General features: G+C 39.6%; 42 protein-coding genes and 4 tRNA genes (1 of these 46 running past the window's edge). 30 read left to right on the top strand and 16 right to left on the bottom strand.

Going from position 1 to position 57,671, the window contains the following annotated elements; all coding sequences use genetic code 11:
* From AC13EX_RS17960 to AC13EX_RS17950, 3 genes are all read right to left on the bottom strand, one after another.
* On the bottom strand, nucleotides 1-2,012 hold the 5' portion of the coding sequence (locus tag AC13EX_RS17960) for a VCBS repeat-containing protein (protein ID WP_482893769.1). It extends 1,285 nt beyond the left edge of the window; only the first 2,012 of its 3,297 coding nucleotides appear in the window; its start codon is at nucleotides 2,010-2,012; its stop codon lies off the left edge, out of view.
* 80 nt (nucleotides 2,013-2,092) lie between these two features.
* Nucleotides 2,093-3,712 carry a SusD/RagB family nutrient-binding outer membrane lipoprotein gene (locus AC13EX_RS17955; protein ID WP_482893768.1) on the bottom strand — a complete coding sequence of 540 codons (1,620 nt, stop codon included), beginning with the start codon at nucleotides 3,710-3,712 and terminating at the stop codon, nucleotides 2,093-2,095.
* An 11-nt stretch (nucleotides 3,713-3,723) separates the two neighbouring features.
* Entirely contained in the window at nucleotides 3,724-6,792 is a 3,069-nt protein-coding gene (locus AC13EX_RS17950) for a SusC/RagA family TonB-linked outer membrane protein (protein ID WP_482893767.1), read from the bottom strand.
* A 572-nt stretch (nucleotides 6,793-7,364) separates the two neighbouring features.
* Here AC13EX_RS17950 and AC13EX_RS17945 point away from each other — a divergent pair.
* On the top strand, nucleotides 7,365-9,119 hold the full coding sequence (locus AC13EX_RS17945; RefSeq protein ID WP_482893766.1) for a PQQ-dependent sugar dehydrogenase: 1,755 nt from the start codon (nucleotides 7,365-7,367) through the stop codon (nucleotides 9,117-9,119).
* Between the two features lie 606 nt (nucleotides 9,120-9,725).
* Nucleotides 9,726-10,904, top strand: coding sequence for a hypothetical protein (locus tag AC13EX_RS17940; RefSeq protein ID WP_482893765.1), 1,179 nt, complete (start codon nucleotides 9,726-9,728; stop codon nucleotides 10,902-10,904).
* A gap of 88 nt (nucleotides 10,905-10,992) precedes the next feature.
* Here AC13EX_RS17940 and AC13EX_RS17935 read toward each other — a convergent pair whose 3' ends face one another.
* Nucleotides 10,993-12,276, bottom strand: a complete 1,284-nt coding sequence (locus AC13EX_RS17935) for an Nramp family divalent metal transporter (protein WP_339713530.1) — start codon at nucleotides 12,274-12,276, stop codon at nucleotides 10,993-10,995.
* A 202-nt stretch (nucleotides 12,277-12,478) separates the two neighbouring features.
* Here AC13EX_RS17935 and AC13EX_RS17930 point away from each other — a divergent pair, with 202 nt between their 5' ends.
* The 7 genes from AC13EX_RS17930 to phnW all read left to right on the top strand — a co-directional run bounded on the left by AC13EX_RS17930 (nucleotide 12,479) and on the right by phnW (nucleotide 20,717).
* Entirely contained in the window at nucleotides 12,479-13,750 is a 1,272-nt protein-coding gene (locus AC13EX_RS17930; protein ID WP_482893764.1) for an amidohydrolase/deacetylase family metallohydrolase, read from the top strand.
* A gap of 12 nt (nucleotides 13,751-13,762) precedes the next feature.
* Nucleotides 13,763-14,983 carry an amidohydrolase/deacetylase family metallohydrolase gene (locus AC13EX_RS17925; protein WP_482893763.1) on the top strand — a complete coding sequence of 407 codons (1,221 nt, stop codon included), beginning with the start codon at nucleotides 13,763-13,765 and terminating at the stop codon, nucleotides 14,981-14,983.
* Between the two features lie 5 nt (nucleotides 14,984-14,988).
* The gene (locus tag AC13EX_RS17920; protein ID WP_482893762.1) at nucleotides 14,989-16,608 is read left to right on the top strand and encodes an aminotransferase class V-fold PLP-dependent enzyme; all 1,620 of its coding nucleotides are present in this window, start codon (nucleotides 14,989-14,991) and stop codon (nucleotides 16,606-16,608) included.
* A 43-nt stretch (nucleotides 16,609-16,651) separates the two neighbouring features.
* Complete coding sequence (locus AC13EX_RS17915) at nucleotides 16,652-17,224, top strand: RidA family protein (protein WP_048644453.1); 573 nt, start codon at nucleotides 16,652-16,654, stop codon at nucleotides 17,222-17,224.
* 113 nt (nucleotides 17,225-17,337) lie between these two features.
* Nucleotides 17,338-18,528, top strand: a complete 1,191-nt coding sequence (egtB, locus tag AC13EX_RS17910) for an ergothioneine biosynthesis protein EgtB (protein ID WP_482893761.1) — start codon at nucleotides 17,338-17,340, stop codon at nucleotides 18,526-18,528.
* Nucleotides 18,525-19,457, top strand: coding sequence for an L-histidine N(alpha)-methyltransferase (egtD, locus tag AC13EX_RS17905; RefSeq protein ID WP_482893760.1), 933 nt, complete (start codon nucleotides 18,525-18,527; stop codon nucleotides 19,455-19,457). Before egtB ends, egtD begins: the two co-directional genes overlap by 4 nt.
* Before the next feature lie 162 nt (nucleotides 19,458-19,619).
* Nucleotides 19,620-20,717, top strand: a complete 1,098-nt coding sequence (gene phnW / locus AC13EX_RS17900) for a 2-aminoethylphosphonate--pyruvate transaminase (protein ID WP_482893759.1) — start codon at nucleotides 19,620-19,622, stop codon at nucleotides 20,715-20,717.
* A 95-nt stretch (nucleotides 20,718-20,812) separates the two neighbouring features.
* Here phnW and AC13EX_RS17895 read toward each other — a convergent pair whose 3' ends face one another.
* Nucleotides 20,813-22,264: a sialate O-acetylesterase gene (locus AC13EX_RS17895; RefSeq protein ID WP_482893758.1), complete on the bottom strand. Its 1,452-nt coding sequence runs from the start codon at nucleotides 22,262-22,264 to the stop codon at nucleotides 20,813-20,815.
* A gap of 490 nt (nucleotides 22,265-22,754) precedes the next feature.
* On the opposite strand from AC13EX_RS17895, the gene AC13EX_RS17890 reads away from it, so the two are divergent.
* Nucleotides 22,755-23,852 carry a transporter substrate-binding domain-containing protein gene (locus tag AC13EX_RS17890; protein WP_482893757.1) on the top strand — a complete coding sequence of 366 codons (1,098 nt, stop codon included), beginning with the start codon at nucleotides 22,755-22,757 and terminating at the stop codon, nucleotides 23,850-23,852.
* Between the two features lie 89 nt (nucleotides 23,853-23,941).
* Here the strand turns inward: AC13EX_RS17890 and AC13EX_RS17885 are convergent, their stop codons facing one another.
* Entirely contained in the window at nucleotides 23,942-24,478 is a 537-nt protein-coding gene (locus AC13EX_RS17885; RefSeq protein ID WP_482893756.1) for an RNA methyltransferase, read from the bottom strand.
* A gap of 186 nt (nucleotides 24,479-24,664) precedes the next feature.
* Between AC13EX_RS17885 and mutS the strand changes: the two genes are divergently transcribed.
* From mutS to AC13EX_RS17870, 3 genes are all read left to right on the top strand, one after another.
* Complete coding sequence (gene mutS, locus AC13EX_RS17880; RefSeq protein ID WP_482893755.1) at nucleotides 24,665-27,265, top strand: DNA mismatch repair protein MutS; 2,601 nt, start codon at nucleotides 24,665-24,667, stop codon at nucleotides 27,263-27,265.
* Nucleotides 27,266-27,398: 133 nt separating this feature from the next.
* Nucleotides 27,399-27,471 (top strand) — tRNA-Gly (locus AC13EX_RS17875).
* Between the two features lie 93 nt (nucleotides 27,472-27,564).
* Nucleotides 27,565-27,648 (top strand) — tRNA-Leu (locus AC13EX_RS17870).
* A 90-nt stretch (nucleotides 27,649-27,738) separates the two neighbouring features.
* Here the strand turns inward: AC13EX_RS17870 and AC13EX_RS17865 are convergent.
* The 5 genes from AC13EX_RS17865 to AC13EX_RS17845 all read right to left on the bottom strand — a co-directional run bounded on the left by AC13EX_RS17865 (nucleotide 27,739) and on the right by AC13EX_RS17845 (nucleotide 32,113).
* Nucleotides 27,739-29,895: a two-component regulator propeller domain-containing protein gene (locus AC13EX_RS17865; RefSeq protein ID WP_482893754.1), complete on the bottom strand. Its 2,157-nt coding sequence runs from the start codon at nucleotides 29,893-29,895 to the stop codon at nucleotides 27,739-27,741.
* Nucleotides 29,896-30,143: 248 nt separating this feature from the next.
* Entirely contained in the window at nucleotides 30,144-30,638 is a 495-nt protein-coding gene (locus AC13EX_RS17860) for a hypothetical protein (protein ID WP_482893753.1), read from the bottom strand.
* A 242-nt stretch (nucleotides 30,639-30,880) separates the two neighbouring features.
* Nucleotides 30,881-31,264, bottom strand: coding sequence for a hypothetical protein (locus AC13EX_RS17855; protein WP_482893752.1), 384 nt, complete (start codon nucleotides 31,262-31,264; stop codon nucleotides 30,881-30,883).
* 483 nt (nucleotides 31,265-31,747) lie between these two features.
* A complete protein-coding gene (locus AC13EX_RS17850) occupies nucleotides 31,748-31,999 on the bottom strand; it encodes a GIY-YIG nuclease family protein (RefSeq protein WP_482893751.1) in 252 nt (83 codons plus the stop codon).
* 40 nt (nucleotides 32,000-32,039) lie between these two features.
* Nucleotides 32,040-32,113, bottom strand: a tRNA-Pro gene (locus AC13EX_RS17845).
* 402 nt (nucleotides 32,114-32,515) lie between these two features.
* On the opposite strand from AC13EX_RS17845, the gene AC13EX_RS17840 reads away from it, so the two are divergent.
* Nucleotides 32,516-32,589, top strand: a tRNA-Asn gene (locus tag AC13EX_RS17840).
* On the top strand, nucleotides 32,566-32,892 hold the full coding sequence (locus tag AC13EX_RS17835; RefSeq protein ID WP_482893750.1) for a GIY-YIG nuclease family protein: 327 nt from the start codon (nucleotides 32,566-32,568) through the stop codon (nucleotides 32,890-32,892). The genes AC13EX_RS17840 and AC13EX_RS17835 overlap by 24 nt, the downstream gene beginning before the upstream one ends.
* A 262-nt stretch (nucleotides 32,893-33,154) precedes the next feature.
* Here the strand turns inward: AC13EX_RS17835 and AC13EX_RS17830 are convergent, their stop codons facing one another.
* Nucleotides 33,155-35,416: an alpha-L-fucosidase gene (locus AC13EX_RS17830; protein ID WP_482893749.1), complete on the bottom strand. Its 2,262-nt coding sequence runs from the start codon at nucleotides 35,414-35,416 to the stop codon at nucleotides 33,155-33,157.
* A 332-nt stretch (nucleotides 35,417-35,748) separates the two neighbouring features.
* Here AC13EX_RS17830 and AC13EX_RS17825 point away from each other — a divergent pair, with 332 nt between their 5' ends.
* A complete protein-coding gene (locus tag AC13EX_RS17825; RefSeq protein ID WP_482893748.1) occupies nucleotides 35,749-37,326 on the top strand; it encodes a fibronectin type III domain-containing protein in 1,578 nt (525 codons plus the stop codon).
* A gap of 83 nt (nucleotides 37,327-37,409) precedes the next feature.
* On the opposite strand, the gene AC13EX_RS17820 is transcribed toward AC13EX_RS17825, so the two are convergent.
* Nucleotides 37,410-38,333 carry a LysR family transcriptional regulator gene (locus AC13EX_RS17820; RefSeq protein WP_482893747.1) on the bottom strand — a complete coding sequence of 308 codons (924 nt, stop codon included), beginning with the start codon at nucleotides 38,331-38,333 and terminating at the stop codon, nucleotides 37,410-37,412.
* Nucleotides 38,334-38,448: 115 nt separating this feature from the next.
* Here AC13EX_RS17820 and AC13EX_RS17815 point away from each other — a divergent pair, with 115 nt between their 5' ends.
* From AC13EX_RS17815 to AC13EX_RS17800, 4 genes are read left to right on the top strand one after another with little or no spacing between them, the layout of a single operon-like run.
* Entirely contained in the window at nucleotides 38,449-38,754 is a 306-nt protein-coding gene (locus AC13EX_RS17815) for a hypothetical protein (protein WP_339710695.1), read from the top strand.
* Between the two features lie 31 nt (nucleotides 38,755-38,785).
* Entirely contained in the window at nucleotides 38,786-38,977 is a 192-nt protein-coding gene (locus AC13EX_RS17810) for a hypothetical protein (RefSeq protein ID WP_482893746.1), read from the top strand.
* Nucleotides 38,974-40,527, top strand: coding sequence for a proton-conducting transporter transmembrane domain-containing protein (locus AC13EX_RS17805; protein ID WP_482893745.1), 1,554 nt, complete (start codon nucleotides 38,974-38,976; stop codon nucleotides 40,525-40,527). Before AC13EX_RS17810 ends, AC13EX_RS17805 begins: the two co-directional genes overlap by 4 nt.
* Nucleotides 40,524-42,908 (top strand): DUF2309 domain-containing protein, encoded by a 2,385-nt coding sequence (locus AC13EX_RS17800; protein WP_482893744.1) that lies wholly within the window; start codon nucleotides 40,524-40,526, stop codon nucleotides 42,906-42,908. The genes AC13EX_RS17805 and AC13EX_RS17800 overlap by 4 nt, the downstream gene beginning before the upstream one ends.
* Nucleotides 42,909-43,406: 498 nt before the next feature.
* Here the strand turns inward: AC13EX_RS17800 and AC13EX_RS17795 are convergent, their stop codons facing one another.
* Nucleotides 43,407-43,853, bottom strand: a complete 447-nt coding sequence (locus AC13EX_RS17795) for a DUF4625 domain-containing protein (protein WP_482893743.1) — start codon at nucleotides 43,851-43,853, stop codon at nucleotides 43,407-43,409.
* Nucleotides 43,854-44,130: 277 nt separating this feature from the next.
* Between AC13EX_RS17795 and AC13EX_RS17790 the strand changes: the two genes are divergently transcribed.
* Nucleotides 44,131-44,904: a DUF4625 domain-containing protein gene (locus AC13EX_RS17790; protein ID WP_482893742.1), complete on the top strand. Its 774-nt coding sequence runs from the start codon at nucleotides 44,131-44,133 to the stop codon at nucleotides 44,902-44,904.
* A 718-nt stretch (nucleotides 44,905-45,622) separates the two neighbouring features.
* On the opposite strand, the gene AC13EX_RS17785 is transcribed toward AC13EX_RS17790, so the two are convergent.
* Together AC13EX_RS17785 and AC13EX_RS17780 are read right to left on the bottom strand one after the other, a co-directional pair.
* On the bottom strand, nucleotides 45,623-46,321 hold the full coding sequence (locus AC13EX_RS17785) for a DUF2490 domain-containing protein (protein ID WP_482893741.1): 699 nt from the start codon (nucleotides 46,319-46,321) through the stop codon (nucleotides 45,623-45,625).
* Nucleotides 46,322-46,451: 130 nt separating this feature from the next.
* Entirely contained in the window at nucleotides 46,452-46,817 is a 366-nt protein-coding gene (locus AC13EX_RS17780; protein ID WP_482893740.1) for a VOC family protein, read from the bottom strand.
* Between the two features lie 440 nt (nucleotides 46,818-47,257).
* Between AC13EX_RS17780 and sbnA the strand changes: the two genes are divergently transcribed.
* The 9 genes from sbnA to AC13EX_RS17735 form a co-directional block, all read left to right on the top strand.
* A complete protein-coding gene (gene sbnA / locus AC13EX_RS17775) occupies nucleotides 47,258-48,262 on the top strand; it encodes a 2,3-diaminopropionate biosynthesis protein SbnA (RefSeq protein WP_482893739.1) in 1,005 nt (334 codons plus the stop codon).
* Nucleotides 48,256-50,073 carry an FAD/NAD(P)-binding protein gene (locus tag AC13EX_RS17770; protein ID WP_482893738.1) on the top strand — a complete coding sequence of 606 codons (1,818 nt, stop codon included), beginning with the start codon at nucleotides 48,256-48,258 and terminating at the stop codon, nucleotides 50,071-50,073. Before sbnA ends, AC13EX_RS17770 begins: the two co-directional genes overlap by 7 nt.
* An 18-nt stretch (nucleotides 50,074-50,091) precedes the next feature.
* On the top strand, nucleotides 50,092-51,546 hold the full coding sequence (locus AC13EX_RS17765) for a type III PLP-dependent enzyme domain-containing protein (protein WP_482893737.1): 1,455 nt from the start codon (nucleotides 50,092-50,094) through the stop codon (nucleotides 51,544-51,546).
* A 312-nt stretch (nucleotides 51,547-51,858) separates the two neighbouring features.
* Nucleotides 51,859-52,755, top strand: coding sequence for a restriction endonuclease (locus tag AC13EX_RS17760; protein WP_482893736.1), 897 nt, complete (start codon nucleotides 51,859-51,861; stop codon nucleotides 52,753-52,755).
* 7 nt (nucleotides 52,756-52,762) lie between these two features.
* Nucleotides 52,763-53,092, top strand: coding sequence for a hypothetical protein (locus tag AC13EX_RS17755; protein WP_482893735.1), 330 nt, complete (start codon nucleotides 52,763-52,765; stop codon nucleotides 53,090-53,092).
* Between the two features lie 259 nt (nucleotides 53,093-53,351).
* Nucleotides 53,352-53,546, top strand: a complete 195-nt coding sequence (locus AC13EX_RS17750; protein ID WP_482893734.1) for a thermonuclease family protein — start codon at nucleotides 53,352-53,354, stop codon at nucleotides 53,544-53,546.
* A 24-nt stretch (nucleotides 53,547-53,570) separates the two neighbouring features.
* A complete protein-coding gene (locus AC13EX_RS17745; RefSeq protein WP_482893819.1) occupies nucleotides 53,571-53,852 on the top strand; it encodes a thermonuclease family protein in 282 nt (93 codons plus the stop codon).
* 821 nt (nucleotides 53,853-54,673) lie between these two features.
* Nucleotides 54,674-55,132, top strand: coding sequence for a hypothetical protein (locus tag AC13EX_RS17740; protein ID WP_482893733.1), 459 nt, complete (start codon nucleotides 54,674-54,676; stop codon nucleotides 55,130-55,132).
* Nucleotides 55,129-57,671, top strand: a 2,543-nt coding sequence (locus tag AC13EX_RS17735) for a DUF6443 domain-containing protein (protein ID WP_482893732.1), incomplete at its 3' end; no start/stop codon positions are given. The genes AC13EX_RS17740 and AC13EX_RS17735, both read left to right, overlap by 4 nt.

Raw genomic sequence — 57,671 nt, 5'->3', positions numbered from 1 at the left:
ACTCCTGATTGGTTTTTTCCTCCACCTATGAATAAATCATCCAATTGATCTCCATTCACATCTGCAACGGCCAATTTGGGTCCTATCCCCCCCATTGAATTGGGCATTAGTCTGTCTTGAGTAAAATCCAAAAAACTGGTCTCATGATGAACAAAATTAATTCCTAAGGCACCAGGAACTTCTTCCAGTAAAGTGCTGATTTTAACTGCCTCGGTCCTTTTTATTTTCCCTTCGGCTTGATTCAGTACTAAGATATGATTAATCGGTACTTGAGAAATGATTTGGTGCTCACCAGTAGGCCAAAAAACCTCAAGACTATCTATAGTAGTGTTTTCACCTAGACCAAATAACAATTCCTGATCTACCGAAGACTGGTATCCACGTGTAGGAATTAATTCCTGATGAAATTGATCTCCATCTGTGTAAACCAATACCTTAGTACCTATACCTTTACTATTTAAACCTTCTCCTTTGAGCCTCACTTTTAAAAAGGAATGATTGGATAACTTCTCACTATTGTTTTTATAAACAGATACCGGATCATTGGTATGGCAAACTATCAAATCTAAATCACCATCTCCATCCAAGTCCGCATAGGCAGCAGCGTTAGATACCGTTTCATCTTCAAGTCCCCACTCATAAGCTTTGTTTTCAAATTTCAAATTACCCTGATTATGATAAAGGTAATTTCTAACATAGATAGGTGGCATCTTATCAATAAGCTCCATTAAAGCTGCTTCTTTCCCTGTTTGATTGGTTTTAAGACGCTCACTTACCAGATAATTCATAAAGTCCATGTCCAGGTAATTCCGGGCATAACCATTGCTGATAAAAATATCTTTCCAACCATCATTGTCAAAATCTGCTGCTAAAACCGCCCAGCTCCAATCAGTATGAGCCACTCCACTAAATTGGGCAATTTCCACAAAGTTGCCTTCACCTTGATTCAAGTGAAACATATTGCGCATGCTTTGTGGGTAAAAACCCTTATTCAGTAATTCACTGTATTTACTGTAGTTTTCAGGTCCTAGAATTGCCTTTTGATTAAAATTAAACTCTGGCATCATATCCATAGTAAGCAAATCTGACATCAGGTCATTGTTCATGTCAGCTGCATCTGCTCCCATAGAAAACAGGGATACGTGCCCCATATGATTTCTAAGTTCTTCCTTGAAAGTCCCATCTTGTTGATTGTAATAAAGGTAGTCCTCTTCATTGTAATCATTGCTTACATAGATATCCAACCAACCATCATTATTATAATCGCTCACAGTCACAGCCAAGCCAAAACCCAAAACATTACCAATAATTCCACTTTCTTCAGTAACATCAATAAATTGACCACCGTCATTTCTATACAAACGATCGCCTAAAAAGTCTCCTATTCTATTTTTATACGAACCATCAATCCTGCTAAATCCTGCATATTCCTGAGTAGAGTGATTGAGAAGAAACATATCCAGATCCCCGTCATTGTCATAATCGAAAAATGAGGCCTGTGTGGAATAACCGGGATCATCCAATCCATATTCTTTCGCGGCTTCCTTAAATGTCAGGTCTCCTTGGTTGATATACAACAGGTTTTTTCTATTGTTATGATCCTTGGCTGCTGATCTACATATATAAATATCCAAAAGTCCATCGCCATTGACATCAGCCATGGTAGTACCAGTATTCCATAATCCAGCTGCCTCTACTCCTGCGGAGGCAGTAATGTCTTCAAATTTAAAATCTCCTTTATTTAAATAAAGTTTACTTGCCATCATATTTCCAGTAAAATAAATATCTGGCAAACCATCATTGTCAATATCACCAACAGCCACTCCTCCACCCTGATAAAAATAACCGTAATTCAGTACATTAAAAGCATCGGACTCTTTAACCAGATTATTAAAAACTATTCCTGAGGAGGAAGACACTTCTGTAAACAAGGCATTTGGATTCTCTTGCTTACAGGAAAAAAGAAAAGAAATTAAAAAACAGTATATCAGGCAATTAGAAATAAATTTCATGGCATTAGTATTTTGGTATAAAACTAAAAAAAGTGCCGCTAAAAACGGCACTTTTTTTATACTTCTATATTAAATTTTACTTAATCATCTGATTTTGCATCCCACCAAAGCTTAGTGCTATTCAAGTTTCCTCCTACTAATTCAGGAAATTTTTCAGCAGCCAAAACAGCTTCACTATTATTTGAATATTCACCCTGAACGAAGACTAGTCTAGGCATTACAACATCTGCAGGGACGAACTCATTGTCAGAGTTCAAACGAGGATAAGGCTTAGGGTAGTTGGTTCTTCTCAACTCAGCCCACGCTTCCCAACCATCAGGATAGATAGCAATCCATTTCTGGGTTCCAATCTGCTCCAATTGCTGTTCTTTAGTTCCACCAGTCATAAACGCTACTGGAATATTTGAACTCGCAGCAATATTCCACTCAGGTTTGAACGAGTAGCTTACGTCACTTGGCGTATTATTACTATTGATATAAGCAGCTATAGTACCAGCATCAGCAGCAATTCTAGGCTCAGTTAAAGAAAGGGTAATTCCTTTTTCATAGAACTCTTGAGCTGTACCGCCCATAGCCCATCCTTCAACAGCTCCTTCAGCTAATAAAAACTGAGCTTCTGCAGCACTCAATACTCTCCAAGGTTCCCCAGCAGCACTTCCACCTCTACCTTCATTTAGGAAAATTGCTCCCATATCAGAATGTAGATCGTTAAGATTTGGTGTACCTAATTCTTCTCTAGAAAGTCCATTTCTTAATCCTTTGTGAGGCATACCCTCTCCAGTGTTTTGATAATTGACAGTTTCGCTGAAGAACACACCAGTTCTTGGATCATCATATCCTACCATTACACTTTCCATCAAAGCACTCATTCTGTACTCACCCCAGTTGGTAATGATCCAATAAGGGTTTCTTGAGTTAACAGTAGTTTGAATTTGAGCACCATCTGCGTTAGTTTCCATTACGCCGTCAGCTACAGCCTTCTCAGCTTCAGATTTTGCCAAAGCAGGTTCTACAAACCTAACTCTCATCGCAAGTCTCAACCTAAGAGTATTGGCAAATGTCAACCACTTGTCAACAGAACCACCATATATTTGGTCATGACCAACAAAGGCACTTTTACCGGTATTTTGTTTCAATACTGCTACAGCCTCATCTAATGTTACAAAGAAATCTTTATAAATTTCTTCTTGAGTATCATAAGCAACACTGGTTTCACCATTACCGAAATTAGAATAGATAATTGGGCCCCAATAATCAGTAATTCTATGGTATCCAGCTACTTTCCATACTTTAATGATGGCATTTTCAACAGGAAGTTCATTTGCTTCAGTAAACTCTTCAACAAACTGAATAACAGGAGCAGCTTGTCCATAGTAATAATTCCAAGCACTGTTTGACCATCCACCTACTTGTGTATGACGATCAGAGTCAAAGTTTACCTGAGTAGTGGCAAAGTACTGAGAGTACAAGTCACCGAATAAACTTTGTGCAATCTGAAAACCTGATGTTCCTCCCCCGGGAGCAAGGTACATCGCACGAGCCTGTGCATTCGCAAATGCGTTACCCAAAAGACCAATATCTAAGTTGTCTGCAACAAGTGCATCTGGTCGGGTGTTTAACTCTTCAAAGTTTTCCGTACAAGCACCAAGCGATAGTGCTGCAACGGATAAACCCATTGCTATTTTAGAAATTTTTATCATCTTCAAATTTTTTAAAATCCTAAATTAAGATTAAAACCAAAAGATCTGGCAGTCGGCGGAGCGAAGGAATCAAATCCTTGAGCCGAAGCAGATGTTCCAACGGTTACATCCGGATCAATATTTCCAGCTTCGTTTAGGAAGAAGAATAAGTTTCTTGCTACGAAAGAAATACTAACTGAACTCAAAGGCAATCCCTCCAATTTACTAGCAGGAATAGCATACCCAATTACAGCTTCTCTCATTCTGATGTTTGTAGCAGATACAGAAAATACTTCACCAATAGGAGCATTTCTACCACCCATATTTACCCAAAACAGCTCAGCAGTTGTTTCGATAGTATTAGGCGCATAAGTTCCATCTTCAAGTTCCATTACAGCAGTTTCATGAGACATGAAGTTGTCACCGAAGATCAAACCACCATCTCTACCATAAAGTGTTTCTTCAGTCACACCGTCTGCAAAAGTAACCGCATTTGTGAAAGAAGCAATACTACCACCTTGTCTGAAATCAATTGTAAAGTTCGCAGTGAAGTTTTTATACTTGAATGAGTTTTGGATACCACCAGTCCATACAGGATTGTAATTGGCAACCCTTACAGTTTTACCTGGAGTTGTTCTTGGAACACCATTCTCGCCAATGATAACAGCACCATCTTCATTTCTTAAATAACCTCTAGAGTAAACTTCTCCAAACAATTCACCTTCTTCAACTCTGAATTCTCTTAAGAAATCACTTCCGACAACGATACTTGGTCTTTCGTCATTGATTTCATTAACCATTGAAATATTTCTTGCGAAGTTACTTGTAATATTCCAGTTGAAATCAGCTCTCCTCATTGGAGTAATGTTAAGCACTACTTCAATTCCTTCATTTTGAACGTCACCACCATTGGTAAAGAAGCTAGATGCTCCAGAACCTACTGGCAAGGCAACAGTAAACAACTGATTGAAAGAGTTGGTTTTGTAGTAAGTGAAATCTACTCCCAAACGGTTATCCAAGAATCGCAAGTCAGTACCTAATTCAATAGATCTTGTGCTTTCTGGAAGCAAGTTTGCATTAGGCAATTGCGTACTTAAAGATACATAACCACCCAATCCACCTGCTCCAAAAGCAGCAGTTCTTTGTAATTGGTAAGGATTCGTATCATTACCCACTTCTGCAAATGAACCTCTTGCTTTAGCAAAAGTAAACCAAGAAGGGAATTCAACTAAATCAGAGATAACGGCATTGATACCCACAGATGGGTAGAAGAAAGACCAGTTAGCTCTTGGCAATGTAGAAGACCAGTCATTTCTTGCGGTAATATCCAAGAAGATTGCATTTTTCCATGCTAACTGACCAAATCCGTAAAGTGAATTAACATCTTTAGGACTACCTACACCATAGGAAGAAACCACTTGCTGAGTATTGCTCAAAGCAAAGAAATTAGGAACAATCATGTTCTGACCAGTATTAGAATTCAAACTGGAATTTCTATTGATTCTTGAGTTACCACCAGCATTGATATTGAAATACCAATCTTGACTCAAAGTTTTCTCATAAGAAATCAAGAAATCAGTGTTGATTTCCATGCTTTCTGATTGACCTACTGAGAACCTACCGTTCTGTGCAATGATATAAGTATCATTGTAAAGTTTTTCTTCACTTACACCGAAAGTACGGTCTAAAGATGCTCTAGCCATTACGGTAAAACCTTCAGAAATCTCATAATTAGCTGAAGTAAAAGCAATGATTCTGTCAAAAGTATCCTTGCTAAGATTTCTGTTCAATGGCCAATAAGGATTGGCTCCACCATTGGATCCTGGATTGAAGTAATTTTGCTTAGCAGCACCAGAAGCATCAATATATTCAAAATTAGAGATATCTTCAGTTCTGATGTTTCTTGGCAATCTTACAATGTGTCTTGTAGGATTGGCATAATTTTCACCCTGAGCAAGTTGATTGTTGATATCTTGACGGATATAGTTGATTTTAGAATCTAAAGTCAATTTATCTGTCAATTTATTTGTGATCCTTAAGTTAATACTATGTCTTCCCAACTCATTGTTAGGTACAACACCAGCAGCATCAGTATAAGTATAAGAGAAATACGTTTGGTTTTTCTCATTTCCTCCACTAATAGCTAAAGTAGTAGCTAAGTTATGACCAGTTTGGTAGAAGTCCTTGATATTGTTAGGCTGAGGAGAAAATTCATAAGTGTCTATGTTGCTATTTGGATCTGGAGACCAGAAAGCAACTGAAGATCCATCCATTTTAGGACCCCAAGAAAATTCTGAAGTTGGAGAATAATTACCATTACTTCCTTGACCATATACATTTTGATAATTTGTCAATATCAATGGATTATCAAACATGTAAGAAGTATTCAAACTTACTTTGAAACCATCAGCTGATCCTCTTTTTGTAGTTACAACGATCGCACCGTTATTTGCACGGCTACCATAAAGAGCGGCCGCGTTTGGACCTTTCAATACGTTGATACTAGCAATATCATCAGGGTTAAGGGTCTCAATTCCTTTAGCAGGAACACCATCAACTATATAAAGAGGCTGACTATCTCCACTAATGGATCGGTTACCTCTCAATACAACTCTAGTAGATCCACCTACACCACTACCAGAACGGTTAATGGATAGACCAGCTACTTTACCTGAAAGAGAATTCATTACGTTCAATTCTCTCGCTTGAGTAATTTCTTCAGTACTTACATCCTGAACAGTATAAGTCAATGCTTTCTTTTCTCTCTCAAGACCAAAAGCAGTAACTACTACCTCTGATAGAGCAGATTCTTCTGCCTCTAGAGCTACATTTAACTCACTATTGTTCCCAACCGCTCTTTCAATCTTTCCATATCCTAAATAGGAAAAAACTAAAACGGCAGATGAACTGGAAACATCTACACTATAATTACCATCAATGTCAGTGATAGTACCTGTATTGGTTCCTTTTACCAATATACTGACTCCCGGCAATGGGGCATCAGCGTCTGCGTCCGTCACAGTACCTGTGATGGTTCGATTCTGTGCCATTGCTTGTATCGTAAACAAGGCCAGAAAAAACACGAGTAATCTTTTTTTCATAAGAAAATGAACAAATTTAATTAAATGACTATTGGAATTTTTCCAATGGTTTAATTTTACTTGAAAATCGCTGATAACCAGCAATACCCTTCGGAATAATCCGAGACAAAATTAAAAACCCAATTAACAAATACCTTTCATAAACTCACAGTTTTTCGATGGAAATTTTAGTCTTAAAAACTAAGAATCATTCAAATTACTATGAAATTCGAGGAAGGTTATCGTTAACATTGGGCGGTTATAACGCTAATATAAGGAAAAATATATTTTCCAAACAACTCAGTTACCTTTGAAATAATTTAATTTAAATATAACACCTGATAAAAAGTAAAAATTTTAACTACCCTCACTAAATAAAATAAATATTTTAGCTATGTAAATGCCCAACAATCAAAATTAAATCAATTTAGTCTCATTTTTCTCATTCTTTTATTTTGGCTGAAAGCTTTTATTTTTTGTTTGTATTATTTTATGAAAATTGCAATAATTTCTATCCAGTCCTATCTTTCTGGAAATTATATTGTTTAAATCTTAGAATTTTATTAATTATCGTGAAATTTTCACGTAAGACCATGAAAAACTCCAATCAACCACTCATAACAATTTTTATTTTTATTTCTTTTTTTTGCTTTCAACTCATTTCTTGTACGACACCTTTAGAATTACCCGAAACTGACCCTAATAATGACGGATTGATTTTGCCCGGTGGTTTTGGTGCCCTTGTTGTAGTGGATAGTATTGGCAAGGCCCGTCACTTAGCAGTAAATAACAATGGCGATATATATGTTAAACTAAGTTATGCTAAAGGCAAAGGTAGCAACGTCGCTCTTAGAGATACCACGGGAGATGGAAAGGCAGATATTGTAACTCATTTTGGAGATTATAAAGATGAAGGAAGTCTCGCCAATGGTATGCGGATCCACGACGGCTATCTATATTATAGTGCTGCTAGGGTAGTGTATAGAAATAAACTTGTTCCAGACAAATTGGTGCCCGACAGCCCAATGGAAATAATCCTTACAGATGACCATGAACATGGAATCCACTGGCACATTACTAAACCCATGTCTTTTGACGAAGAAGGATACATGTATGTGCCTTTCGGAAGTCCCTCCAATGCCTGTCAGGATATGGCTAACAAACCTGGAGGAATACCAGGGTCAACAGGCTTAGATCCTTGTCCTGAATTGATCGAGCATGGCGGGGTATGGCGATTTAAAATGGATAAACTAAACATGACCCAAAAAGATGGGGAATTGTACGCTACAGGAATTAGAAGTGTAGTAGCCATGGATTATAATAAGGTGGACAAAAACCTCTACTTGGTCATGCACGGAAGAGACAACCTCCACTTATTGTACCCAAAGACTTTTAGCCCTTGGGAAAGTGCGGTTCTTCCTTCGGAGGAATTTATTCGTATCGAAGAAGGTGGAGATTATGGCTGGCCTTATTGTTATTACGATCAGATCAAGGGCAAAAAAGTACTCGCACCTGAATATGGCGGTGATGGTGAAATTATTGGTCGCTGTGCAGACATGGACGATCCCGTTATGGGATTTCCCGGACACTGGGCCCCCAATGACCTATTATTTTACACAGGAGATCAATTTCCTGATCGGTATAAAAATGGGGCTTTTATCGCTTTTCATGGTTCTACCAATAGATCACCTTATCAACAATCAGGGTATTTCGTAGCTTTTGTACCATTTAAAAATGGACAAGCAAGTGGGGAGTGGGAGGTTTTTGCCAATGGTTTCGCAGGTAAAGAACTTATTGTAAATACCAGTGATGCGGAATTCAGGCCCATGGGACTAGCTCAAGGACCGGACGGTTCATTGTATGTATCTGACTCCAGGAAAGGTAAAATCTGGAGGATTCTATATAAAGGAGACAAAGCTTCATTTGGAGAGGCTGAATTAGCTAAAATGGAAGAGCAAAAGCTGGTTGCCAATATTCGTAACCCACACCCTGAAGAAGACAATCAAGACAAAGGTCAATTCCCGGAAGGTAAAAAAGTATACAATACTTATTGCTCCCCTTGTCACCAAAGAGATGGAAATGGCGCTACTGGAAGAATCCCGGGCCTAAGACAAACGGATTGGGTAACGGGAAACAAAGACAAACTTATCAATATCGTCCTTCAGGGACTTGATGGGGAAATCGAAGTCAATGGAGAATTGTACGATAATGTAATGCCAGCCCATCAGTTTTTAAGCGATGAGCAGATTTCAGAAGTATTGACCTTTATCAGACAAAACTTTGATAACAAGGCCTCGGCCGTCTCAAAAGATGAAGTAGCTAACATAAGGGCTAAAATTTCAAAATAATCGGCCCAAACAAAACCATCATTCCGAGGCTTAACATTTTCGAAATGCAGCAATCCAGATGACAATATCCAATGCCGCACCCCAGTGGGGTGCAATCTTTGCAGCCCTGGGTAAGCCGACGCAGGAGGTGCGACCCACGGTGTAAGTGAGTTGGCATTTGTAGGGCATTAGCTTCCAGTAAGTTCAACATTGAAACCGCTTTTCGCTAATGCCAGTGGCCCCTTACCGGATAATATTAAAATCTGTCATCAGTAGGCTTTGCGGGGCTTTTGAGCATAAGAGTTCGAAGGAATCTCCAACGTGATAAGATTGCCGCACCCTTTCCTTACGCAGCACCTCCACAATAAAGGGTTTGCAATGACATATACATAAAAGAATCGTCATTCCGAGGCTTAGTGTGAGATTTGAGCGGCCCCTTCGACACCCTTCGACAGGCTCAGGGACCTCAACAGGTGAACCATGCATCTGCTCAATAAATGCAAGATTTAAATTCATCCAATTTACTTTTATCCCACATTATTTATAAATACATTACATTCTTAGTTGAAAACACCTGCTAAAATCGCAATCTATTTTTTATCAACAATCTGTAATGGAAAAGCCAAAATGAAAAGTTTATATACCATTTTAAATAGCGGAATATTCTTTATCGCTCTAGGACTAGGTCTAAGCTGCAATTCCCCAAAAGAGAATACAGCTCAAAGAAAATTTTCCATCACAGTTAGGGACTCGATCAATATTGAAAACTTAGAGCCCTTACATCTTAAGGGCTATGATCCACTATCAGACCATTACCTTTTGTCAAATGCAGGAATTGGCATACGCCAGATTTTTCAGGTAAATGGTAAAGGGGCCATTACTTCCCATTTTACTATTCCTGAAGAAGGGCCAAATGCACTTTCAAATCCTGGAAGCGTGGGATTACTGAATGGAGCCATCATTATATATGACATGGAAAAAGGCTTTGTAAAACTCAACCCAGACTCAAGCATCATTCCTGAGGCAAAAATTCCCTATCCACATAACTATTTGTTTTTCCCACCTCACCTACCTTTAATAAAGCAAAGTGGAGAAGAGATGTATTATATCAAACCACTTATAGATGAAGACTTCATAGATGGCATGGGAGAACAGTTCTATAAAAACTATTACAGTAAGTCGCTACTTGAAAAGCACAATTCAAAAACTGGTGAGACAAAACCATATTTAAAAATACCAGAGCAAAGCATTTTTAAGGACGACATGAATCATGGCATATATGTTCCCGTAATCAAAAATAAAGGGAATGACTGGTTGGTATCAACATGGTTTGATCCCTTTGTTTATTTATACAAGGAAAATGATGATGGGATTACTTTCGAAAAAGCCATTGATTTACAAATCACAGGAATGAACAAATACCAGAGCGTAGAGATGAAAAATAGCGATCAATTTTTTGATATTAATGCTGGTAAACGCCCAGGAAATATCAATGACATCCTATTTATGGATGATTATACGGTTATTGTCTACAGAAAGGGGCTGACAGATCAGGAACAAAAGGATATAAAGGCAAATTTCCCCAATCAAACCAAAATGGAGATGGAAAAGAAAGACACCTTTTATGCCGTTATCTTGGATAAAGATTACAATGTGCTGGACAGCAAGGTCAATTTTCCTAATGGCGTGTACTACCCCAATATCGTCAACAAAAGCAATGAAATAATCGCATTGAAAAACCCCGATCTATTTGATGTCGAAGAAAACTATGTCACCCTATATAGAATGGAATTGGGTTTTGAATGATTCAGTAAATCAAGTATCCATAGACCTTGACTCCCATTAGGCCTTGGCTTGAATATTACCACCTATTTACCCAAGATCCATCAGCTTTTTACAACAACTCAAGCAGTGCCACTGCTCCGGTGTAAGAAATAACACAAGCGAAAACAAATGCTGCTAACAAGCCAATATTCAAAAAGAAGCCTGCTTTCTGATCCCCCATTAAGGATTTTTGATTGACCAAATACGTTATACAAGCAATGACCAATGGCAATACGAACACGGCAGCCACCTGTGTTAAAATCTGAGCAAATATTGGATTGGCACCTAAAATTGGCACTGTCAATCCTACCAAGCATGCTACTCCTGTCAAAACCTTGAAACGAACGGATCCTGTATCCAACTCCCCTTCTTTATAATCTGCAACAAGAAGTGGGGCTACCATTAGAATTGGGAAAATGGAGGATAATCCAGCACTTAAAGCCCCAGTCATAAATAAAGCTACCGCAAACTTACCAGCAACAGGTTCCAGTAGATACACCATGTCCATCACCTTGTCTATGGTCTTTCCCTCTGCATGTAATGCTCCTGTAGCTGCTGCCATAATTGACAGGTTGATAATCAACATTAAAATAGCCCCAGTCAATGCATCTCTAGACTGATCCTTGGTATTGGCCGGTCCCCATCCTTTTCCTTTCATCAATAAAGGTCGTACCACGAAAGTAGGTGCTGCCATGGTGGTACCAACAAATGCGGCCACCAATAATTTCCCTCCAGCTACCTGAGGAACACTAGGAATTAATCCTTTGACCATTTGCCCTGGATCAGGCAATACCACAAACATGGAAATAATAAAAGAGACTCCCATGATCGTTACAAACACTACCAGGACCTTCTCAAAAAACGAATATTGGCCTACCCATAAAAAGCCATACATGATCAGGATTAGAATGATGGCAATCCCCAATATAATCCAGTAGGAACTCCCTCCTTCCAAACCCGGAAAAAACAAAAGGAAAAGTTCATAGATCGCATTGGCACTAAGACCCAAGATCCCCGACAAGGAATTCCATTGAGCAAGTATAATTCCTCCAACAACCAGAAAGGAAATCAATTTCCCTCCTTTTAATTTGGTCTTGAAACTATAAATGGATGTCTGCCCTGTGACCACGGCATACCTTCCATAGGCTTCCATCAAGACCCAGGCAAATACACAACTCAAAACCAAAACCCATAATAATTGCATTCCAAACTCACTGCCAGCTTTGGCCATTGAAGTTACACTACCGGTACCTATGGTATAGCCAATACAGAAAATCCCCGGTCCAATCCCCAACATCCACAACCAAATGTTTTGAAAAATATTATTTTTACTGGTTTTGTTGCCTGGCTCCATTGTTTTTGGTTTTGGGTAAAATTAAATGAGCCGTTAATTTGTAAATTTTTATCTTGAATAAAAAGCGTTTATTTACATAGATGAAATTTTAATAAAATATGACTTTGTTTAAACAATTTTTTTTGCAATATTTCCGATGCTCTTTTGAGGGTAAACCCATTCTTCCTGCGTGAAATAGTTGAAAACCTCTCATTCACTCCCCATGTCTTTTCTTAAATTACTCGATAAAACATTTGCCTTCTTTACCTTGTCCTTCTTGCTTATTTGTTTGACCGGTAACGCACAAAACATTGACCTATTGCTAAAAGGAGGCCATGTAATAGACCCTAAAAACGGGATCAGTGAAACCATGGACATCGCTATCTCTGGTAAGAAGATTATTAAAGTAGCCAAAAACATTCCGGAAAAGTCCGCAAAAAAGACCATCGACCTTAAAGGTTATTATGTAACCCCTGGGCTGATAGACATGCACGTACATGTTTTCAATGGTGCGGACACAGATTCTTATATTGCCAATGCATTGACCAGCTTACCTCCTGATGGGTTTACATTCAGAGCGGGAGTCACTACCGTGGTAGATGCAGGCTCTTCAGGATGGAGAAATTTCCGTCAGTTTAAAAAGCAAACCATAGACCAATCCCAAACAAGGGTTTTGGCTCTACTAAATATAGTAGGTACCGGGATGTATGGAAGGTTGGAAGAGCAGGATGTCACAGACATGAATCCAACCATGACCGCCAATATGATCTCAAAAATGTTTCCGGATATTTTAGTAGGCATAAAGTCTGCCCATTATTGGGGAGACTTCACTCAGGTAGACCTGGCTGTTGAAGCGGGTAAATTGGCAGAAGTCCCGGTTATGGTAGACTTTGGTGAACACCAACCACCAAATTCAATCGAATCATTATTTATGGAACACCTAAGGCCTGGTGATATTTTCACCCACACCTTTTCCTATGGCCCTAACAATAGAGAGACCATCGTCGATGAGGATCTAAAAGTCAAACCTTTCGTTTTTGAAGCTCAAAAAAGAGGCATCAACTTCGACGTAGGTCATGGAGGGGGAGCATTCTCCTTTCGGCAAGCAATTCCAGCCATCCAACAGGGATTCTTACCCAATGTGATAAGCTCTGACCTGCATAGCCAAAGCATGAACAGTGGTTTTAAAGACATGGCCAATTTGCTTTCAAAATTCATGAACATGGGATTGAGCATGGAAGAGGTAGTGCTTAGAGCAACGTGGAACCCCGCACAGGTTATCAATAGAAAAGATCTCGGAAACCTCGATGTAGGAGCTGAGGCAGATATAGCTATTTTTACGCTAAGAGAAGGAGATTTTGGCTTCTTAGACATTAGAAGGACAAAAATCGATGGTGACAAACGATTGGAAACCGAAATGACTATCCGCGCAGGTAGGATTGTTTGGGACTTGAACGGATTGAGTGCTCCCTATTGGGAATCGGAATTTAAATAGTAATCGATTAACATGAAGTTTATTCTCATTATATGCTTTTGTGTCGCTTACAATTTGCAAGCAATTGGCCAGAATTACGATTTTATCATTAAAGGAGCCTATCTTGTAGATGCAAAAAACAAAATCCGTGACACCATGGATGTGGCTATAGCAGACGGGAAAATAGCAGCAGTCTCTAAAATTCTACCAGAAAATGGGGCGAAAAAGGTAATTCAGGCTTCAGGAATGATCCTCAGCCCTGGATTAATTGACCCACATACCCATGTATTTGTAGGAAGCAAAAACAAGACTTTTGCAGACGGCTTTTACAGTGTTTCACCTGACGACTTCACCTTTCGTTCAGGCGTTACTACAGTGGTAGATGCGGGTACTTCAGGATGGCGAAATTTCGAGACTTTCAAAACGAATGTAATAGATGCCTCACAGACACGAGTGCTGGCATTTTTAAATATCTCCGGAACGGGAATGAGTGGAAACCCCACACAGGAAAACCTCTCCGACATGGATCCCGAAAAAGCCTACGAAACATTAAAACAATACCCAGATATCCTGGTCGGGATTAAAATTGGGCATTATACAGGCACAGACTGGCTTCCTTTTGACAATGCACTTCAGGCATCGGGAAAAGCCGGCAAGCCTTTATTGGTGGAATGTCACCTGCCGGCATATTCATTGGCTGATCAACTGAACAAAATGCGCCCGGGTGACATCATTACCCATAGCTTTGAAGAAATAGACGAAAGATTACCCATCATAGATGAAGAAGGCAGATTACACCCATTTGTAAAAGCAGCTTATGAGAGAGGAATTAATTTCGATGTAGGCCATGGTGGTGCAGGTTTTTGGTTTAGTCAAGCCATTCCAGCTTACCAACAGGGTTTGGTTCCCAATTCTTTTGGTACAGACCTCCACCGCTTTAGCATGAATAGCGGAATGAAGAACATGTTGAATGTCATGTCCAAATTCATCAATATTGGCATGAACGTGGAAGAGGTTATCGAAAAAGCTTCCTGGAAAACTGCTCAGGCCATACACAGAGAAGACCTCGGTCATCTAAGTGTAGGTGCGGTGGCCGATCTAACACTATTGCGGTTACTTCAAGGAGACTATGGATTTATTGATGCAGGTAAAAAGAAAATTAAAGGTAAATATAAATTAGAAACAGAGCTGACCATAAAAGACGGGAAGGTCGTTTATGACCTTAATGGCTTGGCAGCAGATAAATACCACTAAAAGTTATGGATAGAAGAGAAATGTTGAAAAACCTGGCCATCCTTCCCGTTGGAGGAGGCCTTATGAGCATGTCGCCACTTATGGCTTCACCGGATAAAAATGTTGCCAAGGGACCACTTGCCCTTGATGAAGATATTTATAAATCAATTGGAGTCGTTCCAATCATCAATTGCCGAGGTACATTCACGATTATAGGTGGTTCTATCGAACGACCGGAAGTACACGCAGCAATGGCTGCAGCTTCCAAAAACTTTGTGCAATACGATGAGTTGGCATTTGCCATAGGAGAAAGACTTGCTGAAATCACCAAAGCTGAGTTTGGTATTATCACTGCTGGTTGTGCGGCCGCAATGAAGCATGGTACTGCAGCTTGTGTTACAGGAGGTAATCCTGAAAAATTGCTTAGAATTCCTGACTTATCCGGATTGGATAAAACAGAAGTGATTATCCCTAGACATTCCAGAAATGTTTATGACCATGCGGTAAGGAACATTGGTATTACGGTGGTAGAAGTTGACAGTATGGAAGAGTTGGAAAAAGCCATCAATCCTAAAACTGCCATGATCTATTTGCTAGCAAATAGAAGTTCTTCTACAGGGCAACCTATGTCGGTGGAAGCCATAGCCAAAGTAGCAAAAAAGCAAAATATACCTATTATGGTAGATGCTGCGGCTGAAAACCTTAGTATTCCTGTAGTTCATTTTGAGCGTGGAGCAGACATGGTAGCATACAGTGGTGGAAAAGCAATGTGCGGCCCTCAGTGTGCCGGACTTTTACTAGGTAGAAAAGACCTCATGCTTTCTGCATGGCAGGCAAGTTCTCCGCATCACGGACCGGGTAGAGACAATAAAGTAGGAAAAGAGGAGATGCTTGGTATGCTCGCAGCTGTTGAAGCTTGGACTACCAGAGACCATGAAAAAGAATGGGACAGATGGATGGAATGGCTAAACCTTATAGCGGATAAAGCCACTAAAATAAAAGGAGTAACACACGAAATAACCATTCCTGAAGGGCTTAACAATAGAGCTCCGGGCTTAATCGTAAGTTGGGATCCAAACCAATTCAATATTACTGGCGAAGAAGTTGCTGAGCTTTTCGGCAGGTCAGAACCAAGAATTGCCGTTGGAAGTGGTAACAAAGATGGATTGACCTCAATCAATGTTACCCCTAGCCAAATGCAGGATGGAGAGGCAAAAGTTGTTGCCAAACGACTACATGATACTTTATCTAAAAAGAGACCTTCTCCTGACACCTCCATGGCAGCCGCAGCTTCAGACATTTCTGGTAGGTGGAACATAGAAATGGCTTTCTTTAGCAGCAAAAGCACCCATCACATGATCCTCGAGCAAGATGGCAACTGGCTAAACGGAACGCATCAAAGTGACTTTGCTGAGCAGGATGTGTATGGTACAATCGAAGGTGACACGGTAAAAATCCGAAGTCATTTCAGGAAACCTGGAGATTCTGTCATTTACATGTTTACAGGTAAGTTAAAAAATGGCCAAATATCTGGAGAGGTATTTATGGGTGAATACTTAACTGCCCAGTTTACTGCCAAAAGATGGGAGAGCAAACAAAGAAAACAAAAGATCTCCGTACCAGGTGGACCTCCATTGGCAACCTGATTTGAAGTTGAAAAAAAATCCTTTTAAAAAAATCAATCATAAAATGAGAAAATTTGCACTTATACTGTTGGTTCCTTTCTTATGTTTAGCTGGATGTGGTGGACCACCTTCATCCAATAAAAAAGCAGCAACTACAGAGCAAAAAACAGATGGAGTAGATGCTGAACAAAGAATCAAAGATTTGGGAATCGAGCTTATCACCCCTAAACCACCAACAGCCAATTACCTAAAAGCAAAAACTTTAGGCAATGTGGTCTACCTAGCTGGTACCGGACCTGATAGGCCTGATGGTTCTCAGGTAACAGGTAAATTGGGCAGTGAAATCAGTCTGGAAGAAGGCATAGCTGCAGCTAGATTTGCAGGTATTTCACTTCTTTCTTCTTTAAAGGCTGAAATTGGTGACCTAAACAGGGTTAAAAATATTGTTCGTGCCAAAGGCATGGTCAATGCAGATCCTTCGTTTACCCAACATTCTCAAGTCATCAATGGCTTTTCAGATTTGATGGTAGAGGTATTTGGTGAAAAGGGCAAACATGCCCGAGCAGCCATTGGTATGGGTTCATTGCCTTCCAATATTTCTGTTGAAATAGAGATGATTGTAGAACTTTATGACTAAGAAATATATAGTCATAAGAATATTAGCCCGATAATTGCTGAAAATATAGGGATGGTGAAAACCATCCCTATATTTATTTGTTAGAAACAATAACCCAACAAACAATAGTTTTCATGGCAAGGGAATTAAAGCAGCAATCACTAACAATCCCAATACTTTTAGACAGGTTTAAAACTTGTCGGATGCAAACCGAAAAAATATGCGCCCCATTACAAGTGGAAGACTATGTTCCTCAACCCATAGCTGAGGTATCTCCTCCCAAATGGCACCTGGCCCACAGCACCTGGTTTTTTGAACAGTTTTTATTAATCCCTTTCTGGGGCAGTTACGCGGTATACGATGAAGACTTCGCCTTTTTGTTCAATAGCTACTATAATAATGCTGGTGATAGGGTCTTGCGCCCGAACAGAGGACTGATGAGCCGGCCCCCTGTCAGTGAAGTCATGGCCTATAGAAAATACGTAACCGATGCGGTTTTGGCCTTAATTGAAAATGGTGAAGCAAGTAAAGAAATATTGGAAATTCTTGAGCTTGGGATCAACCACGAACAACAACATCAGGAACTTCTGGTCTACGACATCAAATACATCCTGGGCAACCAGCCTACCTTCCCCAAGTATGGAGATGATTTCACTACCAAGGCAGAAACCAAAGAAGCAGGTTGGGTGGAAGTTACCGAAGGAATAAAGCAAATTGGTTTTTCCGGTGACGAATTCTCCTATGACAATGAACTTGGAAGGCACCGGGTTTTTTTAGAACCTTATAGCATCTCCAAAAACCTGGTTACCAATCAGGAATACATGGAATTTATAGCCTCCGGAGGATATACAGACTTCAACCTCTGGCATTCTGATGGCTGGGATCATATCAGTAAAAATGAAATAAAAGCGCCCCTATATTGGCACAAAGTAAAAGGTGAGTGGCAGAACTATACCTTTAACGGATTACAAGCGATAAATCCCGATTTACCTGTTCAACACGTAAGTTTTTATGAGGCTTTTGCTTTTGCGGAATGGAAAGGGATGAGGTTACCCACAGAATTTGAATGGGAAGTAGCTGCAGATCAGTTTAGCTGGGGTCAACTTTGGGAATGGACAGCAAGTGCCTATCTACCCTATCCAGGCTTTAAAAAAGCTCCTGGTGCTTTGGGAGAATACAACGGTAAATTTATGGTCAACCAGCAAGTGCTTAGAGGAGCATCAGTAGCAACAGCTAAAGACCATAGCAGAAAAACTTACCGTAATTTCTTTGCACCCCCTTCCCAATGGATTTTTTCAGGAATCAGACTTGCCCAATCACTATGAAGAACACAATTTTCGAAAAAGACATACTAAAAGGTCTGAATTCACAACCCAAGCGACTTTTTTCAAAATATTTTTATGATGATAAAGGATCGGCAATATTTCAGGAAATCATGCAGATGGATAGTTATTATCTGCCGGGATGTGAAACTGAAATCTTACGCAATAGAAGCCATGAAATAATAGACCTACTTCCAAACAACACTTATGATGTCGTAGAATTGGGTGCAGGAGATGGAACAAAAACAGCCATTTTCCTTGAAGCAATACTTAAAGCAGGAAAAAATATAAATTACTTACCCCTTGATATTTCTACTGATATTCTTGAATTTAATAAGAAAGTGATTGGGGAAAAGTTTCCAGATTTAAACATATTGCCCATAGCTGGGGATTATTTTCAAACACTTGAAAAAATCAAACCCAGGCAAAACCCGAAAATTGTCCTATTCATGGGAAGTAATATCGGCAATTTTGAAGGTGAAAAAGCAGTAGAATTTCTACAGTTTGTTCGTCAATATTTAAGTGATGGCGATTTTTTCATGCTTGGAGCAGATTTGAAGAAACACCCACACACCATTTTAATGGCTTATGACGATCCTGAAGGAATCACCAAAAGGTTTAACCTGAACCTCCTTCACCGTATTAATAGAGAATTGGAGGGAAATTTTATTCCCGAGGACTTTGACCACTTTGCAAGTTACGACCCCTTAAGTGGTACTACCAAAAGTTTCCTTATTAGCAAAGTTCAGCAAAATGTTCAGGTGGCTGGTCAAACAATTGTCTTTGAAAGAAACGAACCTGTACACATGGAGATCTCCCAAAAGTACAATCTTTCAGACCTTGTTCAATTACGGAAACAAGCAGGGTTTAAATCGGATCACCATTTCACTGACACTCGCAGGTATTTTAGCATTAGTCTTTTTAAGTACTAAAAGAAAGGCCAACCCTTTATGACTGGCGCCAGGTAAAAAAGGTACTTTTCTTATACATATATTGTTTGATGATTTTTCTTGTCAATAATATGCTTTTTTGACAAGAATCAATCCCAAGATAGATTATATTTGATTGAAAAATCCACCGCAATTTACCTTAATATGATACCTGATAATCCTTACCTACTGCTTACCCCAGGCCCTTTAAGTACAAGTAAAACGGTCAGAGAGGCCATGAACCGCGACTGGTGTACATGGGATGAAGACTACAAATCAATCGTACAAAATATTCGCAGCGCAATACTTGCATTAAGTAATGGAGGGGATTCCTACACTAGTGTTTTAATGCAGGGAAGTGGTACCTTTTCAGTAGAAGCCGTCTTATGGACCTGCTTAAAACCAAAAGATAAAATATTGGTGCTTTCAAATGGTGCCTATGGTAAGCGAATGGCTAAGATAGTTTCCCTAATGGGCATTGATTTGCAAGTTTTAGATCTGGAAGAGCATTTGCAACCCAGTCCTGAAAAAGTGGAAGAACTGCTCTTGCAAAATCCAGACATTACCCATATAGGAATGGTGCACAGCGAAACCACCACGGGTATGCTTAATAATTATGCGCCCATTGCCTTGCTTGCTGAGAAATACAAAAAATGCTTTATTCTGGATGCCATGAGTAGCTTTGGAGGTATCCCACTTGATATCAAGGCCCCAAAAATCGATTTCCTGATTAGTAGTGCCAATAAATGCATTCAGGGCGTACCTGGGTTTGGTTTTATCATTGCTCGAAGAGAGGTCCTAGAAGCATGCAAAGGCAATTCAAAAAGCCATTCTCTAGATCTATATGACCAATGGGAGGCTATGGAAAATGACCCGGGAAAGTGGCGTTTCACCTCTCCTACCCATACAGTTCGCGCCTTTTTACAAGCTCTTGAAGAATTAAAAGAAGAAGGGGGCATTTCCGCCAGATACAAAAGGTATGTCAGTAACCACCAAACGTTGGTAAGGGGAATGAAAAATTTGGGAATTGAAGCTTTTCTTTCTGAAAAAGACCAGTCACCCATTATTACGGCCTTTCATGAGCCTTCAAGTCCTGACTTTTCTTTCAACAAATTATACCATTTGCTTAAAGAAGAAGGCTTTGTAATATATCCAGGTAAGGTATCCAAAGCCGCTACTTTTAGAATAGGCCATATTGGTCACGTCTTTCCAGAAGACATACAGCGGCTAATCGCTGCCATAGAAAAAATCAAATTTTGGTAACTAACCCTAACTCGAATCCTGTATTACCATAAAAACCTCCGGACTCCTGTGTTTAATAATGCAGCAATCCGGAGGTTTTATTTTAATAAGCTAACTTATTTTTTACCATAAGTAATGCCCTTCCAATCATCTGTTCTAAATGGATTGGCAGGAAGCCCTTCTTTATTGTATAAATTAACATCATCAGGATTGTCCGCCCAGCCATATCTTACGGCTACAGGGTTCTTGATATCTCCAGTCTCCAAAACAATTTGATCTCCATCCTGCTTACCTGATACCCAATGAAACTTTTTGTCTGCACCCGCAACAGCAAATCCTTTAACATAACCATATTTATCATTGACTACCAAGCCTGAACCAATATGGTCAAAGCTTATACGAATCTGGTCGTCTTGAATTTCCATAGATTTATAGGTAGGACCACTGTAAACTACATCCATACCATAAGCAACTTTCTTGGCTCCTTTGGCAAGACGCTCTGCCACTGTCCATTTGTCCCTAGGGTGGATGTCATTGGCTTCACCTTTGTCTATGATTACGGCTTGCGCAGTATTGGGAAGAGACAAGGTCATGGTTTGTGCTTCTCTTAGTTCTGCCCAGTCACTATCCACAGGCTCAGCTTTAGGCTGTCTAAAATTGGCCAATTGCACCCATAGAAAAGGAAAATCCCCTTGTCCCCACTGGGCTCTCCAGTCTTCAATCATCAATGGAAAAATTTCCCTGTACTGATATGCCCTTGATGCATTGGATTCACCCTGATACCATAGGGCTCCTTTGATCGCAAAAGGTATCACTGGCTCCAACATGCCGTAAAACAAACTGGTTGGCCAGCTATTGGGTTTTTTCAAATCAGGATCTGAGAAATCCTTAGGGCCTTCCATTTGGTTTTTTGTCACTCTCTCTTTGAAATCAGCATGCGTCAATAAGGCATCTGCACTGGTCCATGCTTCAGAAAGGGTTCCTCCCCAGTTGATGTCCAATAGGCCAACGGCCACATCCATGTCTGACTCAATTCTTCTGGCAAAATAATAACCGATAGCAGAGAAATTGGCTACTGTCTCAGGAGAACAAATAGACCACTTTGCCTCAGGAACTTCTTCTATTTCCTCCAAGCTAAGGTTTCTTCCCACTTCAAAAAGTCGGATATTAGGATGGTTTGCTGTCTTGATACTGTCTTCACCACTGTTTGTCTTTATCAATGGCCACTCCATATTGGATTGTCCACCAAGCAACCAAACATCACCCATCATAACGTTTTCCAAAACTTTGGATTCTTTTTTTGTATTGATGGAAAGAATATAGGGGCCTCCTTTAGGGAAAGCGTCCATTTTCAACATCCACTGTCCTTCTTTATCTGCTTTTACACGGTATTTTTTGCCCTGAAAGGTCACATTTACCCATTGTTTCGGGTCTGCTTTACCCCATACAGGTATTTCCTGGCCTCTTTGCAGTACCATATGGTCAGCAAAAACTTTAGGCAATTCTAATTCTGCCTTTACCTGAAACAGAACCAGGAATAAAGCAGCAAATAATACTATTTTTTTCATCGTATTTGAATTTGGTTATTTTAAAAAAGAATTGATAATATACGATTTTTGCCCTAAAATTCAGTGATCCGATTATATAAGAGAAGAAAGGTTTTTTTTAAGGCATAAATCAAGGTGATAAAAAAAGAGCTGTTGGAAAAAAAATAAGGTAAAAACCATTTGTTACTCCCTATTCTATTAAACCCGAAATATGCAATAGACAATCTATTAGGTGCTGAAATCGCTTCAAACAGCCTGATTTTCTTGCGATTGCAACACTTCCCGTAAACACGGGACAGGCATCACCTCTGACCTTGTCAGGGCGGAGAAATCCTATTACATAATCCGGGTTTAAATGGCGGCCAAGACTAATTACTAAAAAATATTTTCATTTTAAGAGAAAAGTTCTGCACCTTATTTTCAGGGTTCTCCTTTTATATTGGAAGCTGTTTAGAATCAATTTATTAATTAATTTCAATAAATTGGGTTGTCCTTAATAAAACATACGCACATGTTTCAGAAACGTCAAAGCTCAATTCTATTTTTCTTTGTACTAGGTTTATTTCACTTAACGACAAACCTACAAGCCCGTCAATTGCGCCTAGACATTGATACCTTGCTTGTGGGTGTGGCAGGAAGTGAGCCGTTTGTCTATGGTGAAGGACAAGAAGTAAGTGGCATATCCGTAGAAATTTGGGAAGAACTGGCGGCCAAACAAAGATGGAATTATTATTTTAAGTCTTATACTACTGTAGATGACGCTTTGCATTCCTTGGAACAGGGAGCTTTGGATTTGGTGATAGGGCCTATCAGTATTACTTCCAGCAGGGTGGAGGACTTTAGATTTTCTCAGCCTTTTTATAATTCAAGTTTGGCCATCGTGTCCCGGTCTGAAAAACAAGGATATTGGGACAAGATCAAGCCATTTTTTAGTATTAAATTGTTGATTGCCGTGTTTGTATTTTTATTCATTCTTGCCATAGTGGGTACCCTATTGTGGTTGGCAGAAAGAAAGCATTCCAAGGATCAATTTCCAAATGACCCAATAGATGGGATAGGGAATGGGATGTGGCTTGCCATTGTTACCATGAGTACCACAGGATATGGAGACAAAGCACCAGTTACTTTGACGGGACGCATTATTGCAGGCAGTTGGATGATTATCTCAATTATTTTTGCTACTTCTATGGTGGCTGGAATAGCCAGTACCCTTACTTTGGCTTCCATGGGAAAATCTCCGGTTTCTAGTATAGAGCAATTGGTAAATAAAAATGTGGCAACCATCTCCAACTCGCCTTCGCAAGTGTTTTTGGAGGAGCACTTTGCCAAACCTGTGGAGGTGTATACATTGGAAGAAGCCATGTCCATGTTAAATAAAAAGGAGGTTGCTGCAGTAGTTTATGATCGCCCGCAGATGTTGTATTATCTTAAAAAGCATGGGGACGAAGATTTATTTATGGCCAAGGCGGAATATTACAAACAGGGTTATGGCTTTGCTTTTCCACTCGAGAGTAACTTGGTATATGAAGTCAACAGGGCATTGCTTGAATTGGCAGAAGATCAGGATAAGGATGAGATAATTGACAGGTACCTGAGAAGAGAAGAGTAATTGAAGAAGTTGACCCAGTATAAATGCACTTGAGTTTACTGGTGTTTATATAAAATAGACCTACAATTTTGCTCTAATTATCCCTTCTCTTATTTAAATCCGTAGGTTTTGCTAATCATGTCCCAAAGGGTTATCCCTATGCTTACTGAGATATTTAAAGAATGTTTGGTTCCAAATTGAGGGATTTCCAATACTTGGTCTGCAGCCAGTACAACATCTTCTTCCACTCCAAATACTTCATTTCCAAATACAAAGGCATAAGGTTTTCCAAGCTTTGGCTCGAATTCATTGAGATGAGTACTGTGTGAGGCTTGTTCTAGCACACAGATCTCATAGCCTTCTTTTTTTAAAAGCTTGATTGCGTCCAATGTGCTTTCGTAATGTTCCCAATCTACTGACTCAGTTGCACCTAGGGCTGTTTTTTGAATTTCCCTATGAGGAGGCTGACCAGTAATGCCGCAAAGAAAGATTTTTTTCACCAGAAAAGCATCAGAGGTTCTGAAGGCTGAACCTACATTATTTAGGCTACGAACATTGTCAAGAATCAGGGCAATTGGATTTTTTTCGATTTCTTTGTAATCCTCAACAGAGAGTCGGTTGAGTTCTTCCATGCTGAGTTTTTTCATCGGGATATAAATTTAAAATTTAAAATGCTGATTTAGTGAATGGTAGGGCTTTCAAAGCCCAAAGGACCTCAAATTTACTTATTTCCAGACAAAAAAAACAAGAGAGACTAAGGCCTAGTATTAGATTTAGGTTTTGTTTCCCTTACATTCTTAATTAAATTCAGGTCCTAAAACCGAAAAATAACAATGGGCAAGACTAAAGCCAAGGAAACCCCTTTAATGAAACAATACAATGCCATCAAGGCAAAGCATCCCGGAGCCATTTTGCTTTTTCGGGTAGGGGATTTTTATGAAACGTTTGGAGAAGATGCAATAAAGGCCAGTAAAATCCTTGACATTGTACTTACCAAACGTGCCAATGGTTCTGCCTCTCACATAGAGTTGGCCGGTTTTCCGCACCACTCTTTGGACACCTATTTGCCCAAGCTGATAAGGGCGGGTAATAGAGTAGCCATATGTGATCAATTAGAAGACCCAAAAGAGGTGAAAGGGATTGTTAAAAGAGGGGTCACAGAATTGGTTACGCCTGGTCTGGCTTACAATGACAATGTGCTGGACAAAAGGCGGAATAATTTTTTAGCAAGTATTCATTTCAGGAATGATCAATTGGGGATTGCTTTTTTGGATCTCTCTACGGGCGAGTTTATGTGTGCCGAAGGGCGCCAATCCTATATAGAAAAACTACTTCAGAGTTTTAACCCTTCAGAAATTATTCATTCTAAAGCAGCTAAGGTAGCAGCTGGAAACCTGTTAAAGAATGATTTTCATACTTTTCACTGCGAGGATTGGGTATACCAAAGGGCATACACCTATGAAAAACTTACCAATCATTTTGGTACAAAAAATTTAAAAGGTTTCGGAATAGATAATATGGAGCTAGGCAGTACTGCAGCAGGTGCCATATTGTATTATTTAGAAGAAACAGAGCATAAGGAAGTCAAGCATATCGCTTCCATATCAAGGATAGCAGAGGAGAAATATGTTTGGCTGGATAAATTTACCATCAGGAATTTAGAATTGGTTTATCCACAACAAGAAGGAGGGGTGCCACTAATTCAAATTCTGGACAGGACCCAAACACCTATGGGTAGCCGAATGATGAAAAAGTGGTTGGTACTACCACTGAAAGAAAAAGGATTGATCGTAGAAAGGCAAAAATCAGTTAGTTTTTTTTACGAAGCTTCAGAATTGAGGGAGGAGTTGTTTTCCCATCTAAAACATGTGGGGGATCTTGAGCGGTTGATTTCCAAAGTAGCCGTGGGGAGGATCAACCCCAGAGAGATGAACCATCTAAAAAAAGCCTTGCTCAGTACCTTGCCGATTAAGGAATTGATGGGCAATCAGCAAAATGGAGCACTAAAAAAGTTGGCAGACCAATTGAATACTTGTTCCTATCTGCTAGAAAAAATCGATAAGGAGTTGATGGAGGATGCGCCTATGCTTTCACATCAGGGAGGAATCATAAAGGACGGGGTAGATCCTGACCTGGACGAATACCGTAAACTGGCCAACTCCGGTAAAGATTTTCTGGTGCAAATCCAGCAAAGAGAAATTCAACGGACAGGTATAAGCTCTTTGAAAGTAGCCTTCAACAAAGTTTTTGGCTATTATTTAGAGGTAAGCAATACGCATAAAGACAAAGTGCCGCCTGAGTGGATCAGAAAACAAACACTTGTCAATGCTGAAAGGTATATTACCGAGGAGCTTAAAGTTTATGAAGAAAAAATATTGCATGCTGAAGAGCGGCTAATTGCTCTGGAACAGAAGTATTTCCATTTGTTGGTTCAGGATGCTGGAGACTATGTAGAGCAGATACAGCAGAATGCAAGGGTTTTGGCAACTTTGGATTGTCTGTTAAGCTTTGCGGAAGTAGCTGCTGAGAACAATTATTGTGCACCTAAAATAGCAGATACAGATGCTATTGAGGTCAAGGATGGTAGACATCCTGTGATAGAAAAGCAACTGGCAATAGGAGAGGATTACGTGCCGAATGACATCTACCTGGACAATTCTACGCAGCAGGTCATTATTATTACCGGCCCGAATATGGCTGGTAAATCGGCATTGTTACGGCAAACTGCCTTGATCGTGTTGATGGCTCAAATGGGTAGCTTCGTGCCGGCTTCCTTTGCAAGAGTAGGGATTGTGGACAAGGTTTTTACCCGGGTAGGGGCATCAGACAACCTCTCCAAAGGGGAATCTACTTTTATGGTGGAAATGACTGAGACCGCCAGTATTTTAAATAATCTTTCTGATAGGAGTTTGGTATTAATGGATGAAATCGGAAGAGGTACCTCCACCTATGATGGAATTTCCATTGCCTGGTCCATTGTAGAATATCTGCACAACCATCCCAAATGCAAGGCCAAAACTTTATTTGCCACGCATTACCATGAGTTGAATCAACTGGCCAATGATTTTCCTAAGGTGAAGAATTTTAATGTGGCGGTAAAAGAGTTGGGGAATAAGGTAGTGTTTATGCGGAAGCTACAGCAGGGAGGGAGTGAGCATAGTTTTGGTATTCATGTTGCCCAGATGGCGGGAATGCCTAATCCTGTGGTCTTGCGTGCAGCAGAGATCATGAAGTACCTTGAAAAGGACAAACATCTTCAGCAACACAAGGAAAACATCAAAGACATACCTAAGAACAATTATCAATTGAGCATGTTTGAATTGGATCCAAAATTCAAGGAAGCAAAGGATTTATTAGAGGCTCTTGATATCAATACCATCTCTCCGGTGGAGGCTTTGTTGAAATTAAATGAAATAAAAAAGATGTTGGAATAATTTAGTGCCTTTATTGTCAGGGGAGTAGCATTATGTTGATAAAAATTTCTTTCGTTATATTGGACTTTAAAAATTTACGCGTAAATTTGCATCACAATCACGGAAAGAAAAGCTTTCTGTGTAAAAATAACAAGCGAAAGTAGCTCAGCTGGTAGAGCACGACCTTGCCAAGGTCGGGGTCGCGAGTTCGAATCTCGTCTTTCGCTCACATAAAGCCCTTATTGAAGGGCTTTATTATTTAGATGGCAATTATAGTGGAAATGGTTTTTCCTTTTTCTATATTAGTTGTCGCTAATGTTGCCGGGATGGTGGAACTGGTAGACACGCAAGACTTAAAATCTTGTGACCTCACGGTCGTGCGGGTTCGATTCCCGCTCCTGGTACAATGCTTATTTTTATAGGCAAAGGTTTAAAAGCCGCTTAAATTTATTTTTAAGCGGCTTTTATATTGTTATCATTTTTTTAGGTTTTTCTTACTCCCAATACCCGTAATACCTCCCCATCCAATAGGCCACCAAGTAATAGGTGCCACTTACCTCTGTTTTTCCCCCTCCGCTAATGTTTAATTCTTTGGGGTTGGTGTTCCATCTAAAAGCATTGCCTTCAGGGGAAGGAAGGGCTGTGTAAGCTTGAGGGCTTCTACCTCTGCCCGGAAATTCATCAATCCTTAAGTCCCAGCGATGGCTGTTGTCTATAGACCAAGTAATCATGTCCAAGGGGAAAGTTTGAATTTCTCGCAAAGCGATGTTTAAATCCTTGTCCTCTTTTAATAAAGCACTGGCAAAAACATTCCAAACAGGCATGTTGTCTGATTGTACGGCTTTCCAAGATCTTTGGAGGCTTTGTAGGTAAAGTGGGTAGTTGGGGTCTTCTTTGGGTGTGTATTTGAGTAAATTGTAATAAGGGAAGAAATTTAATATGTCATCAGAATGGCTGATGTCAAAAGGGTCGGTCATTTTAGCTTGTAAGGCATTTTGTGCATAGCCTTCTTTCTCTATCAAGTGGCGGTATACCTTCTTGTATTTCGCCTTTCCAGTAAAATGATAGGCTGTTTGCAGAGAGGAAAGGATTTGAAGTGAGTTCAATCCTTTTTCGTAATACCAATTGGAAGATCTGTTCAAGGAGTCAGGGGTCCATATTGCCCACCTTGTGGGTTTTCCATCGTAATCGATCAATTGCAAATCATTGTCTACAATATGGCTAACAATTCTGTCGATCAAATCTACCACCTTCTTTTTGTCCGCCTCATCAGCTACCATGTCATGGTAGAGCGCCATTGAAAATAAATGGCCGACAATCTCATCGGAGCTGGTATCGTCCAGCCATTGCCATTCTCCATCAGGTGATGGGTGCCAGTTTTTTGGATGAGGAGACCTTGAAGGGGCCAAAAGATCTTCTGACCTTACATAGGACCTGGCGGGATAGCCTGGTATTCCTGTGACTGTCTCCAGTCTTTCCAGGGCTTCGAAAGTTCGCTTTGCCTTTGCTTTGGCATCTTCACTTTTGGTGACGCCATATCTGAATGATTCGGCAATGAGGTAACAGGAGGTCCATAGGCCGTCATTGTCTTGATTTTCCAAAAAGCTACTGTTAATGTCTCCTGCGATGGCTAATTTAGATCTGTTGATTATTCCTATCCGGTTGTGTCTTTTTTCGATGATGTCTTCAATTCCATTTGCCTTTTGTTCCAGGGTCATGGCTTTTAATCCGATCTCTGAGATGCCATAGGGTGTTGCTACCCATACTTTTCCGGATTCAATGGGTAGGATGTCGTTGATCTGGTCATCTGCCAACCATCTTTTGCTGGTGTAATACCTCCAGTTTTTCCCCTTGCGGATCAAACCTTTTGGAGTGCCTAACCATAATAGACTGTCTGTTTCAAATATTGTTGTGACAGGGCCATATGGTAGTCCATCTGCACCTCTTTTTAGCCAATGATTGCCATCAGCGGCAAGGGAGGCGATTGCCTTTGGCGAGCTAAATAAAATGTCTTTACCATTTATTCCGGTGGTTACCGTCAGGTATTGGCTGTCATGCCCTAGGGCTAGGCCAATTTTGTCCATATCTAGCCACTCTCCAGATTTATTTTGCCAAAGGCCTTCGTCGGAGGCGATCCATATTATGCCTTCATTGTCTTGGGCTATTGCATTGATTTTTACATTAGGGAAGGAGGCTACCTTTTCCCATGCTCCGTTCCACGTGTATAGTCCATGCGTGGTTCCAGTCAAAAGGGTGTTGCTATTAATCCAATGTGTACTTGTGATGGATTGGCGTCCGTCTGTTCGTGGAGGGTTGGGTATTCTATCACCTTTTTCAGACCAAATGGTTTTGTCATTGTTCATCCATACTGTTTGGGAGTTGTCCGAAGTAGCATTGATTATACCTGAAACAAAAGGTTGGCCTGACCATTGCCCTTCCTTATTGTAAAATATACCATGGGAGGTAACTGCTTTAATTGTATTGCCATGTTTAAATAATTTCACGACGTCTAATCCAGCATTAAGTGGGAGTTCAATTTCTTGACTGACTTCTTGGAAATAAGGGCCGGAAGCTATTTTTTGAGAAAAAACCTGGACTGGGCTGAATTGTAAACAGACCATTAAAAAAGCAGTAAATTTAAAGACTTTCATGTTGTTAAGATTTCTAGCTGACTTGAGGAGGTTGCAAGGGTGATTTTCACGTTTCAATGAAATATTGAAACTCCTAGATTTACTACTTATATTAGGTGTAATAAGGCTATTTAATTCGAATTTATGAATGGAATTGATGTTTTGGTGCTATTCTGCTATTTCTCTTGGTGTTTTAATTTAGGAGGAGACTGTATTTTATTGCGTTTAATTCGGATTATGTAATAGAATGTCTATTGCATAATCCGGGTTTAATCAGCTCTGTTGTATATTGGAGAGGGGGCGCAGGAAGAGAGGGCTATGTCATTGCATGGGGTGGCGATCAATAATTTCATGCCATTGTCTCTGTATTCTAATGTGGAGGTAACGGGCAGAAAACCATTGCTGTTTTCTACAGGGTTCAAGTCATCAAGTTCTCCCCAAGGTTTATCGTTATCAATAAAAAGACTTTGATTAGGCGTGAAAGTGATGTTTTTATCGTCTAGTTGATAAGTGCCTGTTGAGAAAAAATAATACCCTACTAGTTCTCCTGAATTTGGCTGTCGGTAAGTTATGGATTTGGTAAAAGTCCTGTCTTCATTGATTACTAGCGTTGCGACACTATTCAGTCCGTAGCCCTCATGCAAGTTTACGACTTCCCAAGTATCATAAAGGCTTCCATTTGAAAAACTGTCCTCCCAATTTGTACAAGAGCTTGTGCTAATAGCAAACCAAATTAAAAGAATTAGAAAATTTGTATGTTTCATGATGGTTATTAAAGGTGTTTAATTGTCAAGACGATTTACTTTTTACAATTGTCTCAATTGCTTGCAATTGAGATTTAAAACTAGGGTTTTTAATTGAAAAGTGTAAATGATAGTGAATCACACCATCTAGCGACTGTATACTAGTAAAGTTAGGAAGAGATTCAAAAAGTGAAAAAGTGGTGTATTTCGGTAGAATCCATCGCGAAAAAGTAAGGATGCGGCTGTTTTAGTCTTGTATTAGGCTATGAAAAGGTCATGTTGTCAAAAATATGCAATTCAATTGTTTTGCCGTTGTCCATAAAGTAGCAATCTGCCAAATTTTCCAAGGGGAGTTTGTGATTCCTTTCCTCGTCAAAGTAGCCTAGTTTTCCTCTTCCATGGTGGTGGTAGGGAGATTTAAAGAAAAATCTAAGTCTGTATTTTGCCGCATTTTCAAAGGCTAATTCATCTGGCATTTTGCGATGTGCGATAAAGTAATTTGTTAAATGGGTGCGGATTTTGGTTTGGGCAGGTTTTGTCAATACTGGAGGTAAAAATAACCTGCTGGCAATTTTTTCTTCATTGGGATCATTAGATCCGAATGGGTAATGGTGGATGTCTAGTAAATCTGCAGTTACTAATTTCATTGGATATGAGTTTAAATCTTAGTTGATAACCTAAAAACACAATCTGTAATAGGTATAGCTCTTTTATCGGAAACCTTTTATTTTAAAGCATGTTTAATATCTAAAATAAATATTTTAATATCAATATAAGCATGTATATCTATAAAAGCAATGAAAAAAGGTAAAAATAAATTGTTAAAGTTATAAAAAAAATTCTTTAATCTCTGAGAATGATAAGGGTTTATGATAGAAGTTAAAGGGGGGGGTAAAAATAACTTGTGCCTTGAGAAGTATGTTCAATAAGTATTTAAGGTATTTCGGGGGATGAGAGGCAATCTGAATTTATTTAACTTTTGTTATATGGCTTTATATGAGGCTATTCTTTCCCAGAATAATTCATAAAAAATGCCAGACCGGATTAATCTCAGCCTGGCTTCTCGTCGGGGTGACAGGATTTGAACCTGCGACCCTCCTGACTCCCGTCAGGATACGCTGTCTGCTTGGCTATAGCCTACGGTCCTTTAACCTCTCAAGATATCTTCGACTACCAATATTTTTAATTTGACGCTCTTTTTGAACAGCAGAGGAACGATCATCAAAATATTCTACATGAACTACTTCCCATGGTATCCCTGCTTTAGTAGATTTATTACGCCCGGTTTGGTGACGCTCAAAACGCTCCAAATGGTTTTTACTTTGCCCCACGTAATACCGGTCAGTTGAATGCGAATACAATATGTATACAGAGTAATTCATAAAAAATGCCAGACCGGATTAATCCCAGCCTGGCTTCTCGTCGGGGTGACAGGATTTGAACCTGCGACCTCTTGCACCCCATGCAAGCACGCTACCGAGCTGCGCTACACCCCGAGATTTATTTAATTTCTACTATTTCTTTTTTATTCGAAGTCTAAACTGGCGACCCTCCTGACCTTTGTCAGGATACGCTACCAAGCTGCGCGACACCCCGAGATTTACTATTAAAACACCCATATTTGTTTGCCTAAATAGGAAGAGCAAATTTAATTTATTTTTAATTAATTAAAAGTGATTCATTTCAAAAATATTGTCAAGAATAGAACTTGAATGAATGCTAAAAAAAGGATTTACTTTTTTTAATTTTTTTTAATTATATAAGTGCTTGATTTAGAAGATCATTTTTTTTCAATTGAAAAATATTTGCAAAAACCATAGCCTCTTGTTTGGAAAAAATTAAGTTACCTGTTATGTTTGCATCTCAATTAAGGCAAAGGCCTTAAAAAAACAACAAATTCCTCCTTAGCTCAGTTGGTTAGAGCATCTGACTGTTAATCAGAGGGTCCTTGGTTCGAGCCCAAGAGGAGGAGCTAAAGCCAGCACAGATAGTGTTGGCTTTTTTCGTTATGGATCAGTATTATGTCTATATCATATATTCTGAGTTAATCGATAAATTCTATGTTGGACAGACAGGGGACATCGACAAAAGACTCCTATTTCACAACGATTCTCAAAGGAATAACATCTGGACTAAAAGAGGGATTCCCTGGGTACTCAAAAAAGCGATTCCCTTCAACTCTAGAACAGAAGCATTGAAGGCTGAAAAATTTATAAAAAATCAGAAATCTAGAAAAGTAATTTTAGCTATTATTCAAAACGGATACAGTAAATAATTTAGAGCATCTGATCCCGGTCGACCGGGAAGGGTCCTTGGTTCGCCTGTCCCGAGATCAAAGTGAATCGGGAAGCCCAAGAGGAGGAGATTAATAGTCCACTTACATAAGAATGTAAGTGGACTTTTTTTTTAGGAATTATTATAATAAGAAAGACCTAAAAGTGGGGGATTGAGATGAAATAAATAGGTACAAAAAAATAGCAGCAGAAAATAGTTTTCCGCTGCTATTTTCAATTTAGCAGTCAAAATTAAATTGCCGCCTATTTTACCAATAGTCCAAGTTCTGCTATTGCAGCAAATGTATTGCCTCCGGCAATTCTTTTGGCTTCAAGTTTTATATATCTTGTTTTTATAGGGATTTTAAAGTCATGTCTTCTCAAAGAGGGGTCATTGATAAGGTTTCCAAATTCAAAACGCTCCAGTAGCTGCCAGTTGGATCCATCTGAGCTATAATAAATATCTCCCAAGGCAATCATTCCTTCTTTGTCCGCTGAAGGTGGCAAATAGGTAAAACCTGTTATGGTAAGGACCGTGCCTAAGTCTACCGTAAGCTGTTGTCCGCCATTTTCACTTCCTTTTGCTTTGAAGTAAGTTTCTTTATTGCCATCAATTGCTTTTGAAGCTTCGTGATCCTTTTCAGGAGAACTTGCATTTACAATTTTCCAGTTGGCTTTAATAGCTCCAAAGTGAGTTTTGGCGGTTGCACCACGATCATTTTTGCCAAATGCTGCTGCTGTTACTTCTCCATGAGACAAATGAAAAGGTCCTTCATACAAATTAGATTCGCTGTTGGGCTCACTTCCATCTAAGGTATACCTGATGCTTAGGTCCTTATTCAGGCTTCCGGCAATATCTTGTTCATAGGTCTTCCAGCCAAAATCCACTTTTTTTGGTGCAATGCTTATCATACCTTTTAGGTTTCTTTCAATGGTTAATTGTGGAGGACGGGTTTCATAATAGTAAGCAGCCACTTTATTGATGGTGGGGATATACCTTTCTTCATCTACTGTAATCCGAAGCTTGTTGGTGTAAACTTCAGGAAATCGGAGGATGTTTTTATAGCCTATATTGTATCCATGTACTATTTCTTTCCATTCCCCATCAAGTAAAGCCTCCAATGTGAACGCCGCCACTCTTTCACCATGAGATTTGATTGCTTCTTGGATAACCAATCGATTCATTTTTATGGGGGCTTTCAAGCTAATCTCAAATGATTTTGATTGGTCGAGTAAAATATAGCTTTGGTCATCATTGTCCAGAACCTCTTTGGGTCCTTTGGCATCAATTAATAAATCTTTACTATAAGTATTCCTTATTCTCTCGCCTACTTCCTTAAGTACTTTTACATCCCTATCAGGAAAAAGCCCTTGGGTGTTAGGGGGGATGTTGAGAAGGAAGATTGAGTTTCCACCAACAGCTCTTTCGTACATGTCAAAAACGTCATCAGCACTTCTTACTCCTTGTTCGTGGTCATTTCGGTAAAACCAGCCTTCTCTAATGGAAGTATTTGTCTCAGCAGGTTGATAGTGCAAATATTTAGCTGGGTATAAATTTTCCAAAAAAGCAACTTCTTCCCCGGTAATGTCTTCAAAGCGATTCATCTGATTAGGGTTTTCCTGATAAGGGATAACATTCCATTCTATCCTTCGAGTTTGCCCTGATTCGTTGCCACACCACCTGATGTCTTGTCTGCCAAAAATAACAGCTTCTGGGGCTAGTTTTCTGATTAAGGTTTTCCAGGAGGAGTAATCATAGGTTTGGCCACCTTTTCTTTTCGGGTGGGCGCCATCAAACCAAACTTCTTTTATAGGACCATACTCGGTAAGTAATTCAAAAAGTTGATTAAGGAAATATTCGTTATAATCATCTACTTCAAATTCGAAAGTAGTTTGGTTTTCAAATGGCCTTCCTTTGACAGTGGCAGGGATGGTTCTTTTCGTTTTTTTACTAAGATTTCCATACAGACCCATAGGGTTTTCGATTTGGTACAAATCTGCAGGAGAAAGGTATACACCAAGGTCGAGCCCATATTTTTCGCAGGAGGCAGCGAGGTCTTTCAATACATCGCCTTTGCCATTTCTAAAACCTGTAGACATCAGACCATGTGTGGTGTACCTTGATTGCCATAATACAAAGCCATCATGATGTTTGGCGGTAAAGATCACCTTGGTCATGCCAGCAGCTTTCATTGCTTCGCACCATTGGTCCGTATCAAGTTCTTTTAAATCAAATACGGTAGGATCCTCCATGCCGGAACCCCATTCTTTGGCCGTAAAAGTATTTGGGCCAAAATGAACAAAACCAATAAACTCATCTTTAAGCGCATTGTATTGGTTTTCTGTCGGTACAACATGGGCAGCCTTGAGACGAATGCTGTCTTGGTTGTCATCCTTGTCAATGTCATAAGTTGATCTAGGTGCTAATAAAAGGTCCTTCTTAGAAGGACTGCAAGCAATAGAGAGGAGCAGGCACAGGCCTATCAAGATATTCGTAGGCTTCTTTGGGTCTAAAGGTGGTTTCATATTGGATGTTTTGTTATTTTTTTATATAAAAAACCAAACATAATAAAAAAAATTATTTTTCTGTAAAGGCTTTGGTTTTATATTCGGTTTTATTCCTTGGGGGGTAAATAATATTTTTCTACCTTGGGGTTGTGGAATAGATCGCCTCCCAATTGTTATTCGAAACGAATGAATGGATGAAAAGAAGGGAATATTGAACAGGGGAGTTCCCAAAGAAGTAAATATAAAATAGTAAAAAAATATCGACAACCATTCATATGTATTGGATTGAATAGTAGAAGATTAAATATAAATTCACTGATAAAGCAAGTACCTCTATAAATAAAATGAAAATGCAATTCAAAGTTTTTTTAGCCTTACTGTTTGCTTGTGTTTGCACTCAGTCTATGGCTCAGGTAATTGAGATTAAGCCCTATCTACAAGATGTAGAACCAAATTCTGCCATAGTAATGTGGCAAACTTCAGAGGGAGAGGAAAGTATTGTGGAATGGGGGACAAGTCCCAATTTAAGCAATACTGCTAGAGGAACAGCTGAGGCAATCAATTTTGATAAGGTCCAGGTTCATACTGTTAAAATCACCGGTCTAGATCGCTTTACTGAATATTATTACCGTGCTCGAACAGGAGATGTGGTCTCTGATATCTTTCAATTTAAAACACCTCCTTTTTCTAATGACGGTGAAGATTTTAAGATGGTGGCCATGAGTGATATGCAATATGATCACAATCAACCTGATAAATTTAGCGAAGTGGTGAACGAAGGAGTTATCGGTTACCTTGAAAAAGAGTTTGGTGGATCTTTGCCGGACAATTTGGCCATGGTGCTTATTCCGGGTGATTTGGTGCAGACAGGATCTGAATTTTATCAGTGGAAAGATCACTTTTTTAATCCGGCAGAGAAATTATTTTCTGAAGTGCCCGTATATCCTGTACCGGGTAATCATGAGCGGAATTCAGTGTATTACTTTAAGTATTTCAGTCTGCCAGAGAATGGTACTCCGGCCTATGCAGAACACTGGTGGTACAAAGATTATGGCAACACACGTGTAATTGGTTTAGATTCAAATGATGGTTACAGGGATTTAAGGGAACAACTTGATTGGCTAAAAGAACTACTTGCAGACACAGAGAAAGACGACAATATCGATTTTGTTTTTGCTCAATTGCATCATCCTTTTAAGTCCGAACTTTGGATTCCCGGCGAAGAGGATTTTACAGGGAAAATTGTGACAGAATTGGAACAGTTTTCAACCAAGACCGGGAAACCTAGTATCCACTTTTTTGGGCATACGCACGGCTATTCAAGAGGACAGTCTAGGGATCACAAGCACCTTTGGATCAATGTTGCTTCAGCTGGCGGAGCGATAGATAACTGGGGCGAATTTGAAGGAAGGGACTACGATGAATTTACGGTTACCCAAGATGAATACGGCTTTGTAATGGTATCAGTAGATGGAAACAGAAAAGACCCTAAGTTTACCATTAAGCGTATCAGCAGAGGTAATACGATAGCGCATAGGGAAAATGAATTGAGGGATAGCATTACCGTATGGAGAAAAGAGCGCAAACCATCTGCTCCCGAAGCTCTTTCTCCTTCTGGAGAGGGCGTTTCTATAAAGGGGGCTGTTTTGAAAGCTGGAGAATTTAAAAGCGAATTTACAGGCACCTTTCATGCCGCCTCCCATTGGCAGGTGTCAAAATCAGAGGATTTTGAAAATCTAGCTTATGAGAGCTGGCAACAATTTGAAAACTGGTATTATAAAGAAAATCGACAAAAGGACGATGACTTAACCGATGAAAAAACGGAGCGACTAAATCCAAATACTACTTATTATTGGAGGGTTCGCTATCGGGATCAAAACCTGAATTGGAGTGATTGGTCCAATGTGCGTACCTTTAAAACAGAATAGTGGTAATAAATCTTATATAATTAATCTACAGAAACAAGAAAATTAATCTGTCAATATTGTACAGAAAAGTCTATGGTAATAGCTTAAAAACCGTTTACCCAAGAAAATTTTTCATTTATTATAACCTCTTTTTCTTTGTTCAAAAATTCAATATAAGCCAAAGCTATAGGTGATAATTTCTTAGATTTTAGCCAAATTAAATTCCACTCTGTGCTTAATGGTAGACCCTTGACAGGGATAATTTGTAAGTCCTTATTGCTTAATTCATTCCCTATGCCTATAAGCGGCATGATTGAACACCCTAATCCTGAAATGACCGCTTGTTTGACTGCTTCATTGGAAGTCAACTCCATTTTTTTACGGGCTGAATAGTTGTTTTTTGTTATGAAAGATTCCATGGCATTTCGTGTTGCGGAGCCTTGTTCTCTAAAGATGAGAGGCATTTGTTCAAAAAGTTTTTTCTTGGTCAGGTTTTTCTTTACTTCTAATTTATTACTTGCGACATAGAAGAGTTTGTTCTCCATCAGCGCAATTTTATTGACCTTTAATTTTTTGGGAAGTACAGAAACCAAGGCAAAATCGACCTCGTTCAATTCTAAACTTCCCACCACACTCGATTTATTCGTTACGTCCATTGTCAAATCGACCCCCTCATTTTGCTTTATAAAACCTGATAAAAAATAGGGCATGACATATTTTCCAGTGGAAACAATAGAGATTTTTAGCCGACCGGAAAGTTGCCCGTTGTAGGCCAGTGTTTTGTAATTGATGGCATAAACCTCATTGAGAATTTTTTCTGCAGCATTTGCGATCTCCTTTCCAAAATCAGTGACATATAACTGTCTTCCTACTACCTCTGTGAGCGGGATTGGAAATTGATCTTGAAAATTTTTTAGCTGTATAGAAACGGCCGGTTGAGTCAAATGCAATGCCTCAGAAGCTTTAGTAATACTCTGTAATTCAGCTATTTTAAGGAATATATGGAGTTGATGTAAAGTATAATTCATTAATAATATTTATGTATAACATAACAAATATAAATAAAAATTAATGAATGTAATAGCCAATATTTGTGCTGTCAAAAGAAAACAAAATTATTGAAGTCATTAAAAATCAGGTAAAATGGAAACCAAAGAAACAGCACAATTAGGAAAAACTACACAAACAATCCAATTGGTAAAAGGTGAGTTTACGCCATCGGAAGCCACACATGTACTCATGGGTTTGATTGACGAAAAGATCAACTTTCACAAAATCCAGAGACTTCAAATTTGGGAAGGCAATCATGGGTCCAAGACAGATCAATTGGATGGTAGAATTCAAGAATTAGAATTGGAAAAAAAGAAGGCCCAGGAATTTATAAACATTACGAGAGGCCTTGGTCAAAAAATAAGCATTAATGGGGTTCTAAAAATTTCTGTTGCTTAAAAAATTCAATCAAGAGCTAAAAATTCACCTCATGGAAAATCCAACACTTTCAATTTTAGGACTACTTATTCTGGTATCAATTGATGTAATGTCTTATTACAGTCACCATTTGTTTTTAGATGCTGTTTTATCAAGCTTTTTCATTTTAGGAATGGCCTATGTGCACAAAACACTTGAAGGTAGTGTCGAAAGCAGGTCAAAAAAAGACCAAAAATCAGCTTGAAAACATTTGATGTAATTCTACCCAATAGTGGAAATACAAATAAAACCGAAAAAAACTTAGAAATGACACCTAAAAAGAATTTAGATTTAAGCAGTGCTCTAAAAGTTATGGGTACAGATACCGGCCAAAAAAAGCCATTCGCTGTTCGAATTGTGACTTTATTGTTATGGCTCTTGTTTATAGGAAACGCCCTATTCCTCCTTTTTAATTTCAATAAAATGCCTGATTGGACATGGGGGAGTGTTTTCAGGATCAATGGCTTTACCATTTTGATCTGGACTACTGTCAGCTTTTTTGGTGCCATCGTCAGCAGCTATGCGGGCACATATCTGACAGGATTTAAATTTCACTCCAGATTTATGTGGCTCTGTTTAAATTTTTCATTGTCCGTGATGTTATTGGTCATGGCCCAACATATCTTGCTTTTGATCTTTAGCTGGTTGATAATGGGGGGCTTAATGTCTCAGTTGATTGGAATAGACAAAAGCTGGGGGGAAGCTCGGGAGGCAGCTAAATTTACGCAGAAATACTTTTTAGCAGGGAGCAGCTTCCTGGCGGTAGGCTTAATCCCACTAGCATTGTATAGTGGCCAATATACAATCAGTGGCATAGCTGAAGTTGTTGCCGGCATGCCATATTATTTATTGCAGCTATCGGCGCTTTGTGTCATCGGGGCAGCCATTGTACAATCAGCCATGTATCCTTTTCATCGCTGGTTACTTTCCGCTATGACTGCACCAACTCCTGCTTCTGCGCTTATGCATGCAGGCTTTGTCAATGGAGCTGGTATTTTGTTGGCGCTTTTTGCCAGCCTGCTCTTTGCCTCCAATACTTTGTATATACTGTTTATTATCGGAGGATTCACGGCTATCATTGCGCAGTTTACAAAGTTGCTTCAAGTGAATGTCAAGCAAAAATTAGGTTGCTCTACCATAGCTCAAATGGGTTTCATGATTATGCAATGCGGTTTAGGATTCTTTAATGCAGCAGTGGTTCATTTAATTCTGCATGGGTTTTATAAGGCCTACTTATTCTTGTCGTCTGGTGAAGAAATAGCACAGTCAAAACCTGAGGAGCTAAAGCCATTGAGAATCCGACCACTTCAAGCCGTAATAGTTTTATTGTTTGGAGGGATGGGAGCGTTTCTATTTGCAAGTTGGACAGGGAAAGGACTCTTGCTAAATAGCGGCTTGTTGCTAACTCTCATTGTAGCCATTACAGTAGGACAGGCGACCTACAATATAGTGAAGGAGCAAAGCCTTTCATTACTGCAGAAAATAGTGGTACCACCCCTACTTTTTATCGCAGGAATAGGCATTTATGCTTTGATGTACAATGGGATTACAGTACTTATGGCCGACATGCCTATGGTTGCTCGGCCTTTGCCTTTGACTTCGGTACAAGTCATATTTGGTGTGATTTTTCTAATTGGGTTTTTCATTATGAAACTTGGGGTATATAAAAAAATTCCTTGGCTTTATGTGAAATTAATGAACCTGTCCCAGCCAAATAAAAAATCAGTTCTAATGTATAAATCAAAATCAATATGAACCAGTATCTATTAAGCAGTATTGATAAAGCCGCTGAAGTAATAGGCAAAACCTGGCCCTTGTATTCCTTCGTTGCTTCCAATCCTTTGGCAGGGTATGAAAAAGGGCCTTTTTTGGAAGCTGTAAGTGCAGCCCAAAAACAATTCAAAGCCAATGTTTTTCCAGCGTCAAAACTTTATCGCCAGGCTTGGGAAAAGGGAGAAATTGATTTGAAGGTTTTGGATCATCTTTTAAAAGAAAATGGTTTTACCAAACCTGCGGATGACTACCTTAAATTATTAGAGGGGCATCAGGTTTTGGAGGAGGTAAATGGAAACCACAATTTGGATCGTTTAACGGTAAAATGGTTGTCTGCCTTTATGGATGAAGGGCTTTCCGAATGGGAAATGCCTTATAAAAGTGAAGGTTTTTATACCGCATGGAGACTATTGGTTATCTACGATACAGAGCTAGGGACTACTTCGTTGAAAGACATTCCAAAAACTAGCGCAGCCGCATTGGGTGAATTATTAAATGGTTATCCTGAAAGTCAATACGTCGAAATATTTAGTCAGCATTTGGCAGCACTGCCCGGCTGGGTCGGATACATCAAGCACCGTACTGAATCCAATTCTGATTGGCAGCAAAACTTTCCGATAGATTTGATGGATTATTTAGCGGTTCGATTATGGATGGCTCAAAAATTGAATGTAACCCTACTTCCAGAAGAAACGGAAGCGAATACAGATGATTTTTTACTACGGCTCCAATTCATTTGGCTTCAAGCTTGGGAGAAAAGTTGGCAAAATGAATTGGTCTTAAGTATGGAGAATGGTGTCAATATTCCCCAGACCATTGATAAACCGATTGTCCCAGATGCTCAGATGGTGTTTTGTATTGATACCCGGTCTGAATTAATACGAAGACATGTAGAGTCCAATGGGAATTATGAAACTTTTGGATATGCTGGCTTTTTTGGAATAGCCATGGATTACCAAAGTCCGAAAGATGGCATCACGCGAAAAGCCTGCCCGCCAATTGTCTCTTCAGCCTACACTGTTTCGGAGTCGGCACAGGTGGATAAAAAAAGGCTGTTTCTCTCTTACGAAAAGAAAAATGAGCACTTGAAATTTGGCAATTATTTTCTTAAGCGAATGAAAAATATGCTGCCTTCAGCCTTTGGCTATGTGGAGGGTTCAGGCGTCTATTATGGGCTGTCCCTTTTGGCGAGAACATTAATTCCTGGTGCGATCTATAGAAAAAATCAACAGAATGTTTCTCCCATGGAGGCCACATGCCAACCAGATATCATAAACATTAGTCAAGAGAACAGGGATCTACCGGGTGTAACTTTGGAAGAAAAGGTTTCCATAGTTAAATCGGCTTTTGATTTGATGGGTTGGAAAGAATTTGCACCCTTGGTCCTATTTGTAGGGCATGGAAGTCACTCTGCAAACAATCCTTTCGGCTCAAGTTTGGACTGCGGGGCATGTGCGGCAAGTCCTGGTCGACACAATGCAAGAATGCTGGCGAAACTTGCCAACTTACTTCAGGTAAGAAAGGCATTGGCAGAAATTCATGGTGTTTTTATTCCGGAGAATACCCTGTTTTTAGGAGCCGAGCACAATACTACCACAGATGAAATTGTACTGTTTGATTCAGAAGCTCCGGAGACACATAAATTGCTTATAGAGGATTTGAAAGTTAACCTTTGGCGCGCACAGCAAAGCGCCACACAAAACAGACTTGGTACCAATGGCAATAGTCTTTCGAAGGCGCAAGAAAAAGCAAACAATTGGGGAGAAACACGACCGGAATGGGGGCTAGCGAAAAATGCAGGATTTATAGTGGGACCACGAGACTTGACCAAAAACACCAACCTTGACAGTCGCTGTTTCCTTCATTCTTACGATTGGGAATTGGATGCAACTGGCAAAGCCTTGGAAGGCATCATGCAAGGGCCAATGGTTGTGACTCAGTGGATCAATAACCATTACTATTTTTCTACTGTGGACAACAACACTTACGGTGGAGGTTCTAAAATCACCCACAATATCACTGGTAAATTTGCCGTGATGCAAGGTAATGGAGGTGACCTCAAAATGGGACTCCCGCTTCAATCTTTGTACAGTTCTGATCAGGGCATGTATCACCAGCCTTTGCGGTTGACCGTGATGATTCATGCTCCCATCAATCGAATAGTGGGTATTTTGGAGAGAAACAGTCACCTGAAATCACTTCTTGACAACGAATGGATTTACCTGATGGTGATGGATCCCGAGCAGAAAAATGAAGTATTTAAGTACAAAAAAACTTTAATATGGGAGTCTGCTTCTAGCAATAAAGCTAGTGGCGCCCAAAGAGCACTTAATACTTCAACCTTAACAGAACTTGCTGTATAAGAGGGTTGGAAATGAGGCGGTACGGCCTTTATTAAGTTGGAGGTCGTACTCCATCTCAACTATAATAAGCTATTAAAGATTAAATTAACTTTATCTCAAAAGTTAAACCCGAAATATGCAATAGACAATCTATTACGTGCTGAAATCGCTTCAAAATCAGCCACTTCGTTGCTGTTTTCAATTTCACCATAGCGGTGCTATGCTAAAATATCCAAACAGACTGATTTTCTTGCGATTGCAACACTTCCCGTAAACACGGGACAGGCTTCACCCCTGACTATTGGTCAGGACGGAGAAATCCTATTACATAATCCGGGTTCAATTATTTCTATTTGTATAAAATTTCAAGAAAAAGACAAAGATCTTGTTATTGAGCCATCTAAGGATTAGAAACCTGGCTTCACTTAGTGATTTAAAAATAGTGTAGTCGGGAAAAATGCCAGGGGGCAAAAATATGCTATGCTAAAAATCCCCTGGATAGCTAAAGTAGGGTTGGTATTAAGGGTTAAAAGGCAGGTTCTCTGGCGAATAAATGGTAACACTTCGCTTTTCTTCAGTGCGTGTACCATTTTGATCAGTGACGATGATAAGGAAATAATAAATGCCTTCCACAGCGTCTTCAGGTATGTCAAAGTGTTTGTGTACGTTGGAGTTTTTGGTTCCCTTGTATTCATCCCATGTTAGTTCAAAGTCCCAGTAAGCTTCATAGCTTTCTTCGTCTATTGGGTTGATTTGTATTTGTACTTGTTCAATTAATTCGCCGGCAAGAAGGTCTGCGTTCAGGTGAAAATCCTCACCAATCACCCCAATTTCATCATTGTTTAACCCGATTTCAACATTATCTATGCTGGGTGATGGCAGATTGGGTTCAGTATCTTCTTGGCATGAACCTAATGTTAAAACAGCTATAATGGCTAATAGGAAATGCTTGAATTCTTTTTTCATGGTTTGAATAAAATTGATTTAAATGTATTTCAGTGAAGCGAGTAGGTGTTTATAGCGCCGGCATATGGTGTTTTGTTGAAGGGTAAATTCGATAAACTACTCTGCAACAGCATTGCAAATATATGCCATATCATGAGTGAAACAATGTTGCAAATGGAATTTTTCAATTAAAAGAAATATTCCGCTTCAAAGCGGCTTAAAATCTTGTATATGCAATCCTATTGCATTATGTTTGTGCAATTATATTGCATTATTTAACCAGTAAAAATTATTGAAAATGAGAAGACTTAGACAAGCATTTATGATTCCGCTTTTGGCTTTGGCATTGTTTGCCTGTCAGGAAGAGGAAGACATTACCTTTGATCCCCCGGTGGTTTCTACCTTTGAAATGGGTGAGGGAAGCTCACATTCTACTACAGAACCGGTGGCCTACCGTGGAATGGATTTGCATATGGAGGCTACCATTCTTGCATACGCCAATGTTGAGTCTATTAAAGTGAGTATTCATGCACATGATCTGGAAGTGGGCGAAGGAGAAGTCGAGTGGGACTTTGAAGAAGTCTACACGGATGCTAAATATTTGGTAAAGAACCCTGAGTTTCATGAGCATATAGATATCCCTGCGACAGCTCCTGCAGGAGAATACCATGTAGAATTGGAAGTTACAGATGCTGCAGGTAACGTTACTGAAATGGAGGGGCATTTAGAAATAAGAGAATTGATTCATGTTAGTGGATTCGAAATGGATGCCGAAGTGGTAAGGGGAGAAGATTTCCATGTGGAGTTTTTAATTGGTGCAGCCAATGGGATTCATACCATTACTGTTGACATTCATGCCCATGGTCTTACTGCTGGTGCAGGAGAGGTGGTTTGGGAAATGGAGGAAGTTTTTGAAGAAGGATACCACGAGTTGTCTGAGGTCGAATTTCATGAACACATAGATGTTCCTGCCAATGTCACCGCAGGTGAGTACCATGTGATGTTTATCATTGAAGATGAGGATGGAAATGAAGTGGAATTTGATACACATATTGATGTGTTAAATGAATAAAATAAGGGTTGTACAATGATTGAAAAAGAGCCGGATTTATCCGGCTTTTTTTGTTTGAGATGTGGGAAAGTGATTTTGTCAGCATTGTGGCAGAAAAAAGGGCAACAATACCGCCAAAATCGGGATGTAAAACCTATCTAATTTCCAAAGGTGGTCACCCTTGGCTACAAAAATGCCATGCCTATTGGGGTTTTGGGAACGTAAAGGATTCTATAAAATGCAGGTAAAGCAAGATTGGAATGAAAGATGATTTTGTCAGCATTGTTGTAAAAAAAATGGCAACAATGCCGCCAAAATCAATTGACGATATATTCCGTTTGCCGTGGGTTGACACCTCACGGTTATTATTGTTGAAGCCCTATAGGCTTCTTTATTCGTTTAAATATGACGACTTACAGGCTATAATTATTTTATCCAATGAAAGATTTATGGTTAGCCTATAACTTCACAATTAACGAAACTTGGATGGACGCCCTTAGATGGGTTGAAAGATGATTTTGTCAGCATTGTTGTGGAAAAAGGGCAACAATACCGCCAAAATCGGAACGTAAAACCTATCTAATTTCCCAGGGTTGTCACCCTTGGCTACAAAAATGATACCCCTATTGGAGTTTGGATGTATATAAGATTAGGCCGGGAACTACTATTATCTAATGCTTGATTGGATAGATTGAGGACAATTAGAAGTTTTTTTTAAATTCCGATTTGAATATGGCCTTTAAAAATTATGGTGGAGGCTGAGCTGTAATTGGTTTTTGCTCCATTGGTCAGTCGATTGTCTCATGCCTCCCAGTTGAACTTTCAAGTCATTACTGATCATGTAGCCAAGGGCCACATAAAATCTGTTGCGGTCAAAGATTTCAACCGTATTTCCATTTCCTATACCTCTTTCGCCATTGATGAAAATTTCATTGTAAAGGGCCAGGTAGACAGTGTTTTTTTCCATGGCCGCTTTATTCAAGGCGATATTTAAAAATAAATTGTACCGAAAACGGGTTCTGAAGTCTTGGTTTTCTACAAAGCGCTGCTCATAGCGAAACCTATGGGTAGCATAAAATCGCTTGCCAAATTGAGAGGGGAACAGTGCTTCTTGATAGATCCTGCTCTCCATTGAAGTGCTTTTATCATCGCCGTAAACTCCCGAGGTAATATTGGCATAGCCCAAGGTGAATTTGATGTTTGTTTCCTTGGGCTGGTAAGTCAGCCCTCCCCGCAGCAACAATTGCTCAAGGTCTCCTCCTTTATTCCAGTTGCGGTATTGAATATCTCCTTGAAAGCCCCATTGACTTTCATTAAATGTAGTATTAAAAAAATACATGTACCAGGCCCCAGTTTTGTCCGTGTCTATTTGGGCTTTCCCAGTGAAGGGTACAAGTAGGGTAATGATTATGGGCAATAATAATAAACGCTTTCTCATTTTAGGGTTTAAATTGTGATGGTTGAGTTTTGAAACAGGAATTCTCTTATTTGAGCTATATGAAATAATAAAGATAGTTCAAAAAGTTGGTTTAGAATGCCTTCTGTACCTTAGAATGACCGATAAATGATCATTCCAGATGGCTTAATAAATTAATGGTCACCCCATTTGGGTCTTTAATAAAAAAGCGCCTCACGCCCCAGTCTTCATTAGTAATTGGGTATTCAATGGCTATTTTTTGTTGCATGGCTTTTTTATAATAAGCCTCAATGTTCGAAACTTCTATGGATAAGAATATAGCGGAATTATCCAGAGGGGAATTGTCCTTGTTTTGGAAGATTGAGATTTGAGCCGTAGGGTTTTCTTTAGAGACAAAGGTCAGCACCCAGCCCATCTCCATGGCCAATTCCATGTCTAAAAAATCAATATAAAAGCCTTTGCTTTTCTCCAGGTCATTGGAACACTCTGCTTGAACGATGATATAACAACCTGGCATAGCTTCCTTAGCTAAGTCCTAAATTATTGACGCAATAAATTTTTTTATGGACGCTATCTGTAATAGAGATCTTGTGGATATACCGGGCCGGATGGATTAAGTAGGTTACAGAAAAGTTGATTATATAAGCTGATAGGACTCCTTTCACTCGAATAAAACCATAGATGTAGATTTTATATAAAAAGAATAAATAGTTTTAAATAGCTGTTAATCAGCATTTAATATTGTTTTTTCAACCTGGTGAAAAAAGATTATTTACTTCCAAGTGGTCAAACAAATTAGGGGTGCTTTAGGTTGACTATGGGTGAAAAATTGTAGGGAGGGATATTTTATAATAACAATAATGCAGACATGTAATTTTAAACTGGCATAAAATTTATGCATTATGTAAATATAAATTATCAATTAATTAGGATTTCATCGATTAGAACATAAAGGTTATGATTACTACAGCTAATGTTTCGAATGTTGCCAGTAATATAGTTGCAACCATAGGGGAGACTCCTTTGATACGTCTGGACAAACTTTTTCCAGACAGCCATGCATCGTTTTATGGTAAATTGGAGGCCGCCAATCCTTCTGGAAGTTTGAAGGACAGGACTTCGATTTTTATCGTCAAAAAAGCACTTGAAGAAGGAAGAATAAATAGAGGGGACACCATTATAGAATCGAGTTCCGGTAATATGGCCTTGGGCCTGGCACAGGCATGTATTCATTATGGATTAAAGTTGATCGTAGTGGTAGACCCTAACCTGAACGCGCACACTGAAAAGTTATTGAAAACCTATGGAGCTCGACTGGAATACGTGAAAACGCCGGCTAAAAAAGGAGGTTTTTTAGCTGCCCGCTTAAATAGGGTGCAGGAGCTCCTGCAAGCCATACCCAATAGTTTCTGGACTAACCAATATGGGAATCCCAACAACCCTTTGGCACATCATAAAACCATAGACGAAATTATGAGGGACTTGGGTGGAGCCGTGGATTACCTCTTTGTGTCCACAAGCACCTGTGGTACATTGATGGGCTATGCCGATTATATCAAGGAGCATAATTTTGGTACAAAAGTGATCGCAGTGGATGCCTTAGGAAGTGTATTGTTCGGAGGGAAGGTGGCACCAAGACTTATACCAGGGCATGGGGCAGGTGTACAATCACAGTTTGTCGATACGGATAAGTTTGAAGGCCATGTGAAGGTCAGCGACCTAGATTGTATTGAAGGCTGCTGGTCCTTGCTAAAAAAAGAAGGAATACTCTGTGGAGGTTCTACAGGAGGAGTAATTGCTGCCATCGATCGGTACATCAAATACATCCCCAATTCCAGCAATTGTGTGTTTTTATTGGCAGATAGGGGAGAGCGGTACCTCGACACCATTTACAATCCGGACTGGGTATTGTCCAATTTTCCTGAAAGTGAGCCCATGCTAAAAACTTCTATTGGATGGTAAAGACGCGGGAGGAGAAAATGCAGGATGTTTCAAGATTTAATATTGCCATCGTTGGATTGGGACCAAAGGGTTTCTATGCTTTTGAGCGCCTGTTGGCACAGCTAAAAGCCCGTGAAATCCAAGAGCCTGTCGCAATACATCTGTTCAATCAAAATGAATTCTTTGCAGCTGGGAATGTTTACCGCCCTGATCAGGCGCCCTACCTGCTGATGAACTATGCGAATAAAAACATCAACTGCTGGACGGATGAATTGCCCACGGCCATTCTTGCCGACAGGTCTGACTTTGTCAGCTGGCTGCAAAATAAAACGGAGGAGCCGAATGAAGCATTGGAAGTAGATTTTGCTTCTCGGGCTACAGTGGGTAGCTATCTGATAGAGGGATTTGATCGCTTGTGCAAGAACTTGCCTGAGAATATACAGTTGGTGAAACATGTTGCGACGGTAAAGGATATTGAAAAACAGGGTGAAAAATTCAGGCTTTTTACTCAATTGGCAGGAGCAGATGAATTTCCTGCATTCAATAAGATTTTACTGACGACAGGACATTTGGGATGCGGGGCTGGATTTCTTGAGGGAAATCAAACCAGCCGTTTTATCGACTTTGTTTACCCTACTCATTTGGCTTTGGGACATATCGAAGCAGGAGCAAAGGTGGCCGTAAAAGGATTTGGTCTGACTTGTATTGATGCCATTCTAGCTCTTACCGAAGGAAGAGGAGGGAGATTTGCATTGAATGAGTCGGGTAAAGTGACTTATAAGGCTTCAGGAAAGGAACCCCACAAAATTTACCCTTATTCCAGAACAGGCCTTCCCATGATGCCACGTACTGGAGGGGCAGCAGACAAGAGCCCGCTTTATTTTCTTACGGAAGACCGTATTGCTTCGATCAAACGCTCAAAGCCTGTCTCTTTTGAAAAAACTTTACTTCCCTTGATTATAAAGGAGTGTATATTTAGCTATTACAGGGTGCTTTTCAGAAATAACCGGTGGAGATTGCTTTTCCTAGAAAAATATGACGGCATTCGTGAGCAAATTGAAGTTTTTCACAAATATCACCCTGAAGTGCAAAGGTTTAACTGGGAAACTCTTTTGGATCCTTTTGCCAATCAATCCACTTTGACGCATGCGGAGGTTTCTGATTATATAGAAAAACTGCTTTTTGAAGCCGAAAAGGGCCCTGAGGAAAGTCCTTTAAATGCGGCATTTGGCACTTGGCGCATGATAAGTGCGGGTTTCAATGAAATCTACAGTTTTGGAGGCTTGGATGCGGCTTCACACAAGTTGTTTGACCGAGACTATTTCGGCCTTTTTAACCGCATTGCCTATGGGCCTCCGGTAAAGAACATGAAGAAAATGCTGGCACTTGCTGAAGAAGGAATAGTGGACTTTGGATTTGTTCGAGTGGCGACTTTTGAAGTCGATGAATCCTCAGGCGTTTATGGCTTCCTGAAGGGTGAGAACCAAAAAGAGCAAGCCATAGACTACCTGATCAATGCTCGAATTCCCAGAAACAATGAAAGCGAAACACCCAGCCCCCTGTATCGTTCAATCTTGGAAAAGGGTATTGGAAGAAAATTCTTGAATGCCAGTGGAGGCACTTATACACCCGGTTGCATGGATATGGATGCAAGGGGAAGAATGATAGCAATAGATGGAAAGGTACAGGAAGGGATTGCGCTATATGGTACGCCTACAGAAGGGCTTACCTTGGACAATGACACCTTGTCGAGAAAACGAAATAATTTGGCTTCTCAATGGGCAGAAGAGGTTGCCATTGCCATTGAACTTAGAGAACCAGTAAACCAGTAGTAAACAATTGTATTGAAAATGAATCCTAACTATACCAAAGGTAATCCAAAGGCTGGGCTGACACCCATTACTTCCCCATGGATGCACCGTATTTTTGAAGACCAGAAAATCATCAGCAGGCTGATTGAAAAACATGGTTCGCCCATCAACCTGCACCATCTGCCCTCATTCTCCGATAATATCACTTCCATCAAAAAGCTTTTTGAAGCCTGTGGGTTAAAGCACCAAATTTACTATGCACGCAAGGCCAACAAATCCAAATCTTTGGTGAAACAGGCTTTGGAAGCAGGCATAGGTGTGGATACAGCCAGTCAAAAAGAACTGGAACAATCCATCGCTTTGGGTGGAAATGGAAAAAATCTGGTGCTTACTTCTGCCATCAAAACAAAGGCGCAATATGCATTGGCTATCAATGCGCAGGTACCCATTGTCCTGGACAATGAGGACGAATGTGAGCAAGCCCAAAGCATAGCAGAGGAACTGAATAAAAAAGCCATTGTAGGCATTCGCATAAGCGGTTTTACGGTAGAGGGAACCAAGCTTTACAGTCGTTTTGGCTTTGATATAACTGCCGTGGAGTCCTTTATTCTGGAAAATTTCGGGGAAAAAGGGCGTTTTAAAAACCTGTCTCTTCAGGGTTTTCATTTTCACCTGGATGGTTATTCTACCCTTCAGCGTGGCAAAGCCCTTTCCGATTGTATAGGTTTGGCCAAGCGACTCAGTGAGGCTGGTTTATCCATCGCTTTTATAGACATGGGAGGAGGAATATTGATGAACTACCTGGAAAGCGAGGAGCAATGGAAAGCCTTTGATCAGGCCCTGCAAGAAGGAGTGAAGGCCAATGACAATCCCCTAACTTTCAATGGTCATGGCCTGGGCTATGAAATGATCAACAATCAATTAACAGGCCAACTCAAAACCTATCCCTATTACAATCGCATCAATGGCACGACCTTTCTAAAGGAGGTGCTGGACTATAAAGATGCGGAAACCGGAGAGAACAATGCCCAAAGACTGAATGCCATGCAACTTGAAATTCGAATAGAACCAGGTCGCTCCCTGCTTAACCAAACGGGGATGACCATTGCCAGGGTAGCCCATAGGAAACAGGATGGCAGAGGGCAATGGCTGGTAGGATTGGAAATGAACATGAGTCAGATGATGAGTTCCAGTGAAGATTTTCTCTTGGATCCCTATGTGATGTATGCGGATAAGGCGGAGTCAAATGCACCTGTAGATGTGTTTTTCACAGGTGCTTATTGCCTGGAAAGAGATGTGCTGCTCAAGCGTAAAATCTCCCTACCCCAACTCCCTGCTATAGGTGATTTTGTTGCCTTTGTAAATACCGCTGGCTATATGATGCACTTTTTCGAAACCGAAGCCCACCTTTTCGAACTGTCCCAAAATTTAAGTTTTAGTAGTGCGGGGGATTTATCAGCATCTGATTTTGTGGAGGATGATTTGATTGGGTAAGTTTATTTAAAGGTTTGACTTTTCCACCTGTCCAACCATATTATTTTTTGATTTTTATGTAAAGTGTATGCGTTTAGCGCTTTAAAGTTGCGAAATTTAAGTTTTATTCGCATGTTAAAGTGATTGTTTCCAAATATTTTCCTGCCGTTTAAATAAAAGTGGCTTTAGGTTGCTTGAATTTTTGTCCTAAATAGTTAATTTGACATTTTAATAAGCTAAATGGGGTGGGTGTATAGTTGATATATAAGGAACTCAACTAGGAAATATAGCTATACCAATTGTTGAGGGCAATTAAAAAAACCGAATTAATAAATGGAATTACCTAAATATCACGAAACCTTTATGCCGATTTTGGATACGTTGAGTACGATTGAATCAATAAGCAGTCGAGAATTAGCAATAAAAGTTCGTGACAAATATTATTCGGGCTTACCAAAAGAACTTTTAGATAAGAAAACAAGTACTGGAGCCAATACTTTGATTGACCGAATACTTTGGGGAAAATCCTATCTGAAAATGGGCAAGTTTGTATTCTATCCCAATAGAGGAATGGTGCAAATCGGAGAAAAAGGAAAACAAGCTTTGGCAAGTAGTAAATTACTTCTGTCGGACTTACAAAATGACCCTGATTTCATTCAGCATCGCTCATCAGTTAAAAGCAAAAAAGATGACAAAGCAGAATTAGAAACTGTAGACGTTGACAATGCATCGCCACAAGACCTAATCGATACTGGATTTGAAACAATTGAAATAGAAGTTAAAACCGATCTTCTTGATAAACTTAAAGAAATTGACCCTTATTTCTTTGAAAAAGTGATTTTGATATTACTCAAAAGAATGGGGTACGGAGATTTTATTGAAACATCAAAATCAGGAGATGGGGGAATTGATGGAATTATAAACGAGGACAAACTTGGACTTGAAAAAATTTACACTCAAGCAAAAAGGTACAATGAAAATAAAGTACGTGAAAAAGATATAAGGAACTTCATTGGAGCAATGAGTGGAGACACATCAAAGGGAGTATTTATTACGACATCTACATTTGATGATTCAGCGATTAAAAAAGCGAGAGAGGCTCATCATTCGATTATATTGATTGATGGACCTAAACTGGTCGACTTAATGCACCAATACAATGTTGGCGTTCAAGTAAAAACAACCTATGAAGTGAAAGAAATTGACTACGATTTCTTTGAAGGAGAATAATTGACCTATGGGGAATAAATGGGGAATTCCAGTAGATGTAGAAATCTTTGTAAAAGATCGAGATAAAAACTGCGTTTATTGTAGAGTCGAGTTTTTAGAGAGCTATGATTCAAGAAAATCAAAACCGTCATGGGAACATATTGTCAACGATGTAAGAGTTAATGGAAAGGATAATATTGCTCTATGTTGTATTTCGTGTAATGCAAGTAAAGGAGCAAAACTAATTGAAGATTGGTTACAATCTGAATATTGTAAAAGAAAGAAAATAACAATTGACAACGTTGCAACTGTAGTGAAAGAAGCTATTGTCAATCCACCTGAAATAAAAAATAACTAGGTCCTCCAATTAAGCTTCAATGATTCGATTAAGGCTTTGGTTTATTGTAGTCCTGATCGATTGGGATTGTACTCCGCCTCTGGCCGCCTTTTGCTATGGGGATTGGGTTGCTTAAGGGAATTAGGTTGAAGCCTCCCTATTCTAGTGTAGCAAAAGTATTATCGATTCAACCCAATGTTAAATACGCAGATGACTTTGTATTAGTAAGCCTTAATTTTACTTCTACCCTATTATCTTTGAACCTTGATAGACTTCTAAAATGAACAAAACATATAAATATATTCTTGTCCTTCTTGTCTCGATAATCGTTGCTTATTATAATTCCGGAAAGGAAGAAGCTGAGCTTTCGGGTCTTATGCCTGTATCCAGAGTGGTGGATGGTGATACCTTTTGGGCTGAGGATGGGTCGAAAAAAGGAGTGAAAATTCGATTGATAGGAGTGGATGCTCCTTAAACAAGAAATGGGAATTATAAGAAAATAGGATTTTATGGACAAGAAGCCAAAGCTTACCTTACTGATTTATTAATCAATCAAGAGGTTTTGTTGGAATATGGTGTGGACAGTTTAGACCGATATGGAAGAACGCTTGCCTACGTTTATTTGTCGGATGGAACCTTTGTCAATGAGGAGTTAATAAAAAAGGGTTACGCAAGAGTATTATCGATTCCGCCCAATGTTAAATACGCAGATGCCTTTGTATCCTACGAACGTGATGCCAGAGAAAGTAATCGCGGGCTATGGCAAAAGGAATCTGAATAATCAATGGGCTTATAAGAATGTAGGTCAGCATTGGAGAAAACAAAGCATATTGATCGTATTGTTCTCTAAATTTTGGCTAAAGCCAGAAAATTCGATTTGACCCTATAAATGGGCTAAAGCCCATTCCTATTGAGTTGGTTTCGGTGGCTGAGCTGGCGATACCATAGGGCGGGAATTTATTTCTTGCGTTCTTGAACCCTAGATGTTTTAGTATTAATGAAATTTTAAAACTTTCCTATCAATGGGTTTTAGGTAAGCGTTGGTTATACTTAGAACTTATAGTGATCAGGAAGGATATTGACTAATGAAATGCTTTACAGTAATACCTATAATTTATTTAATAGGAAAATTATTATATAGCAGGATTGTCTATAGAATATTTCATAAACTATTTATTAGGGTGGTTTTTGTCTTGCGCTTTACTCTATATTAATTGTTTTTATTCTTTTTATTTATTATTTTCATTTTTAGGTGAATGCTTCATTCAAATTTTTTATAGTTTGAGGATTATGAAAATAGATAAATTGCATAGTGTTTTTTTACTGCTTTTTATTATTTATTGTATACCAGTAAATAATTATTACTTTTCTCAATTTCAACTATTTATTTTTCCTTCTTCACCAAATACAAATTCGATAATAAAGTTTACTCCTTTTTCACTTAATTATATTACAGGCATTTTTGGTTTACAGATTCTATTGCATTACGAATACGACTACCAGGGTCGTTTGAAAGCAATCAGAGATGATCAAGGTCAGTTAAAGGAACTTTATGAGTACAACTATCAAACAAGTGGATTAAACCCTTAAAGTGTATGAGCGATGGAAAAATTAATCTTATTTATTCTAGTAGTTTTTCATATCGCTGTAAGTCCTGTAGCTGCACAAAAGATAGAAGCAATTGATGCCCAAAACCTAATCGGATATTGGCAAACGGATTCTGTAAATCAGTTGTCAGCAATAAATTACGGTATATCGGCAAAAGGTTCAAAGACCAATAAGGCTGAATCAGAAGCAATGAAACAAGCCATTAAGTCCAGGTCATTTATTTTTTCAGAGGACGGAATCTTTACCGCCCAATGGGTATTGGGTAAAAGACAGCATATTGTCAATGGAAAATGGGAAATTGAAGGTACATCGCAGTTAGCTATTGAGATCAATGGGATAAAGACCAGTTATTCCCTTCGCGTTAACGGAAAAGATGGGATTTTATTGATACCAATGAAGGCGCGTCGTGGACAAATCCATGAGTTGTATTTTACTAAGAAGGATGGAAGATGAAGCCTTATGTCTTTTCACTTTTAATCTGTGTATGCGGGCAATATGTATTTAGCCAAGAGGTCACTCAGGTTCAGATAATAGGCCCGACCACTGTGAGTATAGGTGAAACAGCCCTATTTGAAGTTAATTTCTGGAATGGTTCCACTATGGTATATCCAAACAATGGGATTGGAAGTTTGTGGTCTGTTCCTGATGCAACGATCAACTATGAGACCTATAATTCCATAAGCCTGACTTTTAACTCAGCCGGTTCTTTTAACTTGACCTATCAGTTCATGACCTTTGATGGGAATTTTAATGACAACCTACAAATACGAGTACCCCACATAAACCCTTGTGAGGAAATAGAGGCTTCAGCTGAAAATGTTGCACGCTTTGAGAGTGGTTCAGTAGAACTTACAGCGTCTCCTGCACCTGCAGGTTTTGAATACCGATGGTTTGCTTCCGACCAAAACACTCAACTAGGGACATCCCAAAGTTTTACCACAGCTACGATCTCCGCAACGACTACTTACTACTTGGGATATGTTCATACCTCTTCCGGCTGTATGACACCTAAAGTACCGGTAAAGGCGATAGTTGCCAACCATAATTATGTGAAGAGATATACAGCGAAAAAAGCCGGGCTGAATGAAATGACAATTGTTTCGGCCAACTCAAACCAATCTCAAAAGCAATTCGCGTATCATGATGGACTTGGTCGCACCATGCAGACAGTGGGAAAAGAAGGTACGGTTTCGGGAAATGATCTAATCACCCCTAAGGTTTATGATAGCTATGGCCGTCAAAAATTAGAATATCTTCCCTTTTCCAAAAACAATGGAGCTAATTCAGGAGAATACCAACAATCAGCGCTTACTCAACAATATGCTTACTATTCCTCCCTATATGGAGCAAACCCCTCAGCCTATATAGAAAAAGAATTTGAAGCTTCCCCTTTAAATAGGGTCAATAGACAAGCCGCCCAAGGAAATGCCTGGCAAATGGGATCCGGTAAAGAGCAGAAATTTTCCAGAAGACCCAATACTACAGAAGAGGCCGTTCGGGTATTTACGGTAAATCAGAGTGGGCTTCCCGAAAGCAATTCAACTTTTCTTGCCAATGACCTTTGGGTAGAGATCACTGTCGATGAAGACGATAAAAGTACCCTCACCTACACGGATAAACTAGATAGGGTAGTGTTAAAAAAAGTGCAGAATACCGCTGCACCAACAGATGAAGGCCATTTGGGTTGGCTTTGTACCTACTATGTTTACGATGTTTTCTCAAGGTTATGCGTGGTTATACCTCCCAGGGCCACCCAAATTCTTGCCGATGCAAACTGGAGTACTGATATCAGTACCAATACAAACTTGGCGAAGGAACAATATTTTCGATACACCTACGATGGAAGAGGGAGGATGGTAGAAAAATACATACCCGGAAAAGGATTGGAATCTATGCTGTATGACAATCAAAACAGAATGGTAGGAGTTCAGGATGCCAATATGTCGAATGAAAGTCCAAAACAGTGGCTTTACACCAAATATGATGGACTTGGAAGAGTAGTGATGACCGGAATGACCAGCTCAAATGATGACCGGGCTACAATTCAAAACAATCTCAATGAGATGCCTTCAAATGAAGCCTCAGTAAAAGCCAATACAGCTAAGGTAAAAACAGGATCTAGAATTACTTCCGGTAAATACGATGGTTATCAGGAGTATGTAGCTGAAAAATCCATCAGCCTAAAACCCGGATTTGCTATGAAAGCCACAGGGAATCAAAATTTCACTGCTCAGATAGGAACAAGAAGTTCAGGCAAGGTGGGGGCTTGGCCTGCAAATGAAGACGATATACTTACTGTGAATTATTACGATTCCTATGAATTTCTTAGCGAATTCCCCTATGAAAACCCTGGTGCTCCTTTCTCTCTTCAGCCAACAACAAGGATTCATGGCTTACAGACGGGAAAAAAAGTGAAAAATTTGGAAAGCGGGGAATTTTATACCACCGCAATCTATTACGATGAGGAAGGACGAGTGATACAAACAATTGCTCAAGACCAGCTTGGGGGGACCATGCTGAATTCCACTACCTATAATTTTGAGGGTCAACCAATTCAGACATTGGTTTCAAGCAGTAGGGCTGAAATCCCCGATATTCTCCGAACCTTTACCTACAATGTCACCGGTCAAATTGCCTCGATAACACATCAAGTTGGCTCCGATCCTGCTATTACCCTTGCTGCTTATGCTTATAATGACCTAGGGCAGCTTGTTTCCAAATCATTATCGGGCCAATCAGCTTTCAGTCAAACCTATGACTATAATATTAGAGGGTGGTTAAATAGCCAGGGTAGCGATGAAATGGGGATATTCAAACAAAAACTCTATTACCATACCGGCAGCGAGAATAAATATTACAATGGAAATATAGCAGGCATCGAATGGGAGGGACAGGACGGAAAAGCGAGGAGCTTCGCTTACAATTATGACAATGCCAATCGACTGTTAGCTGCAAAGTTTGAAGCAGCAGGGGAAAATAACCATTATTCCCT

The sequence above is a fragment of the Cyclobacterium sp. L-R genome, assembly GCF_056859355.1.
This window is presented reverse-complemented; position numbering and strand designations above follow the sequence as displayed.

Excerpts from the sequence above, each read along its gene's own strand:
- AC13EX_RS17955 (WP_482893768.1), bottom strand. The coding sequence starts at position 3,712 with ATGATAAAAATTTCTAAAATAGCAATGGGTTTATCCGTTGCAGCACTA.
- AC13EX_RS17950 (WP_482893767.1), bottom strand. The coding sequence starts at position 6,792 with ATGAAAAAAAGATTACTCGTGTTTTTTCTGGCCTTGTTTACGATACAA.
- AC13EX_RS17945 (WP_482893766.1), top strand. The coding sequence starts at position 7,365 with ATGAAAAACTCCAATCAACCACTCATAACAATTTTTATTTTTATTTCT.
- AC13EX_RS17940 (WP_482893765.1), top strand. The coding sequence starts at position 9,726 with ATGAAAAGTTTATATACCATTTTAAATAGCGGAATATTCTTTATCGCT.
- AC13EX_RS17935 (WP_339713530.1), bottom strand. The coding sequence starts at position 12,276 with ATGGAGCCAGGCAACAAAACCAGTAAAAATAATATTTTTCAAAACATT.
- AC13EX_RS17930 (WP_482893764.1), top strand. The coding sequence starts at position 12,479 with ATGTCTTTTCTTAAATTACTCGATAAAACATTTGCCTTCTTTACCTTG.
- AC13EX_RS17925 (WP_482893763.1), top strand. The coding sequence starts at position 13,763 with ATGAAGTTTATTCTCATTATATGCTTTTGTGTCGCTTACAATTTGCAA.
- AC13EX_RS17920 (WP_482893762.1), top strand. The coding sequence starts at position 14,989 with ATGGATAGAAGAGAAATGTTGAAAAACCTGGCCATCCTTCCCGTTGGA.
- AC13EX_RS17915 (WP_048644453.1), top strand. The coding sequence starts at position 16,652 with ATGAGAAAATTTGCACTTATACTGTTGGTTCCTTTCTTATGTTTAGCT.
- egtB (WP_482893761.1), top strand. The coding sequence starts at position 17,338 with ATGGCAAGGGAATTAAAGCAGCAATCACTAACAATCCCAATACTTTTA.
- egtD (WP_482893760.1), top strand. The coding sequence starts at position 18,525 with ATGAAGAACACAATTTTCGAAAAAGACATACTAAAAGGTCTGAATTCA.
- phnW (WP_482893759.1), top strand. The coding sequence starts at position 19,620 with ATGATACCTGATAATCCTTACCTACTGCTTACCCCAGGCCCTTTAAGT.
- AC13EX_RS17895 (WP_482893758.1), bottom strand. The coding sequence starts at position 22,264 with ATGAAAAAAATAGTATTATTTGCTGCTTTATTCCTGGTTCTGTTTCAG.
- AC13EX_RS17890 (WP_482893757.1), top strand. The coding sequence starts at position 22,755 with ATGTTTCAGAAACGTCAAAGCTCAATTCTATTTTTCTTTGTACTAGGT.
- AC13EX_RS17885 (WP_482893756.1), bottom strand. The coding sequence starts at position 24,478 with ATGAAAAAACTCAGCATGGAAGAACTCAACCGACTCTCTGTTGAGGAT.
- mutS (WP_482893755.1), top strand. The coding sequence starts at position 24,665 with ATGGGCAAGACTAAAGCCAAGGAAACCCCTTTAATGAAACAATACAAT.
- AC13EX_RS17865 (WP_482893754.1), bottom strand. The coding sequence starts at position 29,895 with ATGAAAGTCTTTAAATTTACTGCTTTTTTAATGGTCTGTTTACAATTC.
- AC13EX_RS17860 (WP_482893753.1), bottom strand. The coding sequence starts at position 30,638 with ATGAAACATACAAATTTTCTAATTCTTTTAATTTGGTTTGCTATTAGC.
- AC13EX_RS17855 (WP_482893752.1), bottom strand. The coding sequence starts at position 31,264 with ATGAAATTAGTAACTGCAGATTTACTAGACATCCACCATTACCCATTC.
- AC13EX_RS17850 (WP_482893751.1), bottom strand. The coding sequence starts at position 31,999 with ATGAATTACTCTGTATACATATTGTATTCGCATTCAACTGACCGGTAT.
- AC13EX_RS17830 (WP_482893749.1), bottom strand. The coding sequence starts at position 35,416 with ATGAAACCACCTTTAGACCCAAAGAAGCCTACGAATATCTTGATAGGC.
- AC13EX_RS17825 (WP_482893748.1), top strand. The coding sequence starts at position 35,749 with ATGCAATTCAAAGTTTTTTTAGCCTTACTGTTTGCTTGTGTTTGCACT.
- AC13EX_RS17820 (WP_482893747.1), bottom strand. The coding sequence starts at position 38,333 with ATGAATTATACTTTACATCAACTCCATATATTCCTTAAAATAGCTGAA.
- AC13EX_RS17815 (WP_339710695.1), top strand. The coding sequence starts at position 38,449 with ATGGAAACCAAAGAAACAGCACAATTAGGAAAAACTACACAAACAATC.
- AC13EX_RS17810 (WP_482893746.1), top strand. The coding sequence starts at position 38,786 with ATGGAAAATCCAACACTTTCAATTTTAGGACTACTTATTCTGGTATCA.
- AC13EX_RS17800 (WP_482893744.1), top strand. The coding sequence starts at position 40,524 with ATGAACCAGTATCTATTAAGCAGTATTGATAAAGCCGCTGAAGTAATA.
- AC13EX_RS17795 (WP_482893743.1), bottom strand. The coding sequence starts at position 43,853 with ATGAAAAAAGAATTCAAGCATTTCCTATTAGCCATTATAGCTGTTTTA.
- AC13EX_RS17790 (WP_482893742.1), top strand. The coding sequence starts at position 44,131 with ATGAGAAGACTTAGACAAGCATTTATGATTCCGCTTTTGGCTTTGGCA.
- AC13EX_RS17785 (WP_482893741.1), bottom strand. The coding sequence starts at position 46,321 with ATGAGAAAGCGTTTATTATTATTGCCCATAATCATTACCCTACTTGTA.
- AC13EX_RS17780 (WP_482893740.1), bottom strand. The coding sequence starts at position 46,817 with ATGCCAGGTTGTTATATCATCGTTCAAGCAGAGTGTTCCAATGACCTG.
- sbnA (WP_482893739.1), top strand. The coding sequence starts at position 47,258 with ATGATTACTACAGCTAATGTTTCGAATGTTGCCAGTAATATAGTTGCA.
- AC13EX_RS17770 (WP_482893738.1), top strand. The coding sequence starts at position 48,256 with ATGGTAAAGACGCGGGAGGAGAAAATGCAGGATGTTTCAAGATTTAAT.
- AC13EX_RS17765 (WP_482893737.1), top strand. The coding sequence starts at position 50,092 with ATGAATCCTAACTATACCAAAGGTAATCCAAAGGCTGGGCTGACACCC.
- AC13EX_RS17760 (WP_482893736.1), top strand. The coding sequence starts at position 51,859 with ATGGAATTACCTAAATATCACGAAACCTTTATGCCGATTTTGGATACG.
- AC13EX_RS17755 (WP_482893735.1), top strand. The coding sequence starts at position 52,763 with ATGGGGAATAAATGGGGAATTCCAGTAGATGTAGAAATCTTTGTAAAA.
- AC13EX_RS17750 (WP_482893734.1), top strand. The coding sequence starts at position 53,352 with ATGAACAAAACATATAAATATATTCTTGTCCTTCTTGTCTCGATAATC.
- AC13EX_RS17740 (WP_482893733.1), top strand. The coding sequence starts at position 54,674 with ATGGAAAAATTAATCTTATTTATTCTAGTAGTTTTTCATATCGCTGTA.